The organism is Bacillus sp. DHT2 (assembly GCF_026241455.1).
Lineage (GTDB): Bacteria > Bacillota > Bacilli > Bacillales > Bacillaceae_G > Bacillus_A > Bacillus_A pseudomycoides.
Window position 1 is genome coordinate 172,166 of sequence record NZ_JAPHWH010000010.1, and the last position, 44,830, is coordinate 216,995.

Annotated in this window: 47 protein-coding genes, 1 tRNA gene and 1 other RNA gene (1 of these 49 only partly in view); 12 read left to right on the top strand and 37 right to left on the bottom strand. The window is 36.4% G+C overall.

What is annotated here, in order from left to right:
• The 21 genes from ORL93_RS21620 to ORL93_RS21720 all read right to left on the bottom strand — a co-directional run.
• Positions 1-217, bottom strand: partial view of a restriction endonuclease subunit S gene (locus ORL93_RS21620; protein WP_265959470.1) — the 5' portion only. Its footprint begins 1,010 nt before the window's first position; only the first 217 of its 1,227 coding nucleotides appear in the window; it begins with the start codon at positions 215-217; its stop codon lies off the left edge, out of view.
• 3 nt (positions 218-220) lie between these two features.
• Complete coding sequence (locus ORL93_RS21625) at positions 221-1,774, bottom strand: type I restriction-modification system subunit M (protein ID WP_265959471.1); 1,554 nt, start codon at positions 1,772-1,774, stop codon at positions 221-223.
• Positions 1,771-2,379 (bottom strand): restriction endonuclease subunit S domain-containing protein, encoded by a 609-nt coding sequence (locus ORL93_RS21630; protein ID WP_265959472.1) that lies wholly within the window; start codon positions 2,377-2,379, stop codon positions 1,771-1,773. The genes ORL93_RS21625 and ORL93_RS21630 overlap by 4 nt, the downstream gene beginning before the upstream one ends.
• 135 nt (positions 2,380-2,514) lie before the next feature.
• A complete protein-coding gene (locus tag ORL93_RS21635) occupies positions 2,515-5,271 on the bottom strand; it encodes a type I restriction endonuclease subunit R (RefSeq protein WP_265959473.1) in 2,757 nt (918 codons plus the stop codon).
• A gap of 429 nt (positions 5,272-5,700) precedes the next feature.
• Positions 5,701-6,059: a transfer-messenger RNA gene (ssrA, locus tag ORL93_RS21640) on the bottom strand.
• 127 nt (positions 6,060-6,186) lie between these two features.
• On the bottom strand, positions 6,187-6,654 hold the full coding sequence (smpB, locus tag ORL93_RS21645) for an SsrA-binding protein SmpB (RefSeq protein WP_001123909.1): 468 nt from the start codon (positions 6,652-6,654) through the stop codon (positions 6,187-6,189).
• 221 nt (positions 6,655-6,875) lie between these two features.
• Positions 6,876-9,290 (bottom strand): ribonuclease R, encoded by a 2,415-nt coding sequence (gene rnr / locus ORL93_RS21650; protein WP_033797423.1) that lies wholly within the window; start codon positions 9,288-9,290, stop codon positions 6,876-6,878.
• Between the two features lie 330 nt (positions 9,291-9,620).
• Positions 9,621-10,361 carry an alpha/beta hydrolase gene (locus ORL93_RS21655; protein WP_265959474.1) on the bottom strand — a complete coding sequence of 247 codons (741 nt, stop codon included), beginning with the start codon at positions 10,359-10,361 and terminating at the stop codon, positions 9,621-9,623.
• A gap of 199 nt (positions 10,362-10,560) precedes the next feature.
• Positions 10,561-10,794, bottom strand: coding sequence for a preprotein translocase subunit SecG (gene secG / locus ORL93_RS21660; protein WP_003201945.1), 234 nt, complete (start codon positions 10,792-10,794; stop codon positions 10,561-10,563).
• A gap of 94 nt (positions 10,795-10,888) precedes the next feature.
• Complete coding sequence (locus ORL93_RS21665) at positions 10,889-11,581, bottom strand: LrgB family protein (RefSeq protein WP_018765083.1); 693 nt, start codon at positions 11,579-11,581, stop codon at positions 10,889-10,891.
• Entirely contained in the window at positions 11,578-11,946 is a 369-nt protein-coding gene (locus ORL93_RS21670) for a CidA/LrgA family holin-like protein (protein WP_018765084.1), read from the bottom strand. The genes ORL93_RS21665 and ORL93_RS21670 overlap by 4 nt, the downstream gene beginning before the upstream one ends.
• 316 nt (positions 11,947-12,262) lie before the next feature.
• A complete protein-coding gene (locus ORL93_RS21675) occupies positions 12,263-12,811 on the bottom strand; it encodes a hypothetical protein (protein WP_257130234.1) in 549 nt (182 codons plus the stop codon).
• A 177-nt stretch (positions 12,812-12,988) separates the two neighbouring features.
• Positions 12,989-14,281, bottom strand: a complete 1,293-nt coding sequence (eno, locus tag ORL93_RS21680; RefSeq protein ID WP_003201939.1) for a phosphopyruvate hydratase — start codon at positions 14,279-14,281, stop codon at positions 12,989-12,991.
• A gap of 33 nt (positions 14,282-14,314) precedes the next feature.
• Positions 14,315-15,844: a 2,3-bisphosphoglycerate-independent phosphoglycerate mutase gene (gene gpmI, locus ORL93_RS21685; protein WP_018783332.1), complete on the bottom strand. Its 1,530-nt coding sequence runs from the start codon at positions 15,842-15,844 to the stop codon at positions 14,315-14,317.
• The gene (gene tpiA, locus ORL93_RS21690; protein ID WP_018783331.1) at positions 15,841-16,596 is read right to left on the bottom strand and encodes a triose-phosphate isomerase; all 756 of its coding nucleotides are present in this window, start codon (positions 16,594-16,596) and stop codon (positions 15,841-15,843) included. The genes gpmI and tpiA overlap by 4 nt, the downstream gene beginning before the upstream one ends.
• Before the next feature lie 32 nt (positions 16,597-16,628).
• Entirely contained in the window at positions 16,629-17,813 is a 1,185-nt protein-coding gene (locus tag ORL93_RS21695; RefSeq protein ID WP_006096527.1) for a phosphoglycerate kinase, read from the bottom strand.
• Positions 17,814-17,949: 136 nt separating this feature from the next.
• Positions 17,950-18,954 carry a type I glyceraldehyde-3-phosphate dehydrogenase gene (gene gap / locus ORL93_RS21700; protein WP_006096526.1) on the bottom strand — a complete coding sequence of 335 codons (1,005 nt, stop codon included), beginning with the start codon at positions 18,952-18,954 and terminating at the stop codon, positions 17,950-17,952.
• A 26-nt stretch (positions 18,955-18,980) separates the two neighbouring features.
• On the bottom strand, positions 18,981-20,009 hold the full coding sequence (gene cggR / locus ORL93_RS21705; protein ID WP_018765088.1) for a gapA transcriptional regulator CggR: 1,029 nt from the start codon (positions 20,007-20,009) through the stop codon (positions 18,981-18,983).
• Between the two features lie 135 nt (positions 20,010-20,144).
• Positions 20,145-20,390, bottom strand: a complete 246-nt coding sequence (locus ORL93_RS21710) for a glutaredoxin family protein (protein ID WP_018765089.1) — start codon at positions 20,388-20,390, stop codon at positions 20,145-20,147.
• Between the two features lie 9 nt (positions 20,391-20,399).
• Positions 20,400-21,707: an RNA polymerase factor sigma-54 gene (gene rpoN / locus ORL93_RS21715; RefSeq protein ID WP_097794490.1), complete on the bottom strand. Its 1,308-nt coding sequence runs from the start codon at positions 21,705-21,707 to the stop codon at positions 20,400-20,402.
• Between the two features lie 452 nt (positions 21,708-22,159).
• Positions 22,160-22,235: transfer RNA gene (locus tag ORL93_RS21720), tRNA-Arg, on the bottom strand.
• Between the two features lie 374 nt (positions 22,236-22,609).
• Between ORL93_RS21720 and ORL93_RS21725 the strand changes: the two genes are divergently transcribed.
• The 8 genes from ORL93_RS21725 (at position 22,610) to clpP (ending at position 27,234) form a co-directional block, all read left to right on the top strand.
• Positions 22,610-22,816, top strand: coding sequence for a DUF1657 domain-containing protein (locus ORL93_RS21725; RefSeq protein ID WP_003201925.1), 207 nt, complete (start codon positions 22,610-22,612; stop codon positions 22,814-22,816).
• Positions 22,817-22,931: 115 nt separating this feature from the next.
• Positions 22,932-23,420: a YhcN/YlaJ family sporulation lipoprotein gene (locus ORL93_RS21730; protein ID WP_265959475.1), complete on the top strand. Its 489-nt coding sequence runs from the start codon at positions 22,932-22,934 to the stop codon at positions 23,418-23,420.
• A 34-nt stretch (positions 23,421-23,454) separates the two neighbouring features.
• Positions 23,455-23,931 carry a stage V sporulation protein AC gene (gene spoVAC, locus ORL93_RS21735; RefSeq protein WP_265959476.1) on the top strand — a complete coding sequence of 159 codons (477 nt, stop codon included), beginning with the start codon at positions 23,455-23,457 and terminating at the stop codon, positions 23,929-23,931.
• Positions 23,932-24,948: a stage V sporulation protein AD gene (gene spoVAD / locus ORL93_RS21740; RefSeq protein WP_000938946.1), complete on the top strand. Its 1,017-nt coding sequence runs from the start codon at positions 23,932-23,934 to the stop codon at positions 24,946-24,948.
• On the top strand, positions 24,945-25,295 hold the full coding sequence (gene spoVAE, locus ORL93_RS21745; RefSeq protein ID WP_000575923.1) for a stage V sporulation protein AE: 351 nt from the start codon (positions 24,945-24,947) through the stop codon (positions 25,293-25,295). The genes spoVAD and spoVAE overlap by 4 nt, the downstream gene beginning before the upstream one ends.
• Positions 25,296-25,306: 11 nt before the next feature.
• Positions 25,307-25,513 carry a DUF1657 domain-containing protein gene (locus tag ORL93_RS21750; RefSeq protein WP_098492704.1) on the top strand — a complete coding sequence of 69 codons (207 nt, stop codon included), beginning with the start codon at positions 25,307-25,309 and terminating at the stop codon, positions 25,511-25,513.
• A 21-nt stretch (positions 25,514-25,534) separates the two neighbouring features.
• Positions 25,535-26,404: a DUF421 domain-containing protein gene (locus ORL93_RS21755; RefSeq protein ID WP_265959478.1), complete on the top strand. Its 870-nt coding sequence runs from the start codon at positions 25,535-25,537 to the stop codon at positions 26,402-26,404.
• Between the two features lie 248 nt (positions 26,405-26,652).
• Positions 26,653-27,234: an ATP-dependent Clp endopeptidase proteolytic subunit ClpP gene (clpP, locus tag ORL93_RS21760; protein WP_001049156.1), complete on the top strand. Its 582-nt coding sequence runs from the start codon at positions 26,653-26,655 to the stop codon at positions 27,232-27,234.
• Between the two features lie 312 nt (positions 27,235-27,546).
• Here clpP and ORL93_RS21765 read toward each other — a convergent pair whose 3' ends face one another.
• The 6 genes from ORL93_RS21765 to ORL93_RS21790 all read right to left on the bottom strand — a co-directional run bounded on the left by ORL93_RS21765 (position 27,547) and on the right by ORL93_RS21790 (position 32,901).
• Positions 27,547-28,257, bottom strand: coding sequence for a Crp/Fnr family transcriptional regulator (locus ORL93_RS21765; protein ID WP_003201913.1), 711 nt, complete (start codon positions 28,255-28,257; stop codon positions 27,547-27,549).
• A gap of 220 nt (positions 28,258-28,477) precedes the next feature.
• Entirely contained in the window at positions 28,478-28,642 is a 165-nt protein-coding gene (gene rd / locus ORL93_RS21770) for a rubredoxin (RefSeq protein ID WP_000759862.1), read from the bottom strand.
• A 26-nt stretch (positions 28,643-28,668) separates the two neighbouring features.
• Entirely contained in the window at positions 28,669-29,889 is a 1,221-nt protein-coding gene (locus ORL93_RS21775) for an NAD(P)/FAD-dependent oxidoreductase (RefSeq protein WP_097794494.1), read from the bottom strand.
• Positions 29,890-29,910: 21 nt separating this feature from the next.
• Positions 29,911-31,146 carry an FprA family A-type flavoprotein gene (locus ORL93_RS21780; RefSeq protein ID WP_097794495.1) on the bottom strand — a complete coding sequence of 412 codons (1,236 nt, stop codon included), beginning with the start codon at positions 31,144-31,146 and terminating at the stop codon, positions 29,911-29,913.
• A gap of 160 nt (positions 31,147-31,306) precedes the next feature.
• Positions 31,307-32,014, bottom strand: coding sequence for a class I SAM-dependent methyltransferase (locus ORL93_RS21785; protein ID WP_265959482.1), 708 nt, complete (start codon positions 32,012-32,014; stop codon positions 31,307-31,309).
• A gap of 164 nt (positions 32,015-32,178) precedes the next feature.
• A complete protein-coding gene (locus ORL93_RS21790; protein WP_097794497.1) occupies positions 32,179-32,901 on the bottom strand; it encodes a YwiC-like family protein in 723 nt (240 codons plus the stop codon).
• 350 nt (positions 32,902-33,251) lie between these two features.
• Between ORL93_RS21790 and ric the strand changes: the two genes are divergently transcribed.
• From ric to ORL93_RS21810, 4 genes are all read left to right on the top strand, one after another.
• A complete protein-coding gene (ric, locus tag ORL93_RS21795; protein WP_097794498.1) occupies positions 33,252-33,959 on the top strand; it encodes an iron-sulfur cluster repair di-iron protein in 708 nt (235 codons plus the stop codon).
• Between the two features lie 279 nt (positions 33,960-34,238).
• Positions 34,239-34,925, top strand: a complete 687-nt coding sequence (locus ORL93_RS21800) for a Crp/Fnr family transcriptional regulator (RefSeq protein ID WP_003201900.1) — start codon at positions 34,239-34,241, stop codon at positions 34,923-34,925.
• Between the two features lie 326 nt (positions 34,926-35,251).
• Positions 35,252-35,479, top strand: a complete 228-nt coding sequence (locus ORL93_RS21805; protein ID WP_097794500.1) for a DUF1858 domain-containing protein — start codon at positions 35,252-35,254, stop codon at positions 35,477-35,479.
• Between the two features lie 12 nt (positions 35,480-35,491).
• On the top strand, positions 35,492-36,721 hold the full coding sequence (locus ORL93_RS21810; protein ID WP_097794501.1) for a DUF438 domain-containing protein: 1,230 nt from the start codon (positions 35,492-35,494) through the stop codon (positions 36,719-36,721).
• A gap of 93 nt (positions 36,722-36,814) precedes the next feature.
• On the opposite strand, the gene ORL93_RS21815 is transcribed toward ORL93_RS21810, so the two are convergent.
• From ORL93_RS21815 to ORL93_RS31395, 10 genes are all read right to left on the bottom strand, one after another.
• Positions 36,815-37,072, bottom strand: a complete 258-nt coding sequence (locus tag ORL93_RS21815) for an HPr family phosphocarrier protein (protein ID WP_006096515.1) — start codon at positions 37,070-37,072, stop codon at positions 36,815-36,817.
• Between the two features lie 23 nt (positions 37,073-37,095).
• Positions 37,096-38,046: a DNA-binding protein WhiA gene (gene whiA / locus ORL93_RS21820; RefSeq protein ID WP_003201892.1), complete on the bottom strand. Its 951-nt coding sequence runs from the start codon at positions 38,044-38,046 to the stop codon at positions 37,096-37,098.
• 87 nt (positions 38,047-38,133) lie between these two features.
• Positions 38,134-39,087 (bottom strand): gluconeogenesis factor YvcK family protein, encoded by a 954-nt coding sequence (locus tag ORL93_RS21825; protein WP_097794502.1) that lies wholly within the window; start codon positions 39,085-39,087, stop codon positions 38,134-38,136.
• A 3-nt stretch (positions 39,088-39,090) separates the two neighbouring features.
• Positions 39,091-39,972: an RNase adapter RapZ gene (gene rapZ / locus ORL93_RS21830; protein WP_003201889.1), complete on the bottom strand. Its 882-nt coding sequence runs from the start codon at positions 39,970-39,972 to the stop codon at positions 39,091-39,093.
• 20 nt (positions 39,973-39,992) lie between these two features.
• Complete coding sequence (locus tag ORL93_RS21835; RefSeq protein ID WP_001190078.1) at positions 39,993-40,451, bottom strand: NUDIX hydrolase; 459 nt, start codon at positions 40,449-40,451, stop codon at positions 39,993-39,995.
• 244 nt (positions 40,452-40,695) lie between these two features.
• A complete protein-coding gene (locus ORL93_RS21840; RefSeq protein ID WP_265959484.1) occupies positions 40,696-41,397 on the bottom strand; it encodes a LutC/YkgG family protein in 702 nt (233 codons plus the stop codon).
• Positions 41,378-42,811, bottom strand: coding sequence for a LutB/LldF family L-lactate oxidation iron-sulfur protein (locus ORL93_RS21845; RefSeq protein WP_265959485.1), 1,434 nt, complete (start codon positions 42,809-42,811; stop codon positions 41,378-41,380). Before ORL93_RS21845 ends, ORL93_RS21840 begins: the two co-directional genes overlap by 20 nt.
• Before the next feature lie 16 nt (positions 42,812-42,827).
• A complete protein-coding gene (locus ORL93_RS21850; RefSeq protein ID WP_003201880.1) occupies positions 42,828-43,553 on the bottom strand; it encodes a (Fe-S)-binding protein in 726 nt (241 codons plus the stop codon).
• A gap of 205 nt (positions 43,554-43,758) precedes the next feature.
• A complete protein-coding gene (locus tag ORL93_RS21855; RefSeq protein WP_098161079.1) occupies positions 43,759-44,568 on the bottom strand; it encodes a DUF368 domain-containing protein in 810 nt (269 codons plus the stop codon).
• A 178-nt stretch (positions 44,569-44,746) separates the two neighbouring features.
• Positions 44,747-44,827, bottom strand: coding sequence for an IS3 family transposase (locus ORL93_RS31395; RefSeq protein ID WP_369124020.1), 81 nt, complete (start codon positions 44,825-44,827; stop codon positions 44,747-44,749).
• Positions 44,828-44,830 lie beyond the last annotated feature (3 nt).

Consider the following 44,830-nt stretch of genomic DNA (forward strand, 5'->3'; position numbering starts at 1 on the left):
TAAATTCCTCTGCTCGTGATTTGTCGATATAAATTTTATCATTTGTTTCATTTATACTTTCTTTTAATAAATCTGATACCCTGATAATTCTATATCCATCACATTTATAATCCGATGATTTAAAAGCAAATCCCTTGATATAGGTAACTAAGTTAGATAATTCTTCATATTTCCACTCATCTTCAAATCCTTTAAACCTCAACTTTGGTACATTCACCTTCTACACCCCCAATTCTTTGAAATATTGTTCCAACTCTTGATCAACCTTTGCAATTTCTTCATCAATTTCTTTTAATCGTTTTGCGACAACATCTAAATCAACCGCTTCTTCTTCTTCAAATGTATCGACATAGCGAGGAATGTTTAAGTTATAATCGTTTTCCTTGACTTCTTCTAGTGCTGCTGCGTATGAATATTTATCAATTGTTTCACGACTTAAATATGTTGAAACAATTTTTTCAACGTTTTCATCTGTTAACCTGTTTTGATTTTTTCCTTTTTCAAACTCATTGGACGCATCAATAAATACAACATTATCATCATGCTTACGACATTTTTTGAATACTAAAATACACGTTGGAATACTTGTACCATAGAAAATGTTTGCTGGGAGGCCAATTACTGCATCTAAATAATTCTTTTCTTCAATTAAATATTTACGAATCGCACCTTCTGCTGCACCGCGGAATAGCACACCATGTGGAAGAACAACCGCAAATGTCCCATTATCATCTAATTGATGAATAAAGTGTTGAACGAATGCAAAGTCCGCTTTTGATTTTGGTGCAAGTTTGCTATACGCACTGAAACGTTCATCATCTTTAAATTTATCATCGGCACTCCATTTTGCACTGTATGGAGGATTGGCAACAATTGCTTCAAATCGTTCATCTATATGCTGTGGTTCTTCTAATGTATCAGCATTTTTAATATCGAAACGTTGATATGGAATATCGTGCAGTAACATGTTCATTCGTGCTAAATTGTATGTTGTTGATACTTTTTCTTGACCATAATATTTATATACTTTGGCTTCTTTACCTACACGTAATAATAATGATCCTGAACCGCATGTACCGTCATAGACACTGCGAATTTCTGATTTCCCAACTGTCACGATTTTCGCTAAAATTTTTGATACTTGTTGTGGTGTATAGAATTCCCCGGCTTTTTTACCTGCGTTTGCAGCAAATTGTGAGATCATGTATTCATACGCATCACCGAGTACATCAATTTCAACATCATCTTGTAAAAATGGAATTTCAGCAATGTTCATGATAACTTTTGCAATTAATTTTGAACGTGCTTCAACTGTGCGTCCAAGTTTTGAGGATGTTAGATCCATATCATCGAATAAGTTTTGGAAATCTTCTTGGCTATCTGTTCCTAGTGTTGAGGCTTCAATTGCTTTGACACCATTTTGCAGTAACTCAATGTCAAAGTTCCCTTTTGCACCTTTTTCAATCTCAACGACTAAATTTGAGAATAAATATTGTGGTTCAATCACATAGCCTAGTTCACCTACAAGATATTCCGCCAAGTCTTCTTTGTATTCTTCATTTTCCCATGCTTCTGCAAATGAAATGTTATCTTCTTCTAATAATTCCTCTGCACGATGCCCTACTTTTTCTGACAAATAGCGATAAAAAATTAATCCTAAAATATAATCTTTAAATTCATACGCATCCATTTGTCCTCGTAAATCATTTGCCATCGCCCATAGCTTTCTATGTAGCTCAGCTTGTTGTTGACGTTGTTTTTCACTTGTTGTCATTTCTTTTCCTCCTGTGTACTTCTATCTGTAATATTCACCAATCGTTGATGCATGACTTGTTGTTCTAACTGCATTTTTTCTTTTAACAATTGTTCTTTTTTCTTTTTTAAGATTGTAATCTTCCCCATTTGCTTTTGCTCTCTATAGGGCGGTAGTAATACTTCAATATCTTTTATATGTGAGAGCTTCAATGATGAGATGACACTACCTTCTGAAAAAAGTGCAATTTGCTTTTGAATAGTCGGATGTTCATTCAAGTACCATTCCATAAAATATAAGTCGACCGGTTCAGTAAACACAATTTTCACAAAGTTGTTCGTTAATAGCAATCCACCATATTTTTCTGGTAAAAATGCAACTTTCTGCGATAACGTATGCATAACTAAGCTGTTGGAATCTGTGAACAACTCTTTTAACAGCTTATCCCTACGAACATAGACTTCTGTATTTTTGTCTTGCGACATACGATAACTTAACCCTAATGTTTCATTAAATTCTTTCAGAGTAAGCAAATGTACCGTCTCACTGTCCTCATTTAGTTTAGATGTTTGAATGCGATTAATGAATGTTCCTTGAATGACATTTGCACAATCTCCTAATTTCAACTACTCCCCTCCTATTCATTATTTTTTCTATGACTTAAATATAAATGATATTTTTAAAAATATCAATAAAAAATATAATTTATTTATGATATTTTTAAAAATATCATAAATAAAGAGAGGGAGTACCCCTCTCTTTTATGAACTATAACTATATTTTTCTGTATGCTCTTGAATAAATGACGCAACTGCTTTGATAGACTTCTTTCGTTTTAAAAATGATCCTGGCAATTCATCCATAATTATGCTTTGCTCAATTAAGTTGGAGTACTCATATGTAGCCAATTGTTCCTTTAATACTTCATCATCTAAACCAATTTCTTTTGCAAAGTCATTAATCTCTTTTTCACTCATTTCTGCTTCATAATGTGCATATGCGTCTAAAACCGATTCTTCTGAACTTAAATACGGAGCAACTTTATCTAAAAACCCTTTAATGAGTTCCACTTTTAGACGTAATTTCGGATCTGATGCATGATCTAGTTCTTGTTTAATTAAACGAATTTCATTGTTTCTTTCTTTTTCATCATCCATTGTTAAGTTTGCGATTAAATTCATAATATAACTTACATTAATGCGATCCGTATGCATTAGCTCTAACTCAAAATCAATATCTTGTAAAATCGATTCTTTTTCGACTTCACGTTTTGTTTTATCAACAATTTTAAAATATTTACTTTTGAAATCCTCATATGTTTGCTCTGAAATTTGTAACTCATCTTCATCGAATTCAAAATCAGAGAATGATTGTAGACGTTGCAGTAGCTTCGTCACATTTTTAAAGGCAATAATAAATTCTCGTTGATCTTCTTCTTTTTCAAGTTTGTCCACATCTTCTGGTGTTGCAACTACGCCTAATAATTTATTACGTGCATCAAGGAAAGCGGCTAAATATTCGTCATAGCTTTTCATTAAAACATCATCTACAGAGTCTGTTTTAGAGAATAACTTAATCGTTTCATCTGTCGCATCTTTTAAGTTGCGATAACAAACAATATTGCCATATGGTTTTGTTGCTTTTTCTACACGATTTGTACGACTGTAGGCTTGAAGTAAATTATGATATTTTAGATTTTTATCGATATACAATGTATTGAGTGGCTTACTATCAAAACCTGTTAAGAACATGTTTACGACAATCAAAATGTCAATTTGTGCATTTTTTATTTTTTTCGATACATCTGAGAAATAGCGGTCCCATGTATCTGTTGAATAATCGGTTCCATACATTGCATTATAATCATCAATTATACGATCTAATGCTTCACGTGAGTGCTCTTCTGTACCATCACTTTCTTCATTTGCGCCAAATGAATATATGGCTGCTATTTTTAGATTATGATTTTTCTGTTTGAAAATATCATAATACTTAATGAGCATAGGGATAGAATCTACTGCAAATAGACCACAATAGCCCTTACTTTTCGAACGGCGCACATGATTATCTAAAATGTGGTCTGCTATCATTTCTAAACGTGTTGGATGATGCCATACTTCATCTGTATCAATTCCTTGTACTTTTGTTTGGTCTTCTTCATTAATATTGGCATTAAATGTGCGAATATATTCCACAGAAAAGCCTAGTACATTACCATCACGGATTGCATCTTTAATTAAATAGTAATGCAAGCATTTTTCAAATAAATCAGCTGTAGTACGACCATCTTGGCTTTTGTTTTCCTCAAAACGCGGCGTACCTGTAAACCCAAAGTATTGTGCATTTTGGAAATGATGGTCAATTTCCTTTCGCATATCACCAAATTGACTTCGATGACATTCATCAATAATAAACACAACATGTTCCTGTTTATACGGTTCCATCACATCTGCATAGCGTGGATTTTTAATCGCATTGTTCATTTTCTGAATTGTTGTCACAATGAAGTTTTTCATTGGGTTTTTAATTTGTTCAATCAGTTTATCTGTTTTATCTGTACGGTCAACAGAGCCTTTTTCAAATTTATTAAACTCTGAAATCGTTTGGCTATCTAAATCTTGACGATCTACTAAGAAGAACACTTTTTTTATACTTTCTTCATTTGCCAAGATCTGACCCGCTTTAAAAGAAGTTAATGTTTTTCCTGAACCTGTTGTATGCCAAATAAATCCGTTATTGTTTGTTTCCGTTGCACGTTTCACAAGTTCCTCAACCGCATATACTTGATAAGGGCGCATAACCATTAATGCTTTATCTGTATCATTAATAACCATATAACGGCTAATCATTTTTGCTAAATGACAAGGCTGTAAGAACGCTTTTGCGAAGTCCTGCAAATTCGTAATAATATTGTTCTTTTCATCTGACCAGAAAAATGTAAATCCAAACTGAATTGCATGATCTGAATTTGAAAAATATTTCGTATCAACACCATTACTTACGACAAAAATTTGTAAGAAATGGTATAACCCTTGGAATGAGTGTCTACGATAACGCTGAATTTGATTAAATGCTTCTTTAAAATCTAGTCCTCTACGCTTAAGTTCAATCTGAACGAGTGGTAACCCATTGATTAAAATCGTCACATCGTAGCGATTCTCATATTTTCCTACAACTGTTGTCTGTGTTGTTACTTGGAACAAATTTTTACACCAGTCTTTTGTATTTAAGAGCTCGACATATAACTCTGATCCGTCTTCACGTTCAATTAGTAATTTATCACGTAAGATTTTTGCAGAATCATAAATACTTTTGCCTTCGATTACTGTTAAAATTCTTCTAAATTCTTTATCTGTAAGAGACTGTCCTGCTAATTTATGTTTATTGAATTCATTTAATTGGTTTCTAAAGTTTGCTAGTAGTGCATCATAGTCAGGAATCTTTACCGCTGTATAACCTTGATTTACTAATTGACTATGTAGATTTTTCTCCAACTGTGCTTCTGATTGGTATGCCATTTAAACTCCTCCATAATTCACATATCCACTTTTATATATTCAAAATATCTTTACCTATCTATTAATCATACCATCAAAAAGAATCCCTGTATTAATATTCCATATAGTAAATTTCTAAATTTTTCTATGGAGGACTATATAAAGAGTCTTTCGTGTACTTACAATAACATTGTGATGAAAAATCTAGATGTAGCTGTAGCTCTAAAATAAATTTTGATTAAAAGTGCCTCGTAAACCCCCTATTGTATGCTAAATAAGAAGAAGCTATTTTGAAAAAAGATTGATCAAAATGGATTCTTCTTCAGCCGATTTAAGTTTGCCATAAGAGGAAGCATAAGTTGGCCGTAAACTAAAAGAAGCATAAGTTGGCCAAAACGGCCATCTTATGCTTCTTGTTACACAAAAATAAAAAAACCACCAAATATGTATTGGTGGAGACGGTGGGAGTCGAACCCACGTCCAAAGATATTGGCACTTAAGCTTCTACGAGTGTAGTCGATATATTGGCATTTCGCAAACTCTTCGGCCTATCGACAGGCTTCCAAGTTGCTAGTCTGATTGTTCTCTTCCTTCGTCCTCAGACGGCGAACTCCGGCGTAGTCCACTTAGTTTGAGTCCCTTACCCTACCACATGGACGATGGAGGGAGGAACCGCTAAGCTGTATTAAGCAGCTAAAGCGAAGTTGTTTTGTTGTTTGCCAGTTATTGGCTTTGACGTTTTAACGAGGCCGATCCCCTCGACTCGCAACTTAAGCTCAAACTACCCCTGTCGAATCCGTAACGTCCCCATATAAGAATGGAGCATACGAAGTATATTCGTGATAGCTACTTAATGAGCTGTTTTTCAATGTTCAACTGACCTTACAAAAATTATTATATCATACGTTCAACATTTTACAAATGTAAATTTTTGTATTACATCTTTTGACGATCACGGAATGCACGTGCGATTTCGCGTTTCGCTTCCTTCTCTTTTAAATCATGACGCTTATCATATTGTTTCTTCCCTCGTGCTACACCAAGTGCCATTTTCGCAAAGCCATTTTTTAAATAGATTTTAACTGGAACAAGCGTATAACCTGTTTCTTTTGAATAGCCAATTAGCTTGTCGATTTCTTTCTTATGAAGAAGTAATTTTCTTGTACGAAGCGGCTCGTGATTGAAACGATTCCCTTGCTCATATGGACTAATATGCATATTATACACCCAAACTTCACCATTATGTATACGTGCGAAAGCATCTTTTAAGTTTACGCGTCCGGCGCGAATAGACTTAATTTCCGTTCCTTGAAGGACAAGCCCTGCTTCGTATGTTTCGTCGATGAAATAATCATGAAATACTTTTTTATTTTGTGCAATAACCTTACCACTACCTTTTGGCATTTTATGTCCCTCCTCTATTTGTACCATTTTAACAAAAATTACGAAAAAGTGGAAGTGCTCGCTCAGAATGTTCGGCTCTGATCGGCTAAGGTTCTTTCGCATAGAGGATGCTTTTTATCTTCTTTTACAGAAGGTTCTTAAACACGAAGAGCTTGCCGCCTTAACTAGATACCACCAGAAAAGAAGTGGCTTCGCTCAGTATATAAGCAAAGCCCTCCTTCTTACTTACGCTTTTTCTTTTTCTTCTTAAATCCTGGGACATTTTCAAAGAATGGCTTTTTCTTTTTACCGTTACCATCTTTTTTTCCTGGACGACCAGAGGATTCTTTCCCTTGACCACCACGTTCGTATTTTCTTCCACTACCACGTTCATTGTCACGTGCACCGCCGCGCTCATTATTACGTTCGCCGCGACCACTGCGTCTCTTTCTACCACCTTTTGGCTGTTCAATCACAACTGGACGATCTTTGAATTTACGTCTTGGGCTACCTTTCATACCAACGATTTCAAAATCAATTGCGCGTTCATCTTTGTTTACATTAATAACGCGAATTGTAATTTCATCACCGATGCGGAAGACGTTACCTGTACGTTCACCAATCATCGCAAAGTGCTGTTCATCATAACGATAGTAATCATCCGTTAAATAGCTAACGTGAACAAGACCTTCAATTGTATTCGGAAGCTCTACGAATAAACCGAAGTTTGTTACAGAACTAATCATACCGTCGTACTCTTCACCGATCTTATCAAGCATATATTCTGCTTTTTTCAGTTCGTCTGTTTCGCGTTCTGCCTCAACAGCGCGGCGTTCCATGTTAGAAGAATGCTCTGCAATCTCCGGTAACTTTTCACGCCATTTTGCTTGTGTTTCGTTATCAATTTTACCGTTAATAATATATTCACGAATTAATCGGTGAACAATCGTATCTGGATAACGACGAATTGGTGATGTGAAATGTGTATAGAATTCTGTTGATAAACCGAAGTGACCTAAGCTATCTGCATCGTAACGAGCTTGTTTCATCGAACGAAGCATAACTGTTGAAATCACGACTTCCTCAGGCTGCCCTTGTACCATTTCAAGAATTTGTTGCAGCGCGCGAGGATGTATTTCATTCGCACGTCCTTTTACCGCATAGCCAAAGTTTGTTACAAATTCGAAGAAACGCTCTAATTTATCTTCTTTCGGATCTTCATGGACACGGTACATAAACGGTACGTTCATCCAATGGAAATGCTCTGCTACCGTTTCATTGGCAACAAGCATGAACTCTTCAATTAGCTTTTCTGATACCGAACGATCACGCATTACAACATCTGTCGGTTTACCTTCTTCATCTACTAGTACTTTTGCTTCTTTAAAGTCAAAGTCAATCGCACCACGTCTCATACGTTTTTCACGTAAGATTTGCGCTAACTGACCCATCTCTTTAAACATCGGTACTAATGGCTCATAACGTTTAATTAACTCTTCGTCTTCATCTTCTAAAATACTTCTTACATCAGCGTATGTCATACGCTCTGTCGTTTTAATGACACTTTGGAAAATCTCATGGCTCACAACATCACCAAGATTGTTAATTTCCATTTCACAAGATAGTGTAAGGCGATCCACTTTCGGATTCAAGGAACAGATTCCGTTTGATAAACGATGTGGAATCATCGGAATTACACGGTCAACAAGATACACACTCGTTGCTCTCTCTGCTGCTTCAACATCAATTGGAGATCCTTCATGGACATAATGACTTACATCCGCAATATGAACACCAAGTTTATAATTACCATTCTCAAGCCTTGTTACTGTTACCGCATCATCTAAGTCTTTTGCATCTGCACCATCAATTGTCACAATCATTTGATCACGAAGATCTCGGCGGTCTTTTAAATCTTCTTCTGAAATCGTTTCTGGTACACTGTTCGCGTGTTCCATTACATCTTCCGGGAATGCTAATGGCAAATGATGTTTATGAATAACAGATAAGATATCTACCCCTGGGTCATTTTTATGACCTAGAATTTGAATAACTTCCCCCTCCGCACTTAAACGATCTTGCGGATAGCTTGTAATTTTCACAACAACTTTATGCCCTTCTACCGCACCCATAGATGCACTTTTCGGAATAAAAATGTCACTTGTCCAACGTTTATTATCAGGAAGTACAAATCCAAAATTTTTTGATTCTGTATATGTACCAACTAGTTCCTTCGTACCACGTTCTACAATACGAATGATCGTACCTTCTTGGCGTGATCCGCTAGATTGTGAATTAATACGAGCTAACACTGTATCGCCATGAAGTGCACCATTTAATTCTGTGGGCGGGATAAAAATATCATCGTCACCTGTCTTCTTCTCTTCCGGCACGACAAATGCAAAACCACGTGCATGTCCAATTAACTTACCGCGCACTAAATTCATCTTTTCTGGAAGGCCATAGCGATTGCTACGTGTACGAACAACAAGTCCTTTCTCTTCCATCATAACAAGTGCCTTTACAAAATCTTTAAAGCCAGCGGAATCTACAATTCCAAAAGCAGCTTCTAATTCTTGTATCGTTAGCGGCTTATACGCTTCTTCTTTCATAAATAACAATAATTTATCAATATGTTCTTGAATAATGTCTTCCAAGCACAAATACCTCCTTTAAATCCTCATATTATTTAGTGTATCCGAAACATTGACTCTATATAAAGTGAAACTTCTATAAACACTCGTTTTTCACCATTTATTCTGCTGCGTAATCCTCATCTCAAAAGTTTATTTCTATATAAACCCATTTTGATTTACAGGAACCTACGTTGCGTCTATAAAAGAAGACCTCCACTCATTCTCTCCTTCTGTTCTCACACAGCATGGGGCGAAAAAAGGAACTGACCACTTCTATCCATCGATGGACCCTCTCTTCCACCCTAAAAAGAATGGTTTTAATACCTCATGAAAAAAAGAGGCAACTAGATCTTACCAATCTAGTTGCTCCAAGAAGTTATATACATCCTCGTGTAGCTCATCACGTTGTTTATCAAGCGTAATAACATGCGTAGAATCTTCATACCACTTAATTTCTTTTAACGTGGACTCTACACCATTATAGATAATGTTTGCACTGTCTGTATTAATCATTTCATCATGGCGTGCTTGTACAACAAATGTTGGAGCATAAATCATATCAACATTATTGCGTACGTCACGAATTAAACCTTGTAATGCTTTTAATGTATTCATTGGTGTCTTTTTAAATTCCATCATTTCTTCTGCAATTTGCTCTGGTGATTTCTGCTCACGTTTTTTATATTCACGCGCGTATGCCAATATACCTTGGTACATAATTTCTTCGCTCTTAATGTACATTGGCGCACACATTGGTACAACACCTAAAATCGGTAATGTATAAGCAAGTTTTAACGAGAATACACCGCCCAGTGATAGTCCAACAGCCGCAATCTTCTCATATCCTTGATCCTTCAAATGTTGATACGCAGCCATAGCATCTTTCCACCAGTCTTCAGGACCTGTACGAACAAGTTGTTCTGGCGGTACACCATGACCTTTATAAATTGGGGCGTGGCAAGTATAGCCTTTTTTCTCTAAAAAACGCCCGAGCATACGTACATCAGCTGAATTTCCCGTGAATCCATGTAGTAATAAAACAGCACGGTCTCCACCTTCAAATGTAAATGGTTTCGGAGATGCTAATTTCATCATCTTCTTCTCCTCTTTCTCTTCTATAATCTAGTCGTATTGTTTCTATCCCTAGTTTACCATAGTTCCATTTCCATAATCTAATTAGAAACTTTTTGCGAATAATGAAATACAAATGAGACAAAAAAAGAAGAACCATTAGCGCGAATCCGCTAACGCTTCTTCTTTTTTCATATCTGTCAAAAAGCAAGACCTTTACTTATATGCTTAAGTACGTAACTCCAATTGTTAGTGCAAAGAATAGTACAGCTAAAACAACTGTAATACGGTTTAATACCGCTTCAATTCCGCGTGCTTTTTGCTTACCAAATAATTGCTCTGCACCGCCTGAAATAGCACCTGAAAGGCCTGAACTATTACTAGACTGCATAAGCACCATAACAATCATTAAAATCGATACAATAATAAGTAAAACTGATAATAACGTATGCACCTGGCGTACCTCCTACAAAGATTCAGTTAATTTAACTGTAGCACAAATCCAACAGAAAAGCGAGAGCTGTTCCTATTGCTCTCGCTTTCATCTATTACATAAACATGGTTGCAAATAGCGGTCCAAGCAGACAAGTTAAAATAGCCGTCAATGTCATTGTTACCGATCCAATAACACCTTCATGTTCATTGTTTTTCATCGCTCTCATCACACCCATAATATGTGATGCACATCCAAAACCAATCCCTTTACCAACAGAGTTTGTAACGCGGCTCCATTTCAATAAAAGCGGACCTGTAATTGTTCCTGTAATCCCTGCAACAACAACGAATGCTGCTGTTAAAGATGGAACGCCGCCAACCTGCTCAGATACACTCATTGCAACTGGCATTGTTACGGATTTTGGTAAAGAAGATAAAATTAAGCTTTTATCTGTTCCCATAAGCGTTGCAATCACTAAGTCACTTGCAATCGCAACTGTTGTTCCGACTAATACACCACCCGCAATCGGTACAATATATTTTTGCAACACATGACGCTGTTTATATAATGGAATAGCAAATGCTACCACCCCTGGACCAAGCAGTTTTGAAATCCAGCCGCCACCACTCTGCATGTATTGTTGATATGGTATATCCAGCACAAGTAATAAGACAATCATTAATGCTGTTGCTACAAGCATTGGAATGGTGAATGGTGTTGGCAATACTTTATAAATCTTTTTAGATAATTGATATAATAACAATGTAAGAATAACCCAACCAATTCCGATTAATATTTGGCTCATCGCGATTCTTTTTCCTTTCTATTCGCAAGATATTGTCCTGTATGTCCTGCGACAATAATAATTAAAAATGTACTCGCTACAATTGTAATGAAAAGAGAAATTCCTTTACTCATAAAAAAAGCACCGTAATTCATTAAGCCAATCGTTGGCGGAATCAATAAAAACGGCATAATAGCAACGAGTGTTTCTGCTCCTAAATCAAACCATTTCACAGGAAGAACCTTCATGCTAAGTAAAATAAGCAACAAAAATAAGCCAATCAAACTACCTGGAATTGGAATATTCAACATTTCTTGCACCCATGTTCCAATCATGTAAAACACGTAAAGAGCTACAACTTGGACAATAATCTTAGTAAACTTCATGTTCATCATCCCTCATGTTTATACGATCTTCTGTTTTCTATTCTTATCATAGTATAAATTGTAAAAAGCTGCAATTTATCAACTTGACAACAAAAATGACATATGTTATACGCTTACACCCTTGGTATGACTGGGTTTCCGAGCGGAATTTACGTCAAAAACATTGACCTAAAATGAAAAGTTTATATTTTCTGATTTTTAGGATTTACTATTTTAAAAAAGAAATATCCTCATATGGATTTCTTTAAATATATGAATCAAGTTCACAATATCCCTAAAAGTTTGTCCTAAAAAACATAAAAAGAACACTAATACGTTACCTAGTGTCCTTTTTATATAATGCCTGATATACTACATCACAAAATTCTTTACTCCCATGTACTATGAAATTTATCTTCGTTGCAAATTCAATTGTTAGCATCCAATCTTTATTTCTTCCAATAAGCCCCGTATAACTTGTGCCACCTTCAACTGCTCTGTTTTCTGTTAATAGGTAATACAATGGGAATAGCGCATAGTTCTTTTCTGCTCTCTTTAAGCTATATGATCCAATACTCTCTACTACCCTTGCAATATTATCATGAACATTAACGTTAAAATAGTAACACCCTTCATTTAGTCCTGTTTTTCTACACCCTTCTAATATAGCTGCGTTTAGCTCTTCTGGAGAAAAAGTGGTGGGTTCGGAATTATGAACAATTGAACATACTATTGTATGATGTTTGGCTAAATTGACTGAATATAAAATGGTGTTTACATCAAAGTAGCAGTCTTCCAGAAAATCAATTGGAAAGATGTATTTTTCTAACCATTCTGTAATTTCATTAGATTCTTCATTATCTATCGCTGTAGTCAGTTTAACCATTCTCATTACCCCATTTCCTCTCTTGATTAAACATTTTCTATTTATATCACAGGTTCATTATATTAAATTGTTTTATTGATGTTAACTCACATGCATTACAAACATATAAAAAAACCTCCTATCATAAATAGGAGGTTTTTTATCACTTAATTTAAACAATTAAAAACTACATTTAAATTATTTTTTTAAGTTATAGAAAGATTTTAAACCATCGTAAACAGCGATTTCGCCTAGTTCGTCTTCGATGCGTAATAATTGGTTGTACTTAGCAATACGGTCAGTACGGCTCATAGAACCAGTTTTGATTTGGCCAGCATTCGTTGCAACTGCGATGTCAGCGATTGTAGCATCTTCAGTTTCACCAGAACGGTGAGATACAACTGCTGTGTAACCAGCTCGTTTAGCCATTTCGATTGCTTCGAAAGTCTCAGTTAAAGTACCGATTTGGTTAACTTTAATTAAGATTGAGTTAGAGATACCTTTTTCGATACCTTCAGCAAGTTTTTGAGTGTTCGTTACGAATAAATCGTCACCAACTAATTGAACTTTTTTGCCAAGACGGTCAGTTAATAATTTGTGGCCATCCCAGTCGTTTTCGTCTAAACCATCTTCGATAGAGATGATTGGGAAGTCGTTGCAAAGACCTTCGTAGAAATCAACCATTTCTGCAGAAGTCATGCTGCGGCCTTCGCCTGTAAGATCGTATTTACCAGTTTCTTTGTTGTAGAACTCAGAAGAAGCAACGTCCATTCCTAAGAATACGTTCTCGCCAGCTTTGTAACCAGCTTTTTCGATAGCTTCGATGATTACTTCTAATGCTTCACGGTTAGAACCAAGGTTTGGAGCGAATCCACCTTCGTCACCTACTGCAGTGTTAAGACCTTTGTCATGTAATACAGCTTTTAATGCATGGAATACTTCAGCACCCATACGGATTGATTCTTTGAATGTTGGAGCACCAACTGGTAAGATCATGAACTCTTGGAAGTCAACGTTGTTATCAGCGTGAGAACCACCGTTGATGATGTTCATCATTGGAGTTGGTAATTGTTTTGCATTGAATCCACCAAGGTAACGGTATAATGGAAGACCTACAAAGTCAGCTGCTGCGTGAGCTACTGCCATAGATACACCAAGGATAGCGTTAGCGCCTAATTTACCTTTGTTTGGAGTGCCATCTAATTCGATCATAGCGTTGTCGATACCAGCTTGATCAGTTACGTCGAAACCAACGATTTCTGGAGCGATAATTTCGTTAACGTTGTTTACTGCGTTAACAACACCTTTACCAAGGTAACGAGATTTGTCACCGTCACGTAATTCTACTGCTTCGTGCTCACCAGTAGATGCACCACTTGGTACGATAGCGCGTCCGAATGCGCCACTTTCTGTGTAAACTTCTACTTCTACAGTTGGGTTACCACGAGAGTCTAGGACTTCGCGAGCATAAACATCAATAATTGTTGACATAATATTTTCTCTCCTTTTATATGTGCAATTTAATTATTTAATAATTGTTTTACCTGTCATTTCTTTCGGTTGTTCAACATTTAGAAGTGTAAGCATTGTTGGAGCGATATCTCCTAAGATGCCATCTTCACGTAATTCAACATCATTTTTCGTAACGATGAAAGGAACCGGGTTCGTTGTATGAGCTGTCATTGGCCCACCGTCAGGAGTTAACTCTTGATCAGCATTACCATGGTCAGCAGTAATAAGTGCTACACCATCTTTTGCAAGAATCGCTTCTACAACTTTTCCTAAACATTCGTCAGTTGCTTCTACTGCTTTAATTGTTGGTTCCATCATCCCAGAATGGCCAACCATATCACAGTTTGCAAAGTTAAGAATGATAACATCATGTTTATCATTTTCGATTTCATTTACTAAAGCGTCGGTTACTTCGTAAATGCTCATTTCAGGTTTCAAGTCATAAGTTGCAACCTTAGGTGAGTTAATTAAGATACGCTCTTCTCCTGGGAATTCAGCCTCACGACCACCGCTAAAGAAGAATGTAACGTGCGGATACTTTTCAGTTTCCGCGATGCGAAGTTGTTTTAATCCCGCTTGCGCAACAACTTCACCTAATGTGTTATCAAGGTTCATTGGCTTGAATGCCACGTAACCATCTACTGTTTCACTAAAGTGTGTCATACAAACGAATTCTGGAATGTGAGGTACTTTTTCACCACGATCGAACTCACGGAAGTCTTCATTTGTAAATACACGTGCAATTTGAATTGCGCGGTCTGGACGGAAGTTATAGAAGATAACTGCATCATCATCATTGATTGTTGCAACTGGCGTTTCATCTTCATTAACAATTACAGATGGCAATACGAATTCATCATAGATACCATTTGCATAAGAGTCCTCTACGCATTCATGTGCTGATTTATAAGTAGGTCCTTCGCCATTCACCATAGCACGGTAACATTTTTCAACGCGATCCCAACGCTTGTCACGGTCCATGGAGTAATAACGACCAGAGATTGTTGCGAATTGACCTACTCCTGTTTCTTTAATTACTTCATTTGTTGCATCGATATAACCTTTTGCTGTTTGTGGTCCAACATCGCGGCCATCTAAGAATGCATGGATGTATACTTTCTCCACGCCTTCTTTTGCTGCTAAGCGAAGAAGAGCAAACATATGGTTCATGTGACTGTGCACACCACCATCAGAAAGTAAACCGAATAAATGAAGAGCTGTACCTTTTTCTTTTACGCTTTTAATTGCATTTTGGAATGTTTCGTTCTTATCGAACTCACCTTCACGAATTGCAACGTTCACACGTGTTAAGCTTTGATATACTACGCGGCCAGCACCGATATTTAAGTGACCAACCTCAGAGTTACCCATTTGACCTTCTGGAAGACCCACTGCCTCGCCACATGCTGTAAGCGTTGTGTGAGGGAACTTGTTCCAGTAACCATCAAAATTAGGTTTCTTAGCTTGTGCTACAGCATTCCCGTAAGTTTCTTCACGTAGTCCGAAACCGTCAAGAATGATTAAAGCTGTTGGCTTTCTCATTTTACCGCCCCCAGAAGACCTAAGAAGGAAGCAGGCTCTAAGCTAGCACCGCCAACTAAAGCGCCGTCGATGTCAGATTGTGCCATGTATTCTTTAATGTTTTCTGGTTTTACGCTACCGCCGTATTGAATACGAACAGCTTCTGCAGCTGCTGGAGAAACAGCTTCTGCAACAACTTTACGGATGTGCGCACATACTTCGTTTGCATCTGCAGAAGAAGAAGATTTGCCTGTACCGATCGCCCAAATTGGCTCATATGCGATAACAGTAGCTTTCACTTGCTCTTCTGTTAAACCTGCAAGTGCTTTTGTCACTTGACCTGCTACTAGATCAAATGTTTTTCCGCTTTCGCGCTCTTCTAAAGTTTCACCACAGCAAACGATTGGTGTTAAACCATGTTCAAATGCTGCAAGAGTCTTTTTGTTTACTGCTTCGTCTGTTTCAGCAAACATTTCACGACGCTCAGAGTGGCCAAGTACTACGTAGCTCACTTTTAAGTCGCTAAGTGCTACTGGGCTAATTTCGCCAGTGAATGCACCATTTTTTTCGAAGTGCATGTTTTGTGCACCTACTTTTAAGTCCGTTCCTTCAGTTGCCGCTACTAAGCGCTCTAAGAAAAGAGCTGGAGAGCAAACTACTGCATCAACAGCTGAAGCTGCTGGGATTTGACCTTTTACTTCCTCTACGAAGCTAACTGCTTCAGATAAAGTTTTATTCATTTTCCAGTTACCTGCGATAATTGGTTTACGCATGCTTTGCACCGTCCTTTTTCTTTGGCTGCTACTTATTTGTCGTTAAGACAAACTACACCTGGAAGTTCTTTACCTTCCATAAATTCTAATGACGCACCGCCGCCAGTAGAAATGTGGCTCATTTTGTCAGCCATACCGAATTTTTCAACAGCTGCTGCAGAGTCACCACCGCCGATAACAGAGTATGTACCTTCTGCATCTGCTAATGCTTGTCCTACTGCTTTTGTACCTTCTGCAAATGGAGTCATTTCAAATACACCCATTGGTCCGTTCCATACAACAAGCTTAGAGTTTTTAATTACATCAGCATAAATTTCACTTGTTTTCGGTCCGATATCCACGCCTTCCCAAGTTTCAGGAATTGCATCGATACCTACAACTTTTGTTGTTGCAGTTTCAGAGAACTCTTCTGTAATTACAACATCAACTGGCATATAGAAGTTTACGCCCTTTTCTTTTGCAAGTTCCATAAACTCTTTTGCTAAGTCAATTTTGTCATTTTCACATAGAGATTGTCCGATTTCATGTCCTAATGCTTTTACGAATGTGTAAGCAAGGCCACCACCGATAATTAGGTTATCTACTTTGTCTAATAGATGACGAATTACACCGATTTTATCTTTTACTTTCGCACCACCGATGATTGCTGTAAATGGGCGTTCTGGGTTAGAAAGTGCTTTACCTAATACTTCTAACTCTTTTTCCATTAGGAAACCAGATACTGCTGGTAGGTAGTCTGCAATACCTGCAGTAGAAGCATGAGCACGGTGAGCTGCACCGAATGCATCGTTAACGAAAAGATCAGCAAGAGCTGCAAATTCTTTCGCAAGTTCTGCATCGTTCTTTTCTTCGCCCGCATAGAAACGTACGTTTTCAAGAACTAATACGTCGCCTTCGTTCATTGCTGCAACCATTTCTTGTACAGCTGGTCCGAATGCTTCGTCCGCTTTTTTCACATCTTTACCAAGAAGCTCACCTAAACGTGCAGCTACTGGAGTAAGACGCATTTCTTCTACTACTTGGCCTTTTGGACGACCTAAGTGACTTGCTAAAATAACTTTCGCACCTTGCTCTACTAAATATTGAATTGTAGGAAGAGCTGCACGAATACGAGTCTCGTCTGTAACTTTGCCATCTTTCATAGGTACGTTGAAGTCAACGCGGCAAAATACTCGTTTACCTTTTAAATCTACGTCACGAATTGATTTTTTGTTCATTGGATTTCCCTCCGACTAGTTAGGATTGACAAAACCCATTCAAAAGCTTATCACATTTGCTTCTAAAACGAAAGAAGAGAGAGAGGGAACAAACCCTCTCCCTCGTTTTGTCATTGATAACTTATAAACTTAAGAATTAAAGACCTTTAGAAGTCATGTATGCAGCTAAGTCTACTACACGGTTAGAGTAACCAGTTTCGTTATCGTACCAAGAAAGTACTTTAACCATGTTACCTTCCATTACCATTGTAGATAATGCATCGATTGTAGAAGAGTTTGTGCATCCGTTATAGTCGATAGATACTAATGGCTCTTCGCTGTATCCAAGGATACCTTTTAATTCGCCTTCAGCAGCTGCTTTGAATGCTGCATTGATTTCTTCCACTGTTACTTCTTTGTCAAGTTCAACAACTAAGTCAACAAGAGAAACGTTAGCAGTTGGAACACGTACTGCGCCACCGTTTAATTTACCTTTAAGTTCTGGTAATACTAATGCTACAGCTTTAGCTGCACCAGTAGATGTTGGGATCATGTTTTCAGCTGCTGCACGAGCACGACGTAAATCTTTGTGTGGTAAGTCTAAGATTTGTTGGTCGTTAGTGTAAGAGTGAATTGTTGTCATCATTCCGCGTTTTACGCCGAATTTTTCGTTTAATACTTTAGCGAATGGAGCTAAGCAGTTTGTAGTACAAGAAGCGTTAGATACTACGTTGTGGCTAGCTGCATCGTATTGTTCGTGGTTAACACCCATAACAACAGTGATATCTTCGTCAGAAGCTGGTGCAGAGATGATAACTTTTTTAACTGATCCACCTAAGTGTTTTTCAGCGTCTGCTTTTTTAGTGAAACGTCCAGTAGATTCTACTACGATTTCTACTCCGTAGTCGCTCCATGGTAATTGAGCTGGGTCACGCTCAGCGATAACTTTAATTTCTTTACCGTTAACAACGATGCTGCTTTCGTTAGCAGATACTTCTGCATTTAAAGTTCCGTGAACTGTGTCATATTTTAAAAGGTGAGCTAAAGTTTTAGCGTCTGTTAAGTCGTTGATTGCTACTACTTCTACCTCTGGGTTGTTAAGAGCTGCGCGGAATACGTTACGTCCGATACGTCCAAATCCATTAATACCAATTTTAGTCATTTAAATTTCCTCCTTGGGGGATTATATTAAAGGGTAATACCCTTTGTTAATTGTTTCGCTGCACCTTCATCTGTAATTAGAATCGAAGTGTGCCCTTGTTTAATTACAGCCTGTATTGCTTTTGCTTTTGAAGATCCTCCAGCGACCGCAACAACGTGAGATACGTGTTGTAAATCTTTCAGTTGCATACCTACTGTTTGTACTTTATGAACGACATTACCTTGTTCATTGAAATAATAACCGAAAGCCTCGCCGACTGCTTCACTTGCTTTAATTTTCATCCAATCTGCTTCTGAAGTATTTCTGCGCCGTGCCATTGTTAACGCATCACCAATTCCATGAATGACGATATTGGAAGATCGAATCAACTCAAGAACTTCTTTCACGGAAGGCTCTGTCACAATAGACGCATATGCTTCGCTACTTACATGGTCTGGAACATACAATAAGCGATAATTACTCATCGTATTTTGCGCCATCTTCGCACAAATGGTATTGGCCTCTAATTCGACACCTTCTCCAATTCCACCACGCGCTGGGACAAATAGCATATGTAAATCTTTGCAATCTAGTTGCATCATGTCCGCAGCAGCAGCTAGCGTTGTTCCTCCAGCCACAGCAACGATATTATTCGCTGTCAGACGGTCTTTTATACAAGTCACACAAGCACGGCCCATCTCCAGTTTGACCCAAGGTGATTCATCACTATCACCAGGGACAACGAAAACTTCATCCAAGTCTAATGTTTCCTTAAGTTGTTTTTCTAAAACCTTTAACCCGGAAATTTCTTTCATAAAGTCTTCCAAAGCAAGAACCACAGTTGTTCCTTCTTCTGTTAAAGTCATTCCAGAAGAGGCGACGTGAACTAAGTTTTGTTCTTTCAAAACTTGTACTTCACTTCGCAATACTCGTTCTGTCATACCAAGACTTGCAGATAAATTTCTTCTGCCAATCGGCTGCATGAGACGAATGTGCTGAAGAATTTGCATTCTCGTTTGCATAACAGGTAGCAGATCAGGTAATAATTTTTTTGTATTTTGAATCCATGAGCGCATATCTTTTCTCCTCACTGCATCGGTTCATTTTCCCTCGTGGTCACTTTGTGTCCCGTAGTGACATTTTATGTCCCACTAGGTTTAAAAAAATAATCCCTGCTACGTTTATTATTGTAACAGGAGATAGAAACTTATTCAACTCTTAACTGCATTCTTTATATAGTTTATTATGACATCTTTGTGAATGACACCGCATTCCGCCTGTTTTCCGTCAATTTCCACAACAGGAATCATAATTTGATACTTTTCTAAAAGCTCATCATCCTCATATATATCTATTTCCTCGATTTCAAAAGAATATTCATGTTGCACTTCTTTCAACAGCTGTTTTGCCTTCTCACAAAGGCCACAATCCGTTTTCGTATATAAAACAACCTTCATCTTCTTCACCTATCCAATTGTTTTTCGAAGAGAAGAAGCAGGAATATTCATTTGCTCTCGATATTTCGCAACCGTTCTTCTTGAAATAACGATTTCATGCTCTTCTTCTAACAATTTTGAAATTTTTTGATCTGAAAGTGGTTTTTTCTTGTTTTCTTGCTCTACAAGCGCTTGCATCAATTGTTTAACACGCTTTGTAGAAACAGCCTCATCTTCTGTTGTAACCACTGCGTTACTAAAAAATGACTTCATTTCAAACAATCCGTGCGGCGTTTGTACATATTTATTACGGGTAGCACGGCTAATTGTAGATTCATGTACACTTAGTTCTTCAGCTACTTCTTTTAAGGAAAGTGGTTTTAAGTACTCTGGCCCCTGCCAAAAGAAATCACGTTGTTTCTTCATAATGATTCCCATCACTTGCAAAAGCGTTTGTTTCCGTTGCTTTAAACTGCGCATAATCCACTGCACATGCTGGTACTTCTCAGATACATAAGAAGCAACCTCACTTTCACTATTATGAAGAAGTGCACTATACTCTGAATGAATTTCAATCCTTGGCATGTTACGTTCATTCATTTGTAAAACGAGACGATCGCTGTCTTTTTTAACAGCCATATCAGGAACAATATAAAGCGGTTTTTCAGAGCTAAACGCAAGCCCTGGTTTTGGCTGAAGCGATGTAATACAATCAACAGCTGATTGTAATTCTTCATTATTACATTTCATAACATGGATAAGTTTCCGCCAATCTTTCTTAACAAAATACACGAAATGTTCATCCACAATCATTTCTGCCAGCTCATCTCGTTTTTGTAAGCGCTTCAATTGAAGTGATAGACACTCCTGAATATTACGCGCTCCCACCCCTGCTGGCTCTAATGACTGGACAAGCTCCATAGAACAGTCCACTACATCAATATGTGCTGCAAGTAGTTCTGCTAATTCTTCATTGGTTTCTTGTAAATAACCATTCTCATCCATGTTCATAATGATGAAAGAAGCTGCTTTTCGCTGCTCTTCATCTATTTTATAATACTGTATTTGATCTAATAAGTGTTGCTGAATCGTTGTCGAATCCACACTGTAAATTTCCATTTGATTATTAACTTGTTTGCTTGTACTTTTACTTTTGCTTGAGCTCTTTTTCTTCTCCCTCTCAAAGCCGCCTAACTCAATAAGGGGATTCTCTAACGATTGCTCATACAAAAACTCCGATAATTCCTGCACATTATATTGGAGCATTGTAATCGCTTGTCTTAACTCTTGTGTCATGGCCAAACGTAAGCTTTGTTCTTGTAAAAGACTTGCCTTCAATCTAATCTCCCCCTTGTTTCTATTGTACAATAAGTTTCCTAAAAGGAGAATCCTGCGCAGATACCCATTCCAAATATTATTAATTTATATGTATTAATGAAATTTACATCTTACAACTGAAAAATGGATAATATTGAAAGAAAACAATAAAAAATATATATAAATACAAGTTGAAGAACTGACATAAAACCTTTATTTTTTGAGCGGAAGAGAGGATCCGCTCAAAAAATAAGCGGTCAGTGCCTAGCCCCGTGCCAAGTGAAAACAAAGAGAGAGACCAAATGCAGGTCACCTTTTGTTCTTCATAACGGCGACTGATACGCTTGAAAATCAAAATGAATATATAACAATCATTTTTTATAACCACATACTAATAGTAAATCTTATGAACAGATATAACAAGAAGGAAATAAAAAAGTCCTAACCTACAAATGTAAGTTAAGACTTTTTGACGCGCCCAGAGGGATTCGAACCCCCGGCAGACGTGGTACCGGAAACCACCGCTCTATCCGACTGAGCTATGGGCGCATAAACGATATATTGGTAATTATATCTTCTTATGTCAATGTACGCAACTACTATCATATAAAAAAACTCCTCACCATTTCCTCAAAAACAAAGCTATATCTATATCCATTTTGATATTTCAACATATAAGCCGCAGCTATGAAAACAAAAGATAACCTCCACTCACTTGCTCCCTTTGTTTTCACTCGGCATGAGGCTAAAAAGTCCCTAATCGCTTCTATGCATGGCCGGATCCTCTCTTCCTCCTAAAAAGAATGATTTTATGTAGGTTTTTCTATTTGTATTTATATATACCTAAATTTGGTAATTATATTTTTACCCCTATTCACAAATCATAACCTTTGAATTCATATTCTATAAGGAGGCTTCATTCAATGACTGTAATTACAAAATTAAAGCAAACTGTTTCTGGGTTAAAAAGTGCACAAGCAAGTTTAGAGGGGTTCGCTCTTGATACAGATAACCAACAAGCAAAGCAACTTTTCCAAACGGCTGCACAACAGACGCAATCAATCATTGATTCTTTAAACCCACGTGTCGACGAAGTTCAACAAGAAGAGCCTCAATACGGTCAACAATAAGTGAAAGTACTGTTTTATCTTACGGTACTCACTGTTTGAGAAACAGAAAAAGGATGATTCCATATCATCCTTTTTCATTCAAATTACATAAAGCAATAGAAATGGAATGATTGTGATGCGAAAACTTAGCACAATTACCGTGCTATTCATACTCTTACTAGGTGTAACAACAGGATGTACCAGCCCTTTAGATAAAGAGGTAAAACAAGAAACCGATAAAAAAACGAAGAAAAAAGAAGAACCAAAGTTAACGAAGGTAAGTATGGAAGAATCTTTTAATCAATCTATATCACATGACGCGAAAAAAAGGGTTCTTGCCATGGAAGAAATACTGGAAGCTAGAGCCGCTAACTCCAACACAGATCTTTACGTAGCTGTTAAGCCGGAGCATCATGAACGTTTTCAGTTAAAATCATTAAAAACAAAAATCAAAAAACAATTGAAAGACGAAAATCCAACTTTCGATATTTATGTAAGTACTGATCGAAAAATTTTTATGTTATTAGATAAAATGGAAAACAAAATTAAGAAAAAAGAAGCAGACAAAGCATACATTAAAAAACAATTCAAAACAATTCACGCAGAAATGAACTCCGATACTTAATTGTACGTTCTCTAAAGGAAAAGGAAGGATTCACATGCCAAGTAAAGATAAAGACCTCACACCAGTACAACAAGAATATAAAAAGTTTGAACAACAACGCGAACCAAAGAGACCCGTTTTAAAAAATTGCATAAAAGCTTTCTTTGTAGGTGGGTTCATTTGCTTCATCGGGCAACTTATCTCTACCTTCTACATCACATACTTTGATTTTTCAGAACGTTCAGCAGGAAACCCAACAGTAGCAACACTGATTTTTATTTCTATGCTGCTTACGGGATTTGGCGTATATGACCGTCTCGCACAATTTGGAGGTGCCGGTACCGCTGTACCTGTTACCGGATTTGGAAATTCCGTTATATCCGCTTGTATTGAACATAAGACGGAAGGCTTTGTCCTTGGAGTAGGTGGCAACATGTTTAAATTAGCAGGATCTGTTATTTTATTTGGTGTATTCGCTGCTTTTGTTATCGGTCTTATTAAAACCATTCTCATCCAATTGGGAGGGCTGTAAATGTTACAAGGACACCGAACATGGGTATTTGAAAATAAGCCGGTTATCATCTCAACAGGAGTTATCGGTGGACCATTCGAAGCAAAAGGAAAAATTCCCGAAGACTTTGATGCCCTTCATGAAGATTTATGGCTTGGGCAAGATTCTTATGAAAAAGCACATAAAGTGTTATTTGAAGAAGCTTGCAGTCGCGCCACCGAAAAAGCAAAGCTTCGAAAAGAAGATATTCAATTCATTTTAGCAGGTGATCTTATCAACCAAATTACTCCCTCTAGCTTTGCTTGCCGCACACTCGGTGCTCCCTATATTGGATTATTTGGCGCTTGTTCTACTTCTATGGAAGGGCTTGCCCTCGGTGCAAGTATCGTAAATGCAAAAGGAGCAAAATATTTATTAACTGGTGCATCAAGCCACAATACTGCTGTTGAAAAGCAATTCCGTTACCCTACTGAATACGGTGGACAAAAGCCCCCTACTGCCCAGTGGACTGTCACAGGAGCTGGCGCTGCTCTTTTGAGTGATCAAGGAGAAGGTCCACGTGTTACATCAGCAACGATTGGACGAGTTATTGATATGGGTTTAACAGATCCATTTAACATGGGAGGCGCAATGGCTCCTGCTGCCGTCGATACAATTGAAGCTCATTTACGCGAAAGACAAATTGATGCATCCTACTATGACTTAATCGTAACAGGCGATCTTGGCCATGTCGGACGTGAAATAGCCTATGATTTATTGCATAAGCACGGAACGAACGTAACAAGCGAACAATTTCAAGATTGCGGATTACTTATTTATAGGGAAGGTCAGCCCGTAATAGCAGGAGCGAGTGGTCCTGGTTGTTCAGCAACCGTCGTATACGGACATTTATTGAACAGAATGAAAAAAGGAGAATTCAATCGCATACTTGTCGTAGCTACTGGTGCTTTACTATCCCCTCTTACCTTCCAGCAAGACGAGTCTATTCCGTGTATCGCTCATGCCGTATCAATTGAATTTGGAGGTGTACAACAATGATCTTTTTCTGGGCTTTTGTCATCGGTGGACTCATCTGCGTAATAGGACAACTTATGTTTGACGTCGGTAAACTTACGCCTGCTCACACAATGTCAACACTCGTTGTTGCTGGTGCAATACTAGATGGATTCGGTTTATACGAGCCTTTAATTGATTTCGCAGGGGCTGGCGCAACAGTTCCCATTACAAGTTTCGGAAATGCCCTTGTTCACGGAGCTATGGCTGAAGCAGCTAAACATGGCATTGTCGGGGTTATAACTGGGATGTTTAAAGTAACAAGCGCTGGTATATCTGCTGCTATTATCTTCGGATTTATCGGGGCATTATTATTTAAACCAAAAGGATAAGAGGTGTTCTCATGACTGTTATCGCTAGTGTAAAAACGTGTCTCGCTAGTTTAAAAAGTGCACAAGCAAGTTTAAGTACACTTTCACAAAATGCCGCTGAAGAAGAAGCAAAACGAGTCTTCCATGAATGCATGATGGAAATGGACAGTGTAATCGCTGACCTTAACAATAGAATTTCAGTATTAGAACGAGAAGAACCACAATATAAAGGATTTTAGCTAAACAGGAGGGAATAAACTATGCCTCATGTACCAGATTGGCTGCTTGTCATTATACGCTCCTTCGCTATTTTAGTTATTTTATTTTCAATGACAAAATTGCTTGGGAAAAGGCAAATTTCACAGCTTTCATTTTTTGAATACGTTGCAGGTTTGACAATCGGTAACATCGCTGCTGAAGTTACAACGGGACTAGAGCGGAACTTTTGGCATGGTGTTTCTAGTATGCTTATTTTTTCTCTCGTTCCATTTTTCGCAGGTATGGTTGCTTTAAAAAACAAGCGCCTCAGAAATTTCATTGAAGGAAAGGCGACTATCTTTATAAAAGATGGAAAAGTCCTTGAAGATAATTTAAAAAAAGAAAATTATACTATTGATGAATTATTGGAGCTTCTTAGAAAGAAAAATGCATTTAACATAGCTGATGTTGAGTTTGCTGTATTGGAATCGGGCGGGGAACTAAATGTCTTGTTAAAAAGAGACAAACAGCCCCTTACCCCAAAAGATATTGGTTTACAAGTAGCACCTGCAAAAGAAACACAGACGGTAATTATGGATGGGAATGTACTAGATGAACCACTTTCAGCCAGTGGTCATAATCGTGCTTGGCTTCACGCTGAGTTAGAAAAACTTGGCGTGGTGATAGAAAATGTCTTTATCGGACAAGTCGATTCTTACGGACAACTTACTGTCGATATATATGATGATAAACTTCAAATGCCATCCCCTCAAGATAAACCATTATTGTTAGCCTCTTTAAAGAAATGTCAGGCTGACCTGGAATTATTTTCATTAGAAACAAAATCGAAAGCAGCAAGTCAAATGTATAGCAAAAACGCAAAACAAATCGAACATATTTTAAATAGAGTGACCTATCTTCTAAAAGAATAATAAACAAAAGAACGCTTCTACAGAAAAGGCGTTCTTTTTATTTGCCTCTCCCTTCGCCTTCCAAATACGTTTAAATTTATATAATTCGGTTATGATGTTGAAGATACATAAGCAGGGAATTTAAAAAACATAGCGAATAAATCATGGTAAAACTACATATTTTTTTGATTTAAAGTGGTTTTGTTTGACCTTTATTGACCATAATTGTATTATAAAACTAAGAAAGCTTTTAAAGGAGGAAATAACAGATGAATTTAATTCCTACAGTAATTGAACAAACAAATCGTGGAGAACGCGCTTACGATATTTACTCTCGCCTATTAAAAGACCGCATCATTATGCTTGGTAGTGCAATTGATGACAACGTAGCAAACTCAATCGTTTCCCAGCTTTTATTCTTGGAATCCCAAGACCCAGAAAAAGATATTCACATATATATCAACAGTCCTGGCGGTTCTATCACAGCAGGTATGGCAATTTACGATACAATGCAGTTTATTAAACCACAAGTATCAACAATTTGTATCGGTATGGCAGCATCTATGGGTGCTTTCCTACTTGCAGCGGGTGAAAAAGGAAAACGTTTCGCTCTTCCAAACAGTGAAGTAATGATTCACCAACCACTTGGCGGCGCACAAGGTCAAGCGACTGAAATCGAAATCGCTGCAAAACGTATCCTATTCTTACGTGAAAAATTAAACCAAATTCTTGCTGATCGCACAGGTCAACCATTAGAAGTTCTACAACGCGACACAGACCGCGACAACTTCATGACAGCAGAAAGAGCACTAGAATACGGCTTAATCGATAAAATCTTTACAAATCGTTAATATACTTAAAAGCGGAAGCGGCTCATTTAGAAAGGTCGCTTCACAAAAAAGCTATCGCATATGCGATAGCTTTTTTCTTATGGAATAGCGAAAGTGTTTTGAAACAAAACGCTAATAGAAGCTTTAATCAGTACCACTGGTTAAAATTCCACTTTCTCTCCCACCTAATTCTCCCTCTGAATCTTGAGATAGGAGCTCATTCTACGAAAGAACAAGTTAAGAGCAGTATGTTTCCAAAAGTAGAAAGGAATTCAATATTATGTGTAGTCTCCTTAATATTGATTTTTATCTAGTTTAATATACCCTATCCAGTTACTCGATATATTCTCTAAAAGCCAACTTATTTTCAACTATAATCTGCTTATTTCCAATTGACGTCATAAATCCTAACTCTTCAAATTTACTTAATTTACGACTAATTGTTTCTCTTGTCATTCCTATATAGTTTGCCATTTCTTCTCGTGTCAATGGTAAGTTTATAAGTATTCCTTTATCAGTATCTTTACCATACGTTTCACAAAATTCTAGAATTATATAGGCGATTCTAACTTCCGGATCATTTGTTGCCAGATTGTGTGCTAAATTCTCCGTATGTGCTAACCGTTGTGTAACGGTTTTTAACAATTTTAATGCAATACCTGGATTCCGCTCCATAATACTATCCATATCAGCTTTTGTTAACATACAAATTTTTGTATCTTCTATAGCATATGCACTGAAATTACTCTTCTCATCGCAATTAAATATATTCAATTCACAAAAACATTCACCACTTGTTAAAATATGCAAGATTTGCTCTTTTCCTTGAAGAGTTAATTTGGATAACTTTACTTGCCCCTGATTAATAATAAATAATGTATCTGACTTCTCTCCTTCATGAATTAATGGTTGCCCCTTTTTAAATTGCTTATGTTTTGTCATTGAAGCTATTTTTAAAATTTCTTCATCAGATAGGGACTGAAAAATAAGGACCTTTCTTGGACAAGGCTTCACTGTATTTTTACGATAACATTTTTCTTTCACATTACCTCACCTAACTTTAAATATATTATATAAAGTGAAACTTTAATCAGTAAGAATTTTCTTATCCCTTGCCTAATTTCTCTACTTTTGCTGAATTTTAATCGTATCTACATTATTATATCTTTTCTTAAAGTACCCACGTGTGACCCCAATCACATAAAAAACTCTTTCCTTATAAAAAATAACGAGAGATTAAATAATCTTCTCGTTACTTTTTTTGCTATTCTTCTACTGGCGCAAAATGTTCAGTATCTTCTCCACATACTGGACACACCCAATCTTCTGGTAAATCTTCAAAACTTGTTCCTGGTTCTATATCTTCATCTGGATCTCCAATTTCTGGATCATAAATATAACCACATGGTAAACAAATATATTTTTTCATTATAATGCCCTCTTTCTATTACCATATTAAGATTGTAGTTTCTCTTTTACCTTGCTCATTATTTCACTTATATTCGTATTTTTCATATCGATCTCTTCCAATGATACTTGTTCTTCAATAGCGGATTTGTAAGGGATAGATGCAACTACTCCTTCTAATGAGATAACACCTACTATTTTATTATCTTTAATAAACAACCTTGTATACTTCTCTTTGCCATCCTCTTCAACAATCGTTGTATCACATTGTTTTTCATCAATACATCCAATTGAGAATAAAGATATATCAAACGCATTAAAGATTGTAACTGGAATTGCTTTCTTGTAAGTAGCAGAAATAGAAACCATGTTACTACCTGCAATTTTCCCTTGATCTATTGCTCGTCCCCATAGACCGTCAATTTCACCATTTACCTCCGCTACATCCCCAGCAGCATATACAGATTCCACATTCGTTTCCATCATCTCATTGACAACAATACCTCTATTTACGTGGATAGGAGTATGATTCACTAGTGAAATGTTAGGAGTGACTCCAATTGAATATACAACACTATCACAAGCAATTCGTTGATCACCATTTACTTTAATTCCAGTTACTTCTTCTCCTCCGAGAATAGAATCAATAGTTGTATTTAAATATACCTTTACTCCTGCACTTTCAATTTTTTGTTTTAATAAAAGAGACGTTTTCTCATCTAATTGTCTTCCCATTAATTTATCTGCAACTTCCACAATGGCTACTTTTTTACCCGCGTTCACGATAGACCAAGCTGTTTCTAATCCTTGTACGCCTCCCCCAATGTTTACAACACTCTTTTTACCTTCTAAACATGTTTTAAAATCACCCGCGTCATGCATGTCTCTAATCGTAAAGACATTTTTTTTATTTATTCCATCTATTCGTAGCTTCTTATTATTTGCACCTGTACAGATTAACAGTTTGTAATAAGCAATTTTTTCATTATTCGCTGTAACAATATGTTGCTGCTCCGTATCAATTTTTACTACCTTTGTATTTGTAAAAATTGATATATTATTTTTTTGATACCACTTCTCTTTTTTGATTAAAACTTTTTCGCTATGCAAATCTGTGTATAACTCTTTTGATAGTTTAATTCTGTTATATGGTAAAGATGATTCTTCACCAAAAATGAATATATTTGAATCTTTATCATGGTCTCTAACTATTTTTGCAGCATTTACAGCAGCTACTCCGCTTCCGATAATAACAAAATTCTTTTCCATGTCTTCACCTACGTTTTTCTATTAAATAGAGCTTAATAATAAATCTGTAACAAATGTTGTTGCATGTTTGATTTGTTGTGTTTTTTCTTCACTCTTTGGAGAAAATCTTATGCGAATAGGGAATTCAACATGAGTCATACCTGTAGATTTAATAACATTTGATGTACTTTGGACTTTCATGTTTGTTTCATTTAGGTAATCTTGTACTACCTCAATTGCTTCACCACTCCAACCATATGATCCGAATGCAGCTGCAATTTTCCCTTCTAAGTTCATTTCCTTCATTTCTATTAAAATTTCTTCTAAGTTTCCAATCATATCTGCGTATTTAGTTGAAGATCCGATGAAGACTGCATCTGCTTCTTGAATACTTTCTAGAATCTGAGCTTTATCCGATTTATCAGCATTAAATACTGTTACTTTAATATTATCTGCCTCGAATGTTTCTTTAATGATATTCGCGATTTTTTTCGTGTTGTTTTTAATGGTTGCATATACAATTGTTACTCTTTTACCTTGTGTTGTATCTTTACTCATTTCTACATATAAATCGATATATTTTTGAACATCTTGGCGTAAAATGTACCCATGAGACGGAGCAATCATTTGAACATCTAAGTCTTTCAATGCTTCCATTAACGTTCTAACATATCTTCTATGTGGATGAATGATCGCATTATAGTAGCCTATGAAATCTTCCGTAATATCTTCATTCACTTCATCGTTAAAGAATTCATAATTCGCTACATGTGTACTGAAAATATCACATGGGAATAAAATTTTATCCTCGATACAATACGTGATCATTGTTTCTTCTGTATGAAGATATGGGGTTTCTTTAAATTTCAACGTTTTTCCACCAATATCTAATGTATCTCCATCTTTGACGACTAAGAAATTTCTGTGATGCAATTTGTACATTTCCTGCAACTCAGGTACTGCAATTTCTGTGCATACAATTGTAGCCTTTGTAGCCTTTGAGGCTAATGCTGCCAAGCCACCTGAATGATCTGGCTCTGTATGATTTACTACGATATATTGAATTTCTTGTGGATCAATTAATTTACTTAAACATTCTACAAATTCTCTTCCAAACTCTAGATCAACTGTATCAATCACTGTTGGTTTTTCAGTTTTTAAAAGATACGCATTATAAGTTGTTCCTTTTGCTAAAATCAAACGATGAAACGGTACTTCCCTATCATCAATCTTTCCAACCCAATATATATCTTCTGTTAGCTTAATTTCTCTATTCATATTTTTCATTCCTCCTGATTGTTATCTGTTAACAACAAATGTATTATAAAAATTTCCCTAAGATAAAAAGATGACTGGAATCACATTTTGCGAAAACAAATAAAAAAAGTACTTTAGTAAATGAAAATCTTTTTCTTTACTAAAGTACTTTTTCACATATTTATTTTGTAGCTACAAGAACTAATGCAGACCCATTAGGTAAATACGCCTCTTTTTTAAAATTACCGAAAGTTTCTACAGCCCGAAAACCACATTCTTTTAACATAGACAGGAGTTGTTTTTTCGTAATAGGATATAACGGAATACTATTTGACAATTCTTTATCATCCACATTCAATGTTGCAGTAAATAATACTTTTTCTCCTTCTAGCGTATAATTACGCTTAAAGGAGAAATGTTTCTTCTCTAGTACTGGAAATTTGAAATTATTTTCATCTAATACTTTTTCATAATTTACAATTTGAATCATTAGTTTTCCGTTTGCTTTTAATTTTTCATAAGATCCACAGATAAAATTAAAGATTTCTTTCGTATTATCTAAATGAGCAAGTGTATTTCCAATACAATAAATACCATCAAATACTCCAGGCACATTTTCAATTTGTTGCATCCCAAATGTATTTACACTAAATATCCCTTCGTAAACTGCAGCTTTCTCCCGAATTTTTGCAGCCAGCGCTTCCTCTGGTTCCATCACAGTAACGGCAAACCCCTTTTCAATTAGTGCTTGGGCTACATTACCCGTTCCTGCGCCTACATCCAGTATAGAGCTACCTTTTTGTAAATAAGAGACTATAAAATTTATTTGTTTCTCATTTGCAGGAAAAATTTCATCATAATATGGTGTTAACATTTGATAGAAAGTCATTATTTATACAGCCCTTTCAGTATCTAGCATTCAAATCACAATCAATTACTACCCGCAAATAGCAGGATAATATATATGAAATGTAAAAAAGTTATTTGAATCAGTTCCCTTATCAAAATATTACTGAACCATCACCAACTTATTTTAATAATTATGAGAAATTATTACAGTAAGGCTTTGGCTAACAGCATTGCTGTAATAAAAAAGTAAATCGAATTTACAATCTCTAAAATACCCAATTTTAAAATCGAAATATTTCTACCATAAAATATTATGGATCGTACTAAGCTTGGTATAAAGATAATGCTAAACCACGGTGATACAATTAAAGTAATAATCATGAGTAAAGAATGGTAACCCCACGAAACCAAACGATACATTGGATTCTTTTTCTCACGAATCATTGATTTTACATAAAACGTACTTCCCATAAAATATAAAAATGATATCACTGCAATTACACATGCTTTCTCATCAACTGTTTTCATTGTGAAATAATAACTAATTATTCCACCTATACAAAACAAAATAATAGCAAATATATCATTTAACAAAGCTCGTTCGTTTTTTTGATGTGAATAATAAATATTTATGAAAAAGCATGGAAGCATAACAATGGAGAACAATAAAATACGCCATTCATATATAAGAGCAACAATCGCGAACACACAGGCCACACTAGAATAAAGAAAGAAATAATATAGGTAATACTTCTTCCTTGGTTGCTTTACATACATTAGTAAAGGATACGTAGCTAAGTATACGAATAACCATGCAAAAAAAAGCGGAATATGGTACCACGTCCCTTTACCAATTAAAACGCCCAAAATAAATGGAATAAGTAACATTCCCCATGCTCCATGCTGCTTTGGAATAATTAACTTCATTCTTTCGACACTCTCCCCCAAAGTTTTGATCAATAATGTCATACGTGCTACATACAAAAATATTTCAAATGTTTTTATAATGCTTTGCTACTGAATCAAACAAAAGGATCGAGATCAATATTTATATAAAATAGATTCCCTATATCCTCTTTCATTAAAGATAAGCCATGTTCAAAAAGGATACTGTGAGTAAAATCACTGCATTATTTTTTCTTTGCAATTTTAAATTTATATAAAAATCACTAATGATAAAATTCACTCATTATAAGTGATTTATATCACCACATGAACGCTAAATTATCGATATTCTTAACCCAGATCAAACATTTAAACTTTATGGAGGTATTCATATGAAACATATTTTTACCGAAGATTCCGTTATTGGTGATATTGTTACACAATTTCCAAAAGCAAGTGACCTTTTCAAATCATATAGAATAGATTTTTGCTGTGGTGGTAATAGACCCATTATCGATGCTATTAATGAAAGAAGTTTATCCTCAGAAGAAATTTTAACAAAGTTAAATACGCTCTATCATGAAACAAAACAATTAAACGAATCTGAAATTGATTGGAAAACAGCTTCGTATAGTGAATTAATCGATTATATTGTGAATAAACATCATCGCTATTTGAATGAAGAATTACCGTTGTTAAGCCCCTACGTAACAAAAGTATTACGCGTTCATGGAGCAGGACAACCACATTTAGCTCAAATTCATAAGCTATTCCATGAATTAAAAACAGAATTAGAGCAACATTTAATTAAAGAAGAAACAGAAGATTTCTCTTTGATTTTAGCATTTGAACAAAATCCAACTGATGAAAATTATATGAAATTACGCAAAGTAGTAGATGAATTAGAAAATGAACACAACCACGCTGGTGATATTATTAAAGAACTTCGTAAAGTTACAAATGACTTTACTCCTCCAGTAGGCGCTTGTGGCACTTATCGTCTTGTCTATCAACGACTTGAAGCCCTTGAATCTGATTTATTCGAGCATATACATTTAGAAAATAACGTTTTATTTCCACGTGCAATTGCACAAGCTTAAATAAGAATAAAACAGGATAATTGAAAAGAGGAATAACGACCTCTTTTCAATTAATCCCGTTTTATCCCGCATTAACAGGCCGACATCTGCATTCATGAAAAGCGTATACCTCCATCTTCCTCTCTTATTTTTCACAAATCTTACAAGTTCCAATTTTGTTTTTGAAATTCATCTCACCTTCACCAAAAGTATGATTTTTATCACTGCTTCATTTTTCTATTTAGGATACATTAATAACAAAAGCACTATCTTTTGGATGATGTTAGGAGTGATGAATACATGTCAGAAATAATAAAAAAACACTTACAGGGCGTTTCCCTCTTTAAAGAACTTTCAGAAGAAGAAATTCAACCCATTGTGGAAATTTCACGAATGCGAATGTATAAAGCAAAATCATTTGTATTTATGCAGGGTGATACACTTGACCGAGTATTTTTTATTCACTCTGGCAAAGTGAAAATTCAAAAAACAGATACATCTGGCAAAGAACAAATTGTTTCTATACTTCAAGATGGAGAAATGTTTCCTCACTCTGGCTTCTTTCGAAAAGGTTCATTTCCTGCTCATGCTGAAATTCTTGAAGATGCCCAATTAATTGTCATTCCTATCGTTGATTTTGAGATGATTTTAATTAAGTACCCTGAATTATGTATTAAATTATTTAGAGTTCTTGGAGAGAAAATCGTAGATCTTCAAAATAGATTAGAAGAACAAATTCTTCATGACACATATGCGAGAATTATTATGCTACTGCTACGCCTATGTAAGTCAAATGGTGTACAGATAGATGAAAAATATAAAATAACAACCCATTTTACGAACCGAGAGCTCGCCAACATGATTGGAACATCAAGAGAAACTATGAGCCGAACCATTACTTACTTAAGAAAAAATGAACTAATTGCTACGGATGGAGATGGTCATTTCCTTATCGATCTAAACAAATTGGAAAATGAAATTATATAATCTGATCCCAAGCTGTCCTAAATCAATATTCTATTCGAAGTCATCACCCTTTCATTAGTGATACTCCCATCAGTGGAGGCTCTCCATCCTCCACTGATGGCGATCCTTCATGACAGCTTTTTACAAGACTGTGCACTCTGCTCTAACTTCCTTTTCCCCTTTAAATCTTAATATTGCAATGTTACTAATTGAGAATAGTAAGATAAAAGCAAAAGTGACAAACTTGTTAAAAAGAAAGAATGTGTGATTTGACTCACAATTCTATCCCTACCTTTATGTTACATTGTAATTGAAAATTACTATCATTTGTTTTCGAGGTGAGAATAATGACAAAGTTAATTGATTTTCATCAAACTGTTTATGATTTAACTACCCAATACCCTGAGATCATCCCTCTTTTAAAAGATCTTGGCTTTGAAAATATAACGAAACCTAATATGCTTCAAACAGCCGGCCGTATAATGACAATTCTAAACGGATGCCGAATGAAAGGAATTTCACTTGATACAGTAAAGGAAAGTTTTAAAAATAATGGATTTCACATTAACGAGTAAAGGAGAATTCTTATGAGCGAAATCATTAATAACAGGGAACAAGAAAGTATAAATAACTCTGAACGACAAACAGTCTTAAAGACTATTATTAAAGATCTTCATAACGGAAAAAATATTGAAGATGTAACAGCTCAGTTTCAAGAAGCGATCGGAAATATTACCGTAGCAGAAATTTCAAAGCTCGAACAGGCACTTATGGAAGAAGAAGGAATTCCAGTTGAAGAAGTCCAACGCTTATGCTCCGTTCATACAGCTGTTTTTAAAGGATCCATTGAAGAAATTCATCAATCTAATAAACAAGAAGAGCAACCAGGCCATCCCATTCATACATTTAAAATGGAAAACAAAGAAATCGATCTACTTGTGAATTTCAAACTTCAACTTCACTATGAACGTTTTGAAAAAGAAGATAGCGAAGAAAATATTTATAAACTAATAGAAGACTTAAATTTATTAATCGATCTTGATAAACATTATAGCCGGAAAGAAAATCTACTTTTCCCTTATCTAGAGAAATACGGCATTTATGGACCAACTCAAGTTATGTGGGGCGTTGATGACAGAATTCGTGCTGCTATTAAAGAAGCAAAACAAAAATTAGTAAATTATAATCAAGATAAAAAGTCAGTCTTAGACAGCGTTTCCTTCGTCATCCATGACGTAACTGAAATGATTTTTAAAGAAGAAAATATTTTATTTCCGATGGCCCTTCAAACTCTTACAGAAGATGAATGGCTAAAAATCGCTCATGAAAGTGATGAAATTGGCTACTGCTTAACAAGTCCTACAAGTACATGGAAACCAGAAAGAAATATGATCAAAGAAGAAGCCCTATCCGAAGGCCTGATTCGTTTTGAAACAGGTATATTATCTTTAAAACAGTTAGAACTAATGTTAAATCACTTACCTGTTGATATTACATTCATTGATGAAAATGATGTTGTGCGTTACTTCTCTCATGGAAAAGAACGAATCTTTGCTCGTACGAAAGCTGTCATTGGTCGAACAGTGCAAAACTGTCATCCACCAAAAAGCGTTCATGTCGTTGAAAAGCTCTTAGAAGATTTCAAATCTGGAAAAAAAGATTGCGAAGATTTTTGGATTCAATTTCAAGATAAATATGTATATATTCGTTACTTCGCAGTGCGAAATGCAGATGGAAAATATATAGGAACTGTCGAATTCACACAAAACATTCAACCAATTCGTGAGCTCCAAGGAGAAAAACGGATTCTTTCATAATTTATATGAGAATGATAAAGTAAACTCATTGACGATTCAACACAACATATCGACCATTCACAGTAAAAAAGCTATCGCTACATGCGATAGCTTTTACTGTTTATTTTGCACATAAGCAGCCAACGCTTCTAAAGCAGCTTCTGCATCTGACCCTTCTGTTATAATCGTTACGTTACTGCCAGATCCAATCGCTAAGCTCATAATTCCCATTATGCTCTTCGCATTGACTGTTTTACCATCTTTCTCAATGAAAATATCAGCATGAAAACGATTCGCCTCTTGTACAAACAACGCAGCCGGACGTGCTTGCAAACCGTTTTTTAATGCAACCTCAACCTGTTTTTGAACCATAGCTCCATTTCTCCCCTTTACCGTTATTTTTTTGCTACCGGTTCCCCCGCGCGTAATTTCTCTGCAATTTCATCGATTTTACGCAAGCGATGATTGATACCTGATTTACTGATTTTCCCCCCAGATACCATCTCGCCTAATTCTTTCAATGTTACATCTTGATAATTAATACGTAATTGTGCAATCTCGCGCAGTTTATCTGGCAAGACATCCAGTCCCACCGTCTCATCAATGTAACGAATATTTTCGATTTGCCTTAAAGCAGCACCAATTGTTTTATTTAAATTAGCTGTTTCGCAATTCACTAAACGATTGACCGAATTACGCATATCGCGAACAATACGAATATCTTCAAATCTTAACAACGCATTATGTGCACCAATAATGTTTAAGAACTCCGTAATTTTCTCCGCTTCTTTTAAATACGTAATATACCCTTTACGCCTTTCCAACGTCTTACTATTTAAATCAAATCCGTTCATCAGTTCACATATAGAATCATTATGTTCCTTGTATAGCGAAAAGACCTCTAAATGATAAGATGATGTTTCTGGGTTATTTACTGAACCACCTGCTAAAAATGCACCTCTTAAATACGATCGTTTACAGCATTTCTTTTCAATCAATTCCTGTGAGATATTGCGAATAAATGAAAAGTCTTCTCTTACAATATGCAAATCTGCTAATATTTCACGTGATTTTTCAACAAGCCGAACGATATATACATTATTTTTCTTAAGTCGCATCTTTTTACGAACAAGTAATTCTACCGTTACGTCATATCCTTTTTTCAGCAATGTGTAAATTCTTCTGGCAATTGCTGCATTTTCTGTTTGAATATCAATCGAAAGACGACGGTTTGAAAAAGAAAGTGATCCGTTCATTCGAAGCAATGCTGATAACTCCGCTTTCTCACAGCACTCCTTCATCTCAAGCTTTGTCAGCTCTTTCTTTGTTTCTGATGCAAATGACACAGCCCCACCTCCTTATACGATATTTGGGAACAACAATTTTGTCCTATATGAATGAGTAGCGTTATCTCATAAAGAGATAACGCATGCTTATAACAACGAATATAAAATAGAAGCTAGTTTTAATGTATCATGTCTTACAACTTGATCATCATACTTTGCTAATTCATCTTGAATTAAACGAATCTTACTTTCAGCAAAACGATCTTCATCAACCACAACAGGTTCAGACAGCTCTTTTGCATACAGTTTACGTAATTCAGCAGGAATATCATGATTATTTACAATCGCTGTATCGATGAAAGGCTCTCCAAGATGATCATGCAAAGCTTGCACATGATCAAATGCTGTATACCCCATCGTTTCACCGGCTTGTGTCATGACATTACATACATATACCTTTTTCGCCTTTGCAGTAAGAACAGCGTCCCCGATTTTTTTCACGATTAAATTTGGTAAGATACTTGTATACAAACTACCAGGACCAAAAACAAGCAAATCAGCCCGCTGAATCTCCATCAATGTCTCAGACAGTGGTTCTACATCACCCGGTGTTAAAAACACGCGATTAATCTTTTTCCCAAAATACGGAATTTTCGATTCACCTGTTACAATTTGCCCATCTTCCAGTTCTGCATGAAGCACAACACTTTGGTTGGCCGCTGGTAAAACACGCCCTCTTACATTTAACACTTTACTCGTTTCTGTAATGGCATGGAAAAAGTCTCCTGTAATCGACGTCATCCCTGCTAGCAATAAATTACCTAATGCATGACCCGTTAAACCTTCTCCGGATGTAAAACGATGTTGAAATAAAGCTTCCACAAGCGGTTCTACATCTGATAACGCAACAAGTACGTTACGAATGTCGCCTGGTGGTGGAATTTCTAACTCATCACGCAATCTACCTGAACTGCCACCATCATCAGCTACTGTAACAACCGCTGTAATATCAACAGGATATTTCTTCAATCCTCTTAATAAAACAGATAGTCCAGTTCCTCCTCCCATGATGACAATTTTAGGTTTTCTCTCTTTTTTCATCCCCTAATGGCCCTTTCTCTTCTCCACATCACGATGAGATACATGAACGATATATTCTGGTTTCAAATGTTTTCCAAGGTATTCTGCAAGCGTAACAGAACGATGTTGCCCACCTGTACATCCAATTGCAATTACAAGTTGACTCTTACCTTCTCTTTTATAATGAGGAAGCATGAAAGTAATGAGATCCGTCAGCTTTTCTAAAAATTTATGTGTTTCATTAAATTTGAGCACATATGACGAAACTTCTTCATCCAGTCCTGTTAAAGGCTTCATCTGTGGAATATAATATGGATTTGGTAAAAAACGAACATCAAATACTAAATCAGCATCAATCGGAATACCGTACTTAAATCCAAATGACATCACATTTACACGAAACGCTTGCTCATTTTCTGTTGAAAACAGATGAACAATTTTCTCGCGCAATTCTTTCGGTTTTAACTCAGACGTATCGAGTACAATATTAGCTCTTGCCTTCATGTCTGTTAATAAATCACGCTCTGCCTCAATCCCTTTTAACGGCAAACCAGTCGGCGCAAGCGGATGCGAACGTCTCGTTTCTTTGTAACGCGTTACAAGCGTGCTATCTTTCGCATCTAAAAATAAAATATGAGGAATGATCCAAGTGCGTTCTGATAAATCATCAAGCGCTCCCCATAAATGTTCAAAAAATTCGCGGCCACGTAAATCAATACCAAGTGCCACTTTATTCATTTTCCCTTTCGAGTCTGCCATAAGTTCAACAAACTTCGGCAATAACATCGGTGGTAAGTTATCTACACAAAAATATCCTAAATCTTCAAAACTTTGTAAGGCTACTGTTTTTCCTGCACCGGACATTCCTGTAATAATTACCATTTTAATATCATTATTCGCTGTCATTGTATCCCCTCCTTGACGGTTTAGCTCGGATCCAATCGATATGAAAGTAATTCAAAATCTGGTGTATATACAAACGTACCGTAGATTATTCCATTTCCTTTAATTAAATAATCAATAATGTGATAATCTCCTGGTGCCATTGCTAACTCATCAATTTTATCAAATGTATGCCAGCCAATGATGCCTTCTTCGCTTTCCAATTTGTTTTCTCCTGCAAAATCTGTCGCTAAAAAGGAGAACATCATCCATTCAGAAACAACTTTATCACCTTCTTGAATGACAAAAGTGAAGACCCCCTTTAACGCTGGGTTCTTTAAATAAATACCTGTTTCTTCACGATATTCGCGAACAACGGAATCTCTTACTGTTTCACCGCGTTCCATTTTCCCGCCCGGTGCAACCCACCAGTTCCGACGAGGTTTTTGTAATAGGAGAACTTCATTATCTTTGATTAACACACAGTTTGTTACTCTTTGCATGTTTCTTCACCTCAGCTACTTATGATGAATTTCTTCATCACATACTCATTTCATTATACTATCAAAAACACTTTGTCACAATGAAGGAGCTCCCGGCCTAAAGAAACAAAAAAACGATGGAAATTAATTCCCATCGCTGTTGGATTACAAAATAGAATCCCTCACAATTGGCATATCTTATACGCAATATACAAAGATCAAGTCAAATCTTTTAACTCATTATTTGGTAAGGAGACGTAAATCCTTATTGATCATCCACAATAATATACGCTGTTCTGATTGGCCCATGTACACCTACGACGAGATTCATTTCAATATCTGCACTATTTGACGGACCAGAAACGAAATTCACACAAGCTGGCAATTTGTCTCCCGCTTTATTTTGATGGTGAATGATTTTTGTAGCCTGGGTTAACCTTGGCACAATCGTACTTTTAGGAACAATTGCAATATATGACTCAGGAAGAAGACTAACGTGTCTTCCTTTTAATCCATCATTAAATAGAACAACGGTTCCTGATTCAGCAAGAGCGATATCACTGAACGTAATGCCAAGGTCAGCAACTTTCGCAAATTCTATGTTCTCTTCTTTATGATCTAAGCCCCACTTACGAAAATGCATTGTACCTTCATTGCTTAAAAATTGACTGAGACCATATTCCTCAAACCGTTCATCATTAGAATACACAGCAGATTGAATATTCCATTCTGTGAGAAAAGATTGTAATGTTTCAACAAGCCTGGCCTTTGTTGTTCGCTTAACTTGTGTATGGATTACCTCGCATTGCTCTATTAATTTCAATACAAGTTCATCTTGTGTTAATCCGTCAAAAACAGTCCACTGCGGAGAAAAAGACCAGTTCGGTTTTTTTACTGCTTCCGGACGTTTTCTGCCAAGCTTTTCTGATAATTGGAATAAAAATCCCTCACGATTTTGGATGGCCATTATCGTTCTCCTTTTCACGTTTTTTAAACCAATCTCTAAACGGTTGTTTTTCTGGAACTGGAAAATCTCTCGCATCCGTCCAAGCTTTTAACGGACCGATTCCACGCTCGATCTTGTCCCCTTTTGTAAGAGGCTTTAATGCATACGGAGCGGTCTTTGCAGCAAGAGAAAATAATCTGGAGCTATTCACCGCTTTTTCAAAACCTTTCATAGCAACGTTCCAAGCCACAGGTGATTGTTTCGCTTCTTCTACAATGTGGCGGCGATGTTTAATTAATAAATCGTGTAACGGTATTTTCACTGGACACGCTTCTGTACAAGCTCCACAAAGGCTAGATGCATAAGGTAAATCTTTATATTCATCATATCCTCCTAAAAGTGGTGTCAACACAGCTCCAATCGGTCCTGGATAAATGGAGCCATACGCATGTCCACCGATATGCCGATATATGGGACATACATTAATACATGCCGCACAGCGAATGCACTGAAGGATACTTTGAAATTCTGTTCCTAAAATATTAGAACGACCATTATCAACAATGACTAAATGAAATTCCTCAGGTCCGTCTGTCCCACCGGGCTCGGTTAATCCTGTAATATAACTGGTTAACTTTTGTCCTACAGAACTTCGGCATAGAAGTGTTACTAATACATCAAGCTCTTCCCATGTTGGAACAATACGTTCCATTCCCATAACTGTAATTAACGTTTTCGGAAGCGTCGTGGTAAGTCTTGCATTTCCTTCGTTTGCCACGATAGAAATAGACCCAGACTCTGCAACAGCAAAGTTACATCCTGTCACCCCTACATCCGCTGTAAAAAAATCATCACGCAAATAATCCCTTACAAACCTCGCCATTTCCGTAGGATCAGATGTTCCAGTATAATCTAACTTTGTTTTAAATATTTCACAAATGTGTTCTTTATCCTTATGAAGACACGGAACAACAATATGTGATGGAGGATCGTGGTCGTTCACTTGCAGAATAAATTCGGCAAGGTCCGTTTCTAACACTTCTCCTTCAGCCTCTTCAATCGCTTCATTTAAACTAATCTCTTCCGTTACCATAGATTTTGATTTCACAATTTTTTTCGCGTTTTTCTTTTTTACAATCCCTTTTACATATTCCCTTGCGTCTTCTGCAGTCTTTGCAAAATAAACAAAACCACCATTTTTCTCAATATTTTCACTCAGTTGATACAAATAATAATCAAGGTTTTCTAATGTATGCTTTCGAATTTCTTCCCCTAAAGCTCGCCATTCCTCCCAATTCCCAAGACTCTCAGTAGCTTTTAATTTCTTGCCTCTAAGACCATCTTGCGCTTTCCTGACAGCCTGTCTCATGAATTGATCCCCTATACCTGTTTCAGCACGCTTATGAAAAGGATCATTCCCAATTTTCATTCCCATCTTTATATCCCCCCTCTTATTTTCGATCTTCATTTAATACTTGAGCAATATGCTTTACATCAATTGGATAACCATTGCGTGTTAAACGTCCTTTTATATTCATTAAGCAGCTACAATCCATCCCGATTAACAGTTCTGCACCGGTTTCCATAATATGCTTTACTTTTTCATCGACCATTTGCTCAGAGATTTCTGGCATTTTCACTGAGAATGTGCCCCCAAATCCACAGCAATCATAATTATGCGGTAACGAAACAACTTCCAGTCCCTTTACACATTTTAATAATTTTTGCGGCGGTTCCTTAATCCCCATTAATCGGCTCATATGGCAAGATGTATGAACCGTTGCTTTTTTATGAAGCTCCGCACCTAAGTCTTCTTTCCCTAATACTTCAACAAGAAACTGTGTGAATTCATACGTTTTATTTGCAAGTTCAGTAGCTTTTTTCTTCCACTCTGCTTCACTTTCAGAAAATAAACTAGAAAACTCGTGAACCATCATAGCGCAAGATCCTGATGGCGCTACAACATATTCCGAATTAGCAAAAGCTTTAATCATATGTTTTGCAGCTGTTTTTGTTTCTTTATGATAACCGCTATTATAAGCAGGCTGTCCGCAGCAGGTTTGGTCTTTAGGAAAATCAACTTCACACCCTAAATCTTCAAGAATTTCCACAACATCTTTTCCTACTTCTGGATAAAAAACATCTGCAACACAAGTGATAAATATTGACACTTTCATATTTGACACCCCCAAATAAAGTAAAGTAGCCCGTCATGAATTGTACTTTTACAGGTGTTTTACTTTCCTACCAAATGTTAAGAGGCAAGATAAAGCAGAAAAGTAAGCTCAAGTAACTTTTTCACCAAAACGATCGCTTTCGTATATTCTTGGTAAAAAATACAAATACAAATAACAAAAAAAGTGATTGAGAGCCATCTCTCAATCACTTTTTCTTACTAAAATACGATACAATCGCAAACCCTAAAATAAACGTAATAATAGAACTTACAATCGACATACCACCGGCTGGAATCCCAGGAAACACTACTGCAATCGATCCGATGACAAGCCCAATAATTGCAGCGAATGTTGCACTTTTAAAATGTGCTAATAAGTAGCTAATCCCTTTACTACTCACCACAAATCCAACCATAACACCTGCACCAATGACTGCAATTAGCGGTAGGTTTAATGCTGTTAATGCATTAATCGCTGTTGGATATACACCAATGATTAATAAAATAAATGATCCGCTAATCCCTGGAAGTAGCATAGCCATACTCGCCATCCATCCTGCCAAAAATAGCCCAATTGTATTTAAAATTGTTAACGTAGTAATTGGATCTGCCGCTTTATCTGGCTTAAAGAATGCTGTTACAGCTACAAGAGCCGCTGCAACGATTAGTATAACAATATGTCCTGCTTTAAATGTTTCCTTTGCATTCGCTTCCTTCATTAACATTGGTAAAATACTTAAAATTAAACCAAGGAAGAAAAACTGTGTTGGCTCATAATGATATTCCAGCAAATACTTAATCACATGACTTAATGTTAAAAGTGCCACCGCCACACCAGCAGCAAGCGGAATTAAAAAGCCTAAATGTTTTTTCCATTCACGACTAAAGAATCCGCTAATTGCCGCAAGCAACCTTTCATAAATCCCTAGTACAACAGCAATTGTCCCGCCGCTCACACCAGGAATTAAATCACTAACTCCCATACAAAAACCGCGATATATATTACGCCATTCCATACTGAATAAACTCCTCATTTCCCATAATCATTTTTTTCGTAAATTCTAGTATAACAATAACCATTTGTGTGCTCCATGAGAAATTTGACAAATATTTTACATTCCAAACGAAAAATAAAGAAAGCTACCTTCTATATGAAGTGACCCCTGTCAAGTAGACTGTATTCAAAAAGCACAACTAAGTAACCTGAGTTCTATATTTATATGGACTCAGGTTATTTAATTTCTGTTGAAATCTTTGGTGATTATAAAAGTGTATATA

What these genes read in the sequence shown, in the direction of transcription:
- ORL93_RS21625 (WP_265959471.1), bottom strand. Translation starts at nt 1,774, where the DNA reads ATGACAACAAGTGAAAAACAACGTCAACAACAAGCTGAGCTACATAGA.
- ORL93_RS21635 (WP_265959473.1), bottom strand. Translation starts at nt 5,271, where the DNA reads ATGGCATACCAATCAGAAGCACAGTTGGAGAAAAATCTACATAGTCAA.
- smpB (WP_001123909.1), bottom strand. Translation starts at nt 6,654, where the DNA reads ATGCCAAAAGGTAGTGGTAAGGTTATTGCACAAAATAAAAAAGTATTT.
- ORL93_RS21655 (WP_265959474.1), bottom strand. Translation starts at nt 10,361, where the DNA reads ATGAAATTAGCATCTCCGAAACCATTTACATTTGAAGGTGGAGACCGT.
- ORL93_RS21665 (WP_018765083.1), bottom strand. Translation starts at nt 11,581, where the DNA reads ATGAGCCAAATATTAATCGGAATTGGTTGGGTTATTCTTACATTGTTA.
- ORL93_RS21670 (WP_018765084.1), bottom strand. Translation starts at nt 11,946, where the DNA reads ATGAAGTTTACTAAGATTATTGTCCAAGTTGTAGCTCTTTACGTGTTT.
- ORL93_RS21675 (WP_257130234.1), bottom strand. Translation starts at nt 12,811, where the DNA reads ATGGTTAAACTGACTACAGCGATAGATAATGAAGAATCTAATGAAATT.
- eno (WP_003201939.1), bottom strand. Translation starts at nt 14,281, where the DNA reads ATGTCAACAATTATTGATGTTTATGCTCGCGAAGTCCTAGACTCTCGT.
- gpmI (WP_018783332.1), bottom strand. Translation starts at nt 15,844, where the DNA reads ATGAGAAAGCCAACAGCTTTAATCATTCTTGACGGTTTCGGACTACGT.
- tpiA (WP_018783331.1), bottom strand. Translation starts at nt 16,596, where the DNA reads ATGCGTAAACCAATTATCGCAGGTAACTGGAAAATGAATAAAACTTTA.
- ORL93_RS21695 (WP_006096527.1), bottom strand. Translation starts at nt 17,813, where the DNA reads ATGAACAAAAAATCAATTCGTGACGTAGATTTAAAAGGTAAACGAGTA.
- gap (WP_006096526.1), bottom strand. Translation starts at nt 18,954, where the DNA reads ATGACTAAAATTGGTATTAATGGATTTGGACGTATCGGACGTAACGTA.
- cggR (WP_018765088.1), bottom strand. Translation starts at nt 20,009, where the DNA reads ATGCGCTCATGGATTCAAAATACAAAAAAATTATTACCTGATCTGCTA.
- ORL93_RS21710 (WP_018765089.1), bottom strand. Translation starts at nt 20,390, where the DNA reads ATGAAGGTTGTTTTATATACGAAAACGGATTGTGGCCTTTGTGAGAAG.
- ORL93_RS21725 (WP_003201925.1), top strand. Translation starts at nt 22,610, where the DNA reads ATGACTGTAATTACAAAATTAAAGCAAACTGTTTCTGGGTTAAAAAGT.
- ORL93_RS21730 (WP_265959475.1), top strand. Translation starts at nt 22,932, where the DNA reads ATGCGAAAACTTAGCACAATTACCGTGCTATTCATACTCTTACTAGGT.
- spoVAC (WP_265959476.1), top strand. Translation starts at nt 23,455, where the DNA reads ATGCCAAGTAAAGATAAAGACCTCACACCAGTACAACAAGAATATAAA.
- spoVAD (WP_000938946.1), top strand. Translation starts at nt 23,932, where the DNA reads ATGTTACAAGGACACCGAACATGGGTATTTGAAAATAAGCCGGTTATC.
- spoVAE (WP_000575923.1), top strand. Translation starts at nt 24,945, where the DNA reads ATGATCTTTTTCTGGGCTTTTGTCATCGGTGGACTCATCTGCGTAATA.
- ORL93_RS21750 (WP_098492704.1), top strand. Translation starts at nt 25,307, where the DNA reads ATGACTGTTATCGCTAGTGTAAAAACGTGTCTCGCTAGTTTAAAAAGT.
- ORL93_RS21755 (WP_265959478.1), top strand. Translation starts at nt 25,535, where the DNA reads ATGCCTCATGTACCAGATTGGCTGCTTGTCATTATACGCTCCTTCGCT.
- clpP (WP_001049156.1), top strand. Translation starts at nt 26,653, where the DNA reads ATGAATTTAATTCCTACAGTAATTGAACAAACAAATCGTGGAGAACGC.
- rd (WP_000759862.1), bottom strand. Translation starts at nt 28,642, where the DNA reads ATGAAAAAATATATTTGTTTACCATGTGGTTATATTTATGATCCAGAA.
- ORL93_RS21775 (WP_097794494.1), bottom strand. Translation starts at nt 29,889, where the DNA reads ATGGAAAAGAATTTTGTTATTATCGGAAGCGGAGTAGCTGCTGTAAAT.
- ORL93_RS21780 (WP_097794495.1), bottom strand. Translation starts at nt 31,146, where the DNA reads ATGAATAGAGAAATTAAGCTAACAGAAGATATATATTGGGTTGGAAAG.
- ORL93_RS21785 (WP_265959482.1), bottom strand. Translation starts at nt 32,014, where the DNA reads ATGACTTTCTATCAAATGTTAACACCATATTATGATGAAATTTTTCCT.
- ORL93_RS21790 (WP_097794497.1), bottom strand. Translation starts at nt 32,901, where the DNA reads ATGAAGTTAATTATTCCAAAGCAGCATGGAGCATGGGGAATGTTACTT.
- ric (WP_097794498.1), top strand. Translation starts at nt 33,252, where the DNA reads ATGAAACATATTTTTACCGAAGATTCCGTTATTGGTGATATTGTTACA.
- ORL93_RS21800 (WP_003201900.1), top strand. Translation starts at nt 34,239, where the DNA reads ATGTCAGAAATAATAAAAAAACACTTACAGGGCGTTTCCCTCTTTAAA.
- ORL93_RS21805 (WP_097794500.1), top strand. Translation starts at nt 35,252, where the DNA reads ATGACAAAGTTAATTGATTTTCATCAAACTGTTTATGATTTAACTACC.
- ORL93_RS21810 (WP_097794501.1), top strand. Translation starts at nt 35,492, where the DNA reads ATGAGCGAAATCATTAATAACAGGGAACAAGAAAGTATAAATAACTCT.
- ORL93_RS21815 (WP_006096515.1), bottom strand. Translation starts at nt 37,072, where the DNA reads ATGGTTCAAAAACAGGTTGAGGTTGCATTAAAAAACGGTTTGCAAGCA.
- ORL93_RS21825 (WP_097794502.1), bottom strand. Translation starts at nt 39,087, where the DNA reads ATGAAAAAAGAGAGAAAACCTAAAATTGTCATCATGGGAGGAGGAACT.
- rapZ (WP_003201889.1), bottom strand. Translation starts at nt 39,972, where the DNA reads ATGACAGCGAATAATGATATTAAAATGGTAATTATTACAGGAATGTCC.
- ORL93_RS21835 (WP_001190078.1), bottom strand. Translation starts at nt 40,451, where the DNA reads ATGCAAAGAGTAACAAACTGTGTGTTAATCAAAGATAATGAAGTTCTC.
- ORL93_RS21840 (WP_265959484.1), bottom strand. Translation starts at nt 41,397, where the DNA reads ATGGCCATCCAAAATCGTGAGGGATTTTTATTCCAATTATCAGAAAAG.
- ORL93_RS21845 (WP_265959485.1), bottom strand. Translation starts at nt 42,811, where the DNA reads ATGGGAATGAAAATTGGGAATGATCCTTTTCATAAGCGTGCTGAAACA.
- ORL93_RS21850 (WP_003201880.1), bottom strand. Translation starts at nt 43,553, where the DNA reads ATGAAAGTGTCAATATTTATCACTTGTGTTGCAGATGTTTTTTATCCA.
- ORL93_RS21855 (WP_098161079.1), bottom strand. Translation starts at nt 44,568, where the DNA reads ATGGAATGGCGTAATATATATCGCGGTTTTTGTATGGGAGTTAGTGAT.